At 72.3% G+C, this 57,671-nt stretch carries 43 protein-coding genes and 2 pseudogenes (2 of these 45 cut by a window edge); 13 read left to right on the forward strand and 32 right to left on the reverse strand.

What is annotated here, in order from left to right; all coding sequences use genetic code 11:
* Positions 1–783, reverse strand: the 5' portion of a protein-coding gene (nusA, locus tag AB0E77_RS19670) for a transcription termination factor NusA (protein ID WP_361572259.1). Its footprint begins 216 nt before the window's first position; only the first 783 of its 999 coding nucleotides appear in the window; its start codon is at positions 781–783; its stop codon lies off the left edge, out of view.
* Between the two features lie 2 nt (positions 784–785).
* Complete coding sequence (rimP, locus tag AB0E77_RS19675; RefSeq protein WP_361572262.1) at positions 786–1,331, reverse strand: ribosome maturation factor RimP; 546 nt, start codon at positions 1,329–1,331, stop codon at positions 786–788.
* Positions 1,332–1,600: 269 nt separating this feature from the next.
* Between rimP and AB0E77_RS19680 the strand changes: the two genes are divergently transcribed.
* The 3 genes from AB0E77_RS19680 to AB0E77_RS19690 are packed head-to-tail and all read left to right on the forward strand — an operon-like array spanning position 1,601 to position 3,685.
* Entirely contained in the window at positions 1,601–2,239 is a 639-nt protein-coding gene (locus AB0E77_RS19680) for a hypothetical protein (RefSeq protein ID WP_361572264.1), read from the forward strand.
* 3 nt (positions 2,240–2,242) lie between these two features.
* Complete coding sequence (locus AB0E77_RS19685) at positions 2,243–2,707, forward strand: ferritin-like domain-containing protein (protein WP_361572267.1); 465 nt, start codon at positions 2,243–2,245, stop codon at positions 2,705–2,707.
* 39 nt (positions 2,708–2,746) lie between these two features.
* Positions 2,747–3,685, forward strand: coding sequence for an aminoglycoside phosphotransferase family protein (locus AB0E77_RS19690; RefSeq protein ID WP_361572270.1), 939 nt, complete (start codon positions 2,747–2,749; stop codon positions 3,683–3,685).
* Between the two features lie 428 nt (positions 3,686–4,113).
* Here AB0E77_RS19690 and AB0E77_RS19695 read toward each other — a convergent pair whose 3' ends face one another.
* The 7 genes from AB0E77_RS19695 to AB0E77_RS19725 form a co-directional block, all read right to left on the reverse strand.
* Positions 4,114–5,817 (reverse strand): proline--tRNA ligase, encoded by a 1,704-nt coding sequence (locus AB0E77_RS19695; protein ID WP_361572273.1) that lies wholly within the window; start codon positions 5,815–5,817, stop codon positions 4,114–4,116.
* A 73-nt stretch (positions 5,818–5,890) separates the two neighbouring features.
* On the reverse strand, positions 5,891–6,424 hold the full coding sequence (locus tag AB0E77_RS19700; protein WP_361572276.1) for a GNAT family N-acetyltransferase: 534 nt from the start codon (positions 6,422–6,424) through the stop codon (positions 5,891–5,893).
* Between the two features lie 54 nt (positions 6,425–6,478).
* Positions 6,479–7,327 (reverse strand): GNAT family N-acetyltransferase, encoded by an 849-nt coding sequence (locus AB0E77_RS19705; RefSeq protein ID WP_361572278.1) that lies wholly within the window; start codon positions 7,325–7,327, stop codon positions 6,479–6,481.
* An 86-nt stretch (positions 7,328–7,413) separates the two neighbouring features.
* Entirely contained in the window at positions 7,414–8,571 is a 1,158-nt protein-coding gene (gene ispG, locus AB0E77_RS19710; protein ID WP_189233123.1) for a flavodoxin-dependent (E)-4-hydroxy-3-methylbut-2-enyl-diphosphate synthase, read from the reverse strand.
* Between the two features lie 207 nt (positions 8,572–8,778).
* On the reverse strand, positions 8,779–10,071 hold the full coding sequence (locus AB0E77_RS19715; RefSeq protein WP_361572454.1) for a site-2 protease family protein: 1,293 nt from the start codon (positions 10,069–10,071) through the stop codon (positions 8,779–8,781).
* A gap of 8 nt (positions 10,072–10,079) precedes the next feature.
* Complete coding sequence (dxr, locus tag AB0E77_RS19720) at positions 10,080–11,336, reverse strand: 1-deoxy-D-xylulose-5-phosphate reductoisomerase (protein ID WP_361572281.1); 1,257 nt, start codon at positions 11,334–11,336, stop codon at positions 10,080–10,082.
* A 146-nt stretch (positions 11,337–11,482) separates the two neighbouring features.
* Complete coding sequence (locus tag AB0E77_RS19725) at positions 11,483–13,429, reverse strand: acyl-CoA dehydrogenase family protein (RefSeq protein ID WP_361572284.1); 1,947 nt, start codon at positions 13,427–13,429, stop codon at positions 11,483–11,485.
* Positions 13,430–13,773: 344 nt separating this feature from the next.
* On the opposite strand from AB0E77_RS19725, the gene AB0E77_RS19730 reads away from it, so the two are divergent.
* Positions 13,774–14,787 carry a LacI family DNA-binding transcriptional regulator gene (locus tag AB0E77_RS19730; RefSeq protein WP_361572287.1) on the forward strand — a complete coding sequence of 338 codons (1,014 nt, stop codon included), beginning with the start codon at positions 13,774–13,776 and terminating at the stop codon, positions 14,785–14,787.
* Positions 14,788–14,841: 54 nt separating this feature from the next.
* On the opposite strand, the gene AB0E77_RS19735 is transcribed toward AB0E77_RS19730, so the two are convergent.
* The 7 genes from AB0E77_RS19735 to AB0E77_RS19765 all read right to left on the reverse strand — a co-directional run bounded on the left by AB0E77_RS19735 (position 14,842) and on the right by AB0E77_RS19765 (position 25,839).
* On the reverse strand, positions 14,842–15,555 hold the full coding sequence (locus tag AB0E77_RS19735; RefSeq protein WP_361572289.1) for a hypothetical protein: 714 nt from the start codon (positions 15,553–15,555) through the stop codon (positions 14,842–14,844).
* A gap of 90 nt (positions 15,556–15,645) precedes the next feature.
* Positions 15,646–17,880 (reverse strand): glycoside hydrolase N-terminal domain-containing protein, encoded by a 2,235-nt coding sequence (locus tag AB0E77_RS19740; RefSeq protein WP_361572292.1) that lies wholly within the window; start codon positions 17,878–17,880, stop codon positions 15,646–15,648.
* A complete protein-coding gene (locus AB0E77_RS19745) occupies positions 17,877–19,856 on the reverse strand; it encodes a beta-galactosidase (RefSeq protein ID WP_361572295.1) in 1,980 nt (659 codons plus the stop codon). The genes AB0E77_RS19740 and AB0E77_RS19745 overlap by 4 nt, the downstream gene beginning before the upstream one ends.
* A complete protein-coding gene (locus tag AB0E77_RS19750; protein WP_361572298.1) occupies positions 19,853–22,084 on the reverse strand; it encodes a 1,4-beta-glucanase in 2,232 nt (743 codons plus the stop codon). The genes AB0E77_RS19745 and AB0E77_RS19750 overlap by 4 nt, the downstream gene beginning before the upstream one ends.
* Before the next feature lie 49 nt (positions 22,085–22,133).
* Entirely contained in the window at positions 22,134–23,060 is a 927-nt protein-coding gene (locus AB0E77_RS19755) for a carbohydrate ABC transporter permease (protein WP_361572457.1), read from the reverse strand.
* A 23-nt stretch (positions 23,061–23,083) separates the two neighbouring features.
* Positions 23,084–24,127: an ABC transporter permease subunit gene (locus AB0E77_RS19760; RefSeq protein ID WP_361572301.1), complete on the reverse strand. Its 1,044-nt coding sequence runs from the start codon at positions 24,125–24,127 to the stop codon at positions 23,084–23,086.
* Positions 24,128–24,153: 26 nt separating this feature from the next.
* Entirely contained in the window at positions 24,154–25,839 is a 1,686-nt protein-coding gene (locus AB0E77_RS19765) for an extracellular solute-binding protein (RefSeq protein WP_361572304.1), read from the reverse strand.
* Between the two features lie 390 nt (positions 25,840–26,229).
* On the opposite strand from AB0E77_RS19765, the gene AB0E77_RS19770 reads away from it, so the two are divergent.
* On the forward strand, positions 26,230–29,070 hold the full coding sequence (locus AB0E77_RS19770; protein WP_361572307.1) for a glycoside hydrolase family 3 C-terminal domain-containing protein: 2,841 nt from the start codon (positions 26,230–26,232) through the stop codon (positions 29,068–29,070).
* A 176-nt stretch (positions 29,071–29,246) separates the two neighbouring features.
* On the opposite strand, the gene AB0E77_RS19775 is transcribed toward AB0E77_RS19770, so the two are convergent.
* The 3 genes from AB0E77_RS19775 to AB0E77_RS19785 all read right to left on the reverse strand — a co-directional run bounded on the left by AB0E77_RS19775 (position 29,247) and on the right by AB0E77_RS19785 (position 35,387).
* The gene (locus AB0E77_RS19775) at positions 29,247–30,692 is read right to left on the reverse strand and encodes an aldehyde dehydrogenase family protein (RefSeq protein WP_361572310.1); all 1,446 of its coding nucleotides are present in this window, start codon (positions 30,690–30,692) and stop codon (positions 29,247–29,249) included.
* Positions 30,693–30,928: 236 nt separating this feature from the next.
* Positions 30,929–32,605: a PucR family transcriptional regulator gene (locus tag AB0E77_RS19780; RefSeq protein ID WP_361572313.1), complete on the reverse strand. Its 1,677-nt coding sequence runs from the start codon at positions 32,603–32,605 to the stop codon at positions 30,929–30,931.
* A gap of 388 nt (positions 32,606–32,993) precedes the next feature.
* Positions 32,994–35,387, reverse strand: a complete 2,394-nt coding sequence (locus AB0E77_RS19785) for an ATP/GTP-binding protein (protein ID WP_361572316.1) — start codon at positions 35,385–35,387, stop codon at positions 32,994–32,996.
* A gap of 249 nt (positions 35,388–35,636) precedes the next feature.
* On the opposite strand from AB0E77_RS19785, the gene gabT reads away from it, so the two are divergent.
* Complete coding sequence (gabT, locus tag AB0E77_RS19790) at positions 35,637–36,971, forward strand: 4-aminobutyrate--2-oxoglutarate transaminase (RefSeq protein WP_361572319.1); 1,335 nt, start codon at positions 35,637–35,639, stop codon at positions 36,969–36,971.
* Between the two features lie 181 nt (positions 36,972–37,152).
* A pseudogene (locus AB0E77_RS19795) lies at positions 37,153–37,321 on the forward strand (phosphoesterase); the annotation flags it as partial.
* Between the two features lie 102 nt (positions 37,322–37,423).
* On the opposite strand, the gene AB0E77_RS19800 reads toward AB0E77_RS19795, so the two are convergent.
* Positions 37,424–38,230 carry a tetratricopeptide repeat protein gene (locus AB0E77_RS19800; RefSeq protein ID WP_361572322.1) on the reverse strand — a complete coding sequence of 269 codons (807 nt, stop codon included), beginning with the start codon at positions 38,228–38,230 and terminating at the stop codon, positions 37,424–37,426.
* A 44-nt stretch (positions 38,231–38,274) separates the two neighbouring features.
* Here AB0E77_RS19800 and AB0E77_RS19805 point away from each other — a divergent pair, with 44 nt between their 5' ends.
* Positions 38,275–38,970: a phosphatase PAP2 family protein gene (locus tag AB0E77_RS19805; RefSeq protein WP_361572325.1), complete on the forward strand. Its 696-nt coding sequence runs from the start codon at positions 38,275–38,277 to the stop codon at positions 38,968–38,970.
* On the opposite strand, the gene AB0E77_RS19810 is transcribed toward AB0E77_RS19805, so the two are convergent.
* The 8 genes from AB0E77_RS19810 to AB0E77_RS19845 all read right to left on the reverse strand — a co-directional run bounded on the left by AB0E77_RS19810 (position 38,909) and on the right by AB0E77_RS19845 (position 48,625).
* Entirely contained in the window at positions 38,909–40,726 is a 1,818-nt protein-coding gene (locus tag AB0E77_RS19810) for a glycoside hydrolase family 18 protein (RefSeq protein WP_361572328.1), read from the reverse strand. The two genes, AB0E77_RS19805 and AB0E77_RS19810, sit on opposite strands and share 62 nt — an antisense overlap.
* A 97-nt stretch (positions 40,727–40,823) precedes the next feature.
* A complete protein-coding gene (locus AB0E77_RS19815; RefSeq protein WP_361572331.1) occupies positions 40,824–41,282 on the reverse strand; it encodes a hypothetical protein in 459 nt (152 codons plus the stop codon).
* A gap of 130 nt (positions 41,283–41,412) precedes the next feature.
* Positions 41,413–42,840: an FAD-dependent oxidoreductase gene (locus tag AB0E77_RS19820; RefSeq protein ID WP_361572334.1), complete on the reverse strand. Its 1,428-nt coding sequence runs from the start codon at positions 42,838–42,840 to the stop codon at positions 41,413–41,415.
* A 41-nt stretch (positions 42,841–42,881) separates the two neighbouring features.
* Complete coding sequence (locus tag AB0E77_RS19825) at positions 42,882–43,682, reverse strand: ABC transporter permease (RefSeq protein WP_361572337.1); 801 nt, start codon at positions 43,680–43,682, stop codon at positions 42,882–42,884.
* Positions 43,683–44,612 (reverse strand): ABC transporter permease, encoded by a 930-nt coding sequence (locus AB0E77_RS19830; RefSeq protein WP_361572341.1) that lies wholly within the window; start codon positions 44,610–44,612, stop codon positions 43,683–43,685.
* Positions 44,612–45,781, reverse strand: a complete 1,170-nt coding sequence (locus AB0E77_RS19835; RefSeq protein ID WP_361572460.1) for an ABC transporter ATP-binding protein — start codon at positions 45,779–45,781, stop codon at positions 44,612–44,614. The genes AB0E77_RS19830 and AB0E77_RS19835 overlap by 1 nt, the downstream gene beginning before the upstream one ends.
* A gap of 5 nt (positions 45,782–45,786) precedes the next feature.
* Positions 45,787–47,034 (reverse strand): spermidine/putrescine ABC transporter substrate-binding protein, encoded by a 1,248-nt coding sequence (locus AB0E77_RS19840; protein WP_361572344.1) that lies wholly within the window; start codon positions 47,032–47,034, stop codon positions 45,787–45,789.
* A gap of 55 nt (positions 47,035–47,089) precedes the next feature.
* Positions 47,090–48,625: a gamma-aminobutyraldehyde dehydrogenase gene (locus AB0E77_RS19845; protein ID WP_361572347.1), complete on the reverse strand. Its 1,536-nt coding sequence runs from the start codon at positions 48,623–48,625 to the stop codon at positions 47,090–47,092.
* A gap of 202 nt (positions 48,626–48,827) precedes the next feature.
* Here AB0E77_RS19845 and AB0E77_RS19850 point away from each other — a divergent pair, with 202 nt between their 5' ends.
* Positions 48,828–49,406, forward strand: a complete 579-nt coding sequence (locus AB0E77_RS19850; RefSeq protein ID WP_361572350.1) for an NADAR family protein — start codon at positions 48,828–48,830, stop codon at positions 49,404–49,406.
* 253 nt (positions 49,407–49,659) lie between these two features.
* Here AB0E77_RS19850 and AB0E77_RS19855 read toward each other — a convergent pair whose 3' ends face one another.
* A complete protein-coding gene (locus AB0E77_RS19855) occupies positions 49,660–50,508 on the reverse strand; it encodes a DUF4190 domain-containing protein (RefSeq protein ID WP_361572471.1) in 849 nt (282 codons plus the stop codon).
* A 63-nt stretch (positions 50,509–50,571) separates the two neighbouring features.
* Between AB0E77_RS19855 and AB0E77_RS19860 the strand changes: the two are divergent.
* The 3 genes and pseudogenes from AB0E77_RS19860 to AB0E77_RS19870 all read left to right on the forward strand — a co-directional run.
* Positions 50,572–51,735 (forward strand): annotated as a pseudogene (locus tag AB0E77_RS19860) (adenosine deaminase); the annotation flags it as partial.
* A gap of 14 nt (positions 51,736–51,749) precedes the next feature.
* Positions 51,750–52,451 (forward strand): glycerophosphodiester phosphodiesterase, encoded by a 702-nt coding sequence (locus tag AB0E77_RS19865; protein ID WP_361572353.1) that lies wholly within the window; start codon positions 51,750–51,752, stop codon positions 52,449–52,451.
* A 161-nt stretch (positions 52,452–52,612) separates the two neighbouring features.
* Positions 52,613–53,785, forward strand: a complete 1,173-nt coding sequence (locus AB0E77_RS19870) for a serine hydrolase domain-containing protein (RefSeq protein WP_361572463.1) — start codon at positions 52,613–52,615, stop codon at positions 53,783–53,785.
* 5 nt (positions 53,786–53,790) lie between these two features.
* Here the strand turns inward: AB0E77_RS19870 and AB0E77_RS19875 are convergent, their stop codons facing one another.
* The 3 genes from AB0E77_RS19875 to AB0E77_RS19885 form a co-directional block, all read right to left on the reverse strand.
* Positions 53,791–54,339, reverse strand: coding sequence for an HXXEE domain-containing protein (locus AB0E77_RS19875; RefSeq protein ID WP_361572355.1), 549 nt, complete (start codon positions 54,337–54,339; stop codon positions 53,791–53,793).
* A gap of 12 nt (positions 54,340–54,351) precedes the next feature.
* Positions 54,352–55,542: an extracellular solute-binding protein gene (locus AB0E77_RS19880; RefSeq protein ID WP_361572358.1), complete on the reverse strand. Its 1,191-nt coding sequence runs from the start codon at positions 55,540–55,542 to the stop codon at positions 54,352–54,354.
* 162 nt (positions 55,543–55,704) lie between these two features.
* Positions 55,705–57,144 carry a gamma-aminobutyraldehyde dehydrogenase gene (locus tag AB0E77_RS19885; RefSeq protein WP_361572360.1) on the reverse strand — a complete coding sequence of 480 codons (1,440 nt, stop codon included), beginning with the start codon at positions 57,142–57,144 and terminating at the stop codon, positions 55,705–55,707.
* Between the two features lie 165 nt (positions 57,145–57,309).
* On the opposite strand from AB0E77_RS19885, the gene AB0E77_RS19890 reads away from it, so the two are divergent.
* Positions 57,310–57,671 carry the 5' portion of an Lrp/AsnC family transcriptional regulator gene (locus AB0E77_RS19890; protein WP_161168497.1) on the forward strand. Its footprint extends 154 nt past the window's final position, so only the first 362 of its 516 coding nucleotides appear in the window; its start codon is at positions 57,310–57,312; its stop codon lies off the right edge, out of view.

Consider the following 57,671-nt stretch of genomic DNA (forward strand, 5'->3'; position numbering starts at 1 on the left):
GGCCGGGTCGTCCGACCAGTCGACGATGTCGATCTTCTCGCCGTTCAGCTCGCCCATCACATTGCGGACACGGCCGCCCATCGGGCCGATGCAGGCGCCCTTGGCGTTCAGGCCCGAGCGGGTGGAGCGGACGGCGATCTTCGTGCGATGGCCGGCCTCACGGGCGATCGCGGCGATCTCGACGGAACCGTCGGCGATCTCCGGCACCTCCAGGGCGAAGAGCTTCTTCACCAGGTTGGGGTGGGTGCGCGACAGGGTCACGGACGGGCCGCGCACGCCCTTCGCCACCCGTACCACGTAGCTGCGCAGGCGGGTGCCGTGCGGGTACGTCTCGCCGGGGACCTGCTCCTGCACGGGCAGGATGGCCTCGAGCTTGCCGATGTCGACCAGCACGTTCTTCGGGTCGCGGCCCTGCTGGACCACACCGGTGACGATGTCGCCCTCGCGGCCCGCGTACTCGCCGAGCGTCGCGTCGTCCTCGGCGTCGCGCAGCCGCTGCAGGATGACCTGCTTGGCGGTGGTGGCGGCGATGCGGCCGAAGTCGGACGGGGTGTCGTCGAACTCCCGGGCCTGCTGACCCTCTTCGAGGTCGTCCGGGTCCTCCTTCGCCCACACGGTCACGTGTCCGGTCTCCCGGTTGAGCTCCACGCGCGCGTGCCGGCGGCTTCCCTCGGTGCGGTGGTAGGCGATGAGGAGGGCCGACTCGATCGCTCCGACCAGCAGGTCGAAGGAGATCTCCTTCTCCCGTACCAAGCCCCGCAGGGCGCTCATGTCGATGTCCACGGCTACGCCTCCTCCTCTTCCGTCATGTTCTCGTCGTCCTGCTTGTCGTGCTGGCCGTGCTTGTCCTGCTTGTCCTTGCGGTTGAACTCGACCTGGACGCGGGCCTTGTCGATGTCACCGAAGGCGAGTCTGCGGGTGGTGGCCTTGCGGCCCTTCACGCCGGGCACCTCGAGGTCGAGTCCGTCGTCGTCCACACCGAGGATCCGGGCGACCAGTTCGCCGCCCTCGTGGAGCTGGAACCGCACCAGGCGGTCCACGGCACGCGTGTAGTGGCGGTGCTCGGTCAGGGAGCGCTCCGCGCCCGGGGTCCCGACCTCGAGGGTGTACTCCGCGTCGCCCATCGCGTCCGTCTCGTCGAGCTTCGCCGAGAGCGCGCGGCTCACATCGGCGATCCTGTCGAGGTCCGCACCGGTGTCGGAGTCGACGACCACCCGCAGCACACGCTTGCGTCCGACCGAGTCCACGGCGATCTCTTCGAGGTCCAGACCCTGGGAGGTGACGAGCGGCTCGAGCAGCTCTCGCAGCCTCTCGCTCTGGGTGGTGCTCATCCGGGTGACTCCTCGGCCGCGTGTGCTGTTGTGGGATGGGGCGCGTGTCTGGTCAAAGGGTATCCGGTCGCGGGGGGTGTTGCCGTCCACCCGTCCACCCGTCCGCCCGGGGCGGCCGGCGGCGCCGGTGCCGCCGGTGCCGCTGAGTGGTGGCCGGGCGAGGCCCGGGTACCGTGATCACGGGCGTGCCGCGCCGCTGATCCCGCTCTTCCTGCCGCGCGCCCTCGCTCACCCGCCGGTTCCGTACGAGTCTGCCGAGGACGTCTGCCGTGTCGTTCCCCTCATCGCCGCGCGTGCCCGTGCCCTCGGGGCCGCGTCGTAGTCGTAGGAGTCTGCTCGTCTCGGCCGCCTCGGCCGCCGGCGTCGGGGGTGTCCTGCTCGTCGGGTGTACCGGCGGTTCCGGTTCCGACGGTGCGCGTACTCCGTCCGCCGACGAACGGGCCCGCGCGCGGGCGGCGCGGGACAGCGAGACGCTGGCCGCGCGGTACGACGCGGTGATCGCCGCGTATCCGGGGCTGGCGGGGCGGTTGCGGCCGCTGCGGGACGAGGTCGTGCGGCATGCGGAGGCGTTCGGGGGTGGGGGGCGGGGGGCCTCGTCGCCGACGGCTTCAGCGTCGGTTTCGGTTCCGCCTTCGGCTTCGGTTTCGGCTTCGGCTTCGGCGTCGGTTTCGGCTTCGGGCTCCGTGTCTGTGTCGCCTTCGGGATCGGCACGGGCCGCCGGGCCCGGGGACGGTGTGCCGGGGACCGAGGAAGATGCGTTGGCCGGGCTGGCCGCGGCCGAGCGTGAGCTGGCCGACCGGCGGGCCGGAGCGCTGCTGGAGATGCCGGGCGAGTCGGCGCGGCTGCTGGCCTCGGTGGCGGCGGCCGGGGCGGCGCACGTGTTTCTGCTTTCTGCTGACGGAGGGTGACGGGTGAGCGAGGCGAAGGACCGGGTGCTGGACGCCCTCCAGGCGGCACTGGCGGCCGAGCATGCCGCGGTGTACGGCTACGGGGTCGTCGGCGGGCGGATCGGCGAGGAGCGGCGTGCAGAGGCGCGGACCGCGTACGACGCGCACCGGGCGCGGCGTGACGCGCTGGTGCGTGAGGTGGGCGACCGGGGTGGCCGGCCGGTCGCCGCGGCGGCCGGGTACGCGCTGCCCTTCGCCGTGCCGGACGCGGTGGCCGCGGTGCGGCTGGCCGCCGAGCTGGAGAGCCGGACGGCCGGGGTCTACTCCGACCTGGTGCGGGCGGCCGAGGGCGGGCTGCGGGCCACGGCGGCCGGGGCGCTGCGGGAGGCGGCGGTCCGCGCCGTGCGCTGGCGCGGCGGGAGCGTAGCCTTCCCTGGGCTCGCCGAGCGGGCCGGCACACCGTCGGCTGCGGCGACACCGACCGCGTAACACGTACGGGGGTCCGTACGGGAAGGGAACGGCTCGCGCATGGCTTTCGAACCGCCGCGGCGTCTGGTCAGGGCGCTCGGTGAGACGGCACCGGTCGGTGACGACTGGCTGGAGAAGCTGCCGGAGACGGCGCGGGAGGCCGTGGCGCTGTGCGGGGTGACCGTGGAGCGGGTGCAGGTGCCCGGCGGACGCAGCAGCCTGGTGCTTCTGGTGCGGCGGGCCGACGGGACGCCCGCGGTGCTGAAGCTGGCGCCCCGCCGGGCGCGGCCGGAGAGCGAGCGGGCGGCGCTCGCGCACTGGGGTGGGCTGGGGGCCGTGCAGGCGGTCGGCGGGGACGTGTCCCTGCCGGAGGGCGTGCTGCTGCTGGAGCGGCTGCATCCGGATGTCTCGGTGCGGTCGCTGCCGGAGTCGAAGGCGCTGCTGGAGGCGGCGGGGACGCTGCGGCGGCTGTGGGTGGAGCCGCCTGCCGGACACTCCTTCGAGACGGTGGCCGAGCGGACGGGGCGGCAGGCCGAGGCGATGCGGGCCGGGGCGATGCGGGCCGGGGCGGCGGGCGAGGCCGGTGGGGCGGGCGGGGCGGGGGTGGCCGCGCTGGTGGATGCGGCGCTCGCGGCCCGTTCGGAGCTGCTGGACTCGCCGCCGGAGGAGCGGCTGCTGCACGGGACGTTCCGGCAGAGCAAGGTGCTCGCCGGGGACCGGATGCCGTGGCTGGCGGTGGGGCCGGATCCGGTGGTGGGCGAGAGCGCGTTCGATCTGGCGCGGCTGGTGCGGGACCGGGTGGAGGACCTGATCGCGCAGCCGGCGGGGGCGTCGACGACACGGCGGCGGATCAAGCGGCTGGCGGAGTCGCTGGAGGTCGATCAGGACCGGCTGCGGGGGTGGACGCTGTTCCGCGCGGTCGAGTCGGGGGTACGGGCGCACCGGGTCGGGCGTGAACGGGACGCGGAACTGCTGCTGGAGTTCGCGGGCTGGCTGTGACGGGGTGCGCGCGATGCCTGCGGCGGCCTGCGCGGGTTCGGTGGGGGTGCGCGTAGCGCGTTCGGTCCGGTGGTGGGTCGGGGCTGCGCCGGGGAGTGTCCGTCCTCGGAACGGCGCGAAATCGGTCTCCTACCAACAGGCGGGGCGTTGACGCGCCAACCGCTGCGGGCGGACACCCCCGACACGGCCCCTTCTCGCCGTACGCGGCTGACGGCAGTCCCCCGCCGTCCCAGCCGTCCTAGCTGCGGGCAGTCGTGCCTCCCCCAGTGGGGAGGCACCCCGTAGCGCCGGGCCGCGCAAACCACCCCGCCCGGCAACCACGTCGGGCAACCCGTCTGCGGCGGGCCACATGACCCACACCCGCGCCGGGCGCCCTGGGAACGCCGGAGCGCCCGGCGGGCTCACCGCCGGGCGCCTGGACGGAAGCCTCAGCTGGTCAGGCGGGCCAGCGCCTCCTCGACCGTCACTTCCTCGCGCTCACCCGTGCGGCGGTCCTTCAGTTCGACCACGCCCTCCGCGCTCCGGCGTCCCGCGACCAGGATCTGCGGGACGCCGATGAGCTCGGCGTCGGTGAACTTCACGCCCGGCGAGACGCCCGCGCGGTCGTCGACCAGGACGCGGACGCCCGCCGCGGCCAGCTTGTCGGAGACCTCGAGGGCCAGCTCCGTCTGGAGCGCCTTGCCCGCGGCGACGACGTGGACGTCGGCGGGAGCGACCTCCTTGGACCAGATGAGGCCCTTGTCGTCGGCGTGCTGCTCGGCGAGGGCGGCCACCGCGCGGGAGACGCCGATGCCGTAGGAGCCCATCGTCACGCGGACCGGCTTGCCGTTCTGGCCGAGGACGTCCAGCTTGAGCGCGTCGGCGTACTTGCGGCCGAGCTGGAAGATGTGGCCGATCTCGATGGCGCGGTCCAGGACCAGCCCGGTGCCGCACTTGGGGCACGGGTCGCCCTCGCGGACCACGACGACGTCCACGTACGCGTCGACCTCGAAGTCACGGCCCGCCACGACGTTCTTGGCGTGCGTGTGCTCCTTGTTGGCGCCCGTGATCCACGCGGTGCCGGGGGCCACGCGCGGGTCGGCGATGTACTTCACCTTCTCGCCCAGGCCCTGCGGGCCGACGTAGCCGCGGACCAGGTCGGGGCGGCCGACGAAGTCCTCGGCGGTGACCAGCTCGACCGTGGCGGGGGCGAAGTGCGCCTCGACCTTGTCCATGTCGACCTCGCGGTCCCCGGGGACGCCCACGGCGACGATCTCGCCGTCCACCTTGACGAGGAGGTTCTTCAGGGTGGCGGAGGCCTCGACGCCGAGGGAGGCTGCCAGGGTCTCGATGGTGGGTGTGTCGGGGGTCGGGATGTCCTCGGCGGCGGGGACGTCCGTCGCGTCGACCGGCGTGAGGGCGTAGGTGATCGCCTCCGTGTTGGCGGCGAAGTCGCAGTTCGGGCAGTCCGCGAAGGTGTCCTCGCCGGCCTCGGCGGGCGCCAGGAACTCCTCCGACTTCGAGCCGCCCATCGCGCCGGCCGTGGCCGCGCAGATGCGGTAGTCGAGGCCGAGGCGCTCGAAGATGCGCTGGTAGGCGGCGCGGTGCAGGGCGTAGGACTCGGCGAGGCCCTCGTCGGCCACGTCGAAGGAGTAGGAGTCCTTCATCAGGAACTCGCGGCCGCGCAGGATGCCGGCCCGGGGGCGGGCCTCGTCGCGGTACTTGTTCTGGATCTGGTACAGGATGACCGGCAGGTCCTTGTACGAGGACGCCTGGTCCTTGACGAGGAGGGTGAAGATCTCCTCGTGGGTCGGGCCGAGGAGGTAGTCGCCGCCCTTGCGGTCCTGGAGGCGGAACAGCTCGGGGCCGTACTCCTGCCAGCGGCCGGTGGCCTCGTAGGGTTCGCGCGGCAGCAGGGCGGGGAGCTGGACCTCCTGGGCGCCGATGGCGTCCATCTCCTCGCGGACGATGCGCTCGATGTTGCCGAGGACCTTCTTGCCGAGCGGCAGCCAGCTCCACAGGCCGGCGGCGGTGCGGCGCACGTAGCCGGCGCGGACCAGCAGCTTGTGGCTGAGGACCTCGGCGTCCGCCGGGTCGTCGCGCAGCGTCTTCGCCATCAACTTCGACATGCGCTGGACCGGTGCGTTGGCCATGGTTCTCGTGTCTCCTGCTGCGTAAGGGTGGTCCTAGGAGGTTAGCCGGGTGGTCCGGTGCGGTGGAAATCGGTTATGGCCTGCGCAGCGGGAGGTGGGCGCCCATCACGGCGTACGGCCGGGGCGCGCTGGGGAAGAGGACCTGGCGGGCGAGGTCGGTGTATCCGAGGGAGCGGTAGAGGCCGCGGGCCGGGCTCTCGATGTCGATCGCCGACAGGATCGAGCGGGGTTGGGCGGCGGAGTCGGTGATCGTGGTGATCAGTGCGCGGCCCGCGCCCCGGTTCTGGTGGGCCGGGTGGACGTGCAGTTCGGTGATGACGAAGGAGTCGTCGAGCCAGGCGTCGTTGTGCTGGGCGCGGAGGTAGGGCTCGACGACGGTGGACCACCAGTGGGCGCGGTCGTTGGGCATGCCGTAGACGAACCCGGCGAGGTCACCCTCGGGGGTGGTGGCGCCGAGGGCGCGGGCGCCGGGATAGGTCATGTGGCGCAGGACGATCTGGCGGCGGACGGCCACCTCGTCGGGGCCGAGACCGAAGGCGACGGCTTGGACGGCGAGGGCCTCGTCGACGTGGGCCGACAGGTCCAGGGGGCCGATGACGAGGTCCATGGCGGGGAGCCTACAGGGGTGGCGCGGCTGTGTGCCGGGTGTGATCGGCCGGGGTCAGAACAGGACGCTCATGAAGGAACCGACCTCCTGGAAGCCCACGCGCCGGTACGTGCGGCGGGCGGCCGTGTTGAAGTCGTTCACGTACAGGCTCACCACCGGGGCCACGTCGGCCAGGGCGTGGCGCAGGACGGCCGCCATGCCGGGGGCGGCGAGTCCCTGTCCCCGGTACTCGGGTGCCACCCACACGCCCTGGATCTGGCAGGCGCGGTCGGTGGCGGCGCCGATCTCGGCCTTGAAGACGACCCGTCCGTCGCCGTCGAAGCGGGCGAAGGAGCGGCCGGAGCCGACGAGTTCGGCGACCCGGGCCTGGTAGAGCAGGCCGCCGTCGCCGGCCAGCGGGGAGATGCCGACCTCCTCGGTGAACATCGCCACGCAGGCCGGCATGATCCGCTCCATCTCGTCCTTGCGGACGCGGCGGACGTAGGGGTCGGGGGTGACGTCGGTGGTCATGCGGTCGGTGACCATGAGGGGCTGTCGGCCGCGGACCTCGCGGGCCGGGCCCCAGCCGGGTTCGAGGAGCCGCCAGAGCTGGGCGGTGGACTCGGCGGGGCCGACGATGGAGGAGCAGCGCCGGCCGGCCCGCCGGGCCCGGTCGGCGAACGCGCGGACGGCGCGCGGGGTGGCGCAGATGGGGACGAGGTTGGCGCCCGCGTAGCACAGGGAGGTCAGCATGCCGTCCTCGTACCAGCCCCACATCTCGCCGCCGAGACGCCACGGGTCGAGGCCCGCGATCTGCACCCGGGCGGTCACGAACGCGTTGGCGACCGGCTCGCGGTCGAGGACGGCGAGTGCGGCGTCCAGGTCGCTCGGTTCGAGCACGCGGGAGGTGGTCTGCGTCAACACGTGCGGGGCCTCACCCTAAGATCTGCTGATCTCCGCACTGTACCCGCGCAGGCTGAGCGGCGTCGCCCCGCCTGCCGGTCCCCGGCTCAGCCCGCGACCGAGACCGAGGGCTCGCCGGAGGTCACGCCGTCCTTCTCCATCTGCTCGGCCAGCTTCATGGCCTCCTCGATGAGGGTCTCCACGATCTTGGACTCGGGCACGGTCTTGATGACCTCGCCCTTGACGAAGATCTGGCCCTTGCCGTTGCCGGAGGCGACGCCGAGGTCGGCCTCGCGGGCCTCGCCGGGGCCGTTGACGACGCAGCCCATGACGGCGACGCGCAGCGGGACGTCCATGCCGGTCAGGCCGGCCGTGACCTCCTCGGCGAGCTTGTAGACGTCGACCTGGGCGCGCCCGCAGGAGGGGCAGGAGACGATCTCGAGGCCCCGCTGGCGCAGGTTCAGGGACTCCAGGATCTGGATGCCGACCTTGATCTCCTCGACGGGCGGGGCCGAGAGGGAGACGCGGATGGTGTCGCCGATGCCCTGGGAGAGCAGGGCGCCGAAGGCGACGGCCGACTTGATGGTGCCCTGGAAGGCGGGGCCGGCCTCGGTGACGCCGAGGTGGAGGGGGTAGTCGCACTGGGCGGCGAGCTGGCGGTAGGCCTCGACCATGACGACCGGGTCGTTGTGCTTGACGGAGATCTTGATGTCGCGGAAGCCGTGCTCCTCGAAGAGCGACGCCTCCCAGAGGGCGGACTCCGCGAGCGCCTCTGGGGTCGCCTTGCCGTACTTCTGGAGCAGGCGGCGGTCCAGCGAGCCCGCGTTCACGCCGATGCGGATCGGGGTGCCGTGGTCCTTCGCCGCCTGGGCGATCTCCTTGACCTTGTCGTCGAACTGCTTGATGTTGCCCGGGTTGACCCGGACCGCGGCGCAGCCCGCCTCGATGGCGGCGAAGACGTACTTCGGCTGGAAGTGGATGTCGGCGATCACCGGGATCTGCGACTTCTTCGCGATCACCGGGAGGGCGTCGGCGTCGTCCTGGGTGGGGCAGGCCACGCGGACGATCTGGCAGCCGGAGGCGGTCAGCTCGGCGATCTGCTGGAGGGTGGCGCCGATGTCGGAGGTGCGGGTCGTGGTCATGGACTGCACGGACACGGGGGCGTCGCCGCCGACCGCCACGGGACCGACCTGGATCTGCCGGCTCTTGCGGCGCACGGCGAGCGTGGTCGGAACGGACGGCATGCCGAGAGAAATCGCAGTCATCTGCTGTGCAACCCCAAGTCGTGGATCAAGATCCGGCCCCGGTCAGCAACGGGCTCCGACCCTTGAGATTACGGCACGGACCTGAGGCCGGGCACACGGCGCCCGGCGAATCCGCCCGATGGCGTCCGTCTGCCCCACGATGCGCGTGAAGCCCGGTCCGGGGGGACATGCTTCCCGGATCGGGCTTCAGGCGGGCCGCCCCGGCCGTCAGCTGATCCGTACCGGATTGACGACGTCCGCGACCAGGACGAGCAGGGTGAAGCAGACGAACACGCCCGCCACGACGTACGCCACCGGCATCAGCTTCGCCACGTCGAAGGGGCCCGGGTCGGGCCGGCGCAGCACCTTGGCGGTGCTGCGGCGCAGCGACTCCCAGAGGGCGCCCGCGATGTGCCCGCCGTCGAGCGGGAGCAGCGGGAGCATGTTGAACAGGAACAGGGAGAGGTTGAAGCCGGCGACCAGCATCACGAACATGGCCAGCTGCTGGGTGGGCGGTATGTCCAGCGTGGCGATCTCGCCGCCCACCCGGGCGGCGCCGACGACGCCCATCGGGGAGTCGGCCTCGCGGGGCCCGTCGCCGAAGGCGGCGTCCCACAGCGCGGGGATCTTGCCGGGCAGGGCGGCCAGGGAGTCGACGGCGTCGCCGATGCGGTCGCCCATCCACGTCACGGACTGGCCGAAGTCCTGTTTCACCACGCCCGTGGCGGCGCTGAAGCCGAGGAAGCCGGCGGTGACGTACTCGCCCTGGACGATCTGTCCGTGGGAGTCCTTCTTGGCGACCTGGTTGGTGGCGATCTGGGCGTGGAGCGTGACCTCCCGGCCGTCGCGCTCGACGACGATCGGCACCTCCTGGCCGGGGGTGGCGCGGATCAGGTCGGACAGCTTGTCCCACTCGTCGGTGCGGACGCCGTCGAAGGAGACGATCTTGTCGCCCGCCCGCAGGCCGGCCGCCGCGGCCGGGGAGGCCGGGTCGGACTTGGCGCAGTCGTCGCGGTTCTCGCTCTGCGAGATGACGCACTGGGAGACGGAGCTGACGGTGGTGGTCTGCTGCGAGATGCCGAAGCCCATCAGGACGGTGAGGAAGAGCACCACCGCGAGGATGAGGTTCATGAAGGGGCCCGCGAACATCACGATGACCCGCTTCCACGGCTTGCGCGTGTAGAACAGGCGCTTCTCGTCACCGGGCTGGAGTTCCTCGAAGGCCGCCGAACGGGCGTCCTCGATCATCCCGCGCCAGGGCGAGGTGGAGCGGGCCTCCATCCGGCCGTCGGGGCCGGGCGGGAACATGCCGATCATGCGGATGTAGCCGCCGAACGGGATGGCCTTGACCCCGTACTCGGTGTCGCCCTTCTTCCTGGAGAAGATCGTCGGCCCGAAGCCCACCATGTACTGCGGCACGCGGATGCCGAACATCTTGGCGGTGGACAGGTGGCCCAGCTCGTGCCAGGCGATGGAGAAGAGCAGGCCGACGGCGAAGAGGACTATGCCGAGGATGAACATCAGGGTCGTCATGCACGGGCCTCCGCCGTCTGTGCCGCCAGTTCCCGGGCCCGGGCGCGGGCCCAGGTCTCCGCCTCGAGGACGTCCGCGACGGTGAGCGAGGTTCCCGTACCGGGGGTGCCGTGCTCCTCGACCACCCGGGTGACGGTCTCCATGATCCCGAGAAACGGCAGCGTGCCGCGGCGGAACGCCTCGACGCACTCCTCGTTGGCCGCATTGAACACCGCCGGGGCCGTGCCCGCGAGCTGTCCGACGTGCCGGGCCAGGTTGACCGAGGGGAAGGCCTCGTTGTCGAGCGGGAAGAACTCCCAGGTCGAGGCCTTGCTCCAGTCGAAGGCGGGGGCGGCGTCGGGGACGCGGTCGGGCCAGCCGAGGCCCACGGCGATGGGCCCGCCCATGTCGGGGGGCGTGCAGTGCGCGATCGTCGAACCGTCCGTGTACTCAACCATCGAGTGGACATACGACTGCGGGTGCACGACCACCTCAATGCGGTCGAAGGGAATGTCGTAGAGGAGGTGGGCCTCGATCACCTCCAGGCCCTTGTTGACGAGGGTGGCGGAGTTGATCGTGATCACCGGGCCCATGGCCCAGGTGGGGTGGGCGAGGGCCTCCTCGACGGTGACGTTCGCCAGGTCCTCCCTGGTGCGTCCCCGGAACGGACCGCCCGAGGCGGTGACGACCAGTTTGCGGACGTCGGCGCGACTGCCCGCGGCGCATGCCTGGAAGAGGGCGGCGTGCTCGGAGTCGACCGGGATGATCTGTCCCGGCTTGGCCACGGCCTTGACCAGCGGGCCGCCGACGATGAGCGACTCCTTGTTGGCGAGCGCGAGGGTGCGGCCCGCCTCCAGGGCGGCGAGGGTCGGGGCGAGGCCGATGGAGCCGGTGATGCCGTTGAGGACGGTGTGGCAGTCGGAGGCGGCGAGCTGGGTGGAGGCGTCCGGTCCGGCGAGGATCTCGGGCAGCGGCTCCCCGGCGCCGTACTGGGCGGCGAGGGCCTCGCGCAGCGCCGGGACGACGTCCTCGCGGGCCACGGCGACGGTCCGCGCCTTCAGCCGGTACGCCTGCTCGGCTAGGAGGGCGACCCGGCCGCCGTTGGCGGACAGGGCGGTGACCCGGAAGCGGTCCGGGTTGCGCAGCACGAGGTCGATGGCCTGGGTCCCGACGGACCCGGTGGACCCGAGGATCACCACGTCCTTCGGGCCGTCGCCGGCCACCGGGTCGTAGACGAGGTGCGGGTCGGCGAGTGGGGCTGGACTGTCGCTCATTCCACCATTGTGGCCGTAACCCGGCCCAGGGAGGACAGTGCGTCCCTCGAGCGGTGTCGCGCCGGGCGGAGCGGGGGCCGGCCGGCCGGGCCCGTCGTCGCCGTGCGGGCGGGGAGGCGACGAGCGGGCCCGGGGCGGCTGACGTGTCAGGGAATGGGACGGTGGACGTTCTGCCTGGTGCTCGGCCCGGGTGTCGTGTCCGCGATCCAGGGGCCCTGGCCCGAGGGATCGACGACGCCCTGCTCCAGCCACTCGTAAGCGCCGCCCAAGACGCCCTTGACCACCTTGCGGTCGAGGTCGTCGGTGTTGGTCCACAGCCGGCCGAAGAGTTCCTCGACGCGGATGCGGGACTGCCGGCAGAAGGCGTCGGCGAGCTGGTAGGCCTCGCGGCCGTGGTCGCCCTCGGCGCGCAGGTGCTCGGCACGGACGCAGGCGGCGCTCATGGCGAACAGCTCGGCGCCGATGTCGACGACGCGGCCCAGGAAGCCCTGCTTGGTCTCCATCCGGCCCTGCCAGCGGGACATGGCGTAGAAGGTGGAGCGGGCGAGCTTGCGGGCGGCGCGTTCGACGTAGCGCAGGTGGCCGGAGAGGTCGACGTGGCCCGTGGGGTGGAACTCGGCGTAGGAGCGCGGGAGGTGGCCGGGTCCCGCGACCAGTTTCGGCAGCCACTTGGCGTAGAAGACGCCGGCCTGCGCACCCGCCTTCGCCTTGTCGGACAGGGACTTGTCCGGGTCGATCAGATCGCCGGCGACCGAGAGGTGGGCGTCGACGGCCTCGCGGGCGATCAGCAGGTGCATGATCTCCGTGGAGCCCTCGAAGATGCGGTTGATCCGCAGATCGCGCAGGAGCTGCTCGGCGGGCACCGCGCGCTCGCCGCGGGCTTCGAGGGAGGCCGCGGTCTCGAAGCCCCGTCCGCCGCGGATCTGGACCAGCTCGTCGGCCATCAGGCAGGCCATCTCGGAGCCGTAGAGCTTGGCGAGGGCGGCCTCGATGCGGATGTCGTTGCGGTCCTCGTCGGCCATCTGGGAGGAGAGGTCCACGACGGCCTCGAGGGCGAAGGTGGTCGCCGCGATGAAGGAGATCTTGGAGCCGACCGCCTCGTGCAGGGCGACCGGCTTGCCCCACTGCTCACGTGCGGCGGACCACTCGCGGGCGATCTTCAGGCACCACTTGCCGGCGCCGACGCACATGGCGGGCAGTGAGAGACGGCCGGTGTTCAGGGTGGTCAGGGCGATCTTGAGGCCGGCGCCCTCGGGGCCGATGCGGTTGGCGGCGGGGACCCGGACCCGGTGGAAGCGGGTGACGCCGTTCTCCAGGCCGCGCAGCCCCATGAAGGCGTTGCGGTTCTCCACGGTGATGCCCTCGGAGGCGGCCTCCACGACGAAGGCGGTGATGCCGCCTTTGTGGCCCTCGGACTTCGGCACGCGGGCCATCACGACGAGCAGGTCGGCGACGACGCCGTTGGTGGTCCACAGTTTCACGCCGTCGAGGACGTAGTCGTCGCCGTCGGGGACGGCGGTGGTCGCGAGGCGGGCCGGGTCCGAGCCGACGTCCGGTTCGGTGAGCAGGAACGCCGAGATGTCGGTGCGGGCGCAGCGCGGCAGGAACGTGTCCTTCTGCTCCTGGGTGCCGAACATCTTCAGCGGCTGCGGCACGCCGATCGACTGGTGCGCGGAGAGCAGCGCGCCGATCGCCGGATTCGCGGATCCGACCAGGGAGAGGGCCTTGTTGTAGTAGACCTGGGTGAGACCGAGACCGCCGTACTTGGTGTCGATCTTCATACCGAGGGCGCCCAGCTCCTTCAGCCCCGTGATCACCTCGTCGGGGATCCGCGCGTCGCGTTCGATGACGGAGCCGTCGATCTTCGTCTCGCAGAAGTCGCGGAGCTTGGCGAGGAACTCCTCGCCGCGCTGGACGTCGTCGTCGGCCGGGACGGGGTGCGGGTGGAGGAGGTCGAGGCGGAAGCGGCCGAGGAACAGCTCCTTGGCGAAGCTGGGCTTGCGCCAGTCCTGTTCCCGGGCAGCCTCCGCCACCTGACGGGCCTCACGTTCGGTGACGGTGGGTCGGGAGGAAGGGGTGGGTGGAGCGGACATGAGGCTCACCTCGCCGCGAATCGGCATCGAAGGGAGGTACGGCCGCGAAGTCCTCGTTGCGCGAACTCGCGGGCGTACGTTACTAGTCGGTGCTACCCGATCGTGTGTACCCGTTCCGGGGCGGACCCACCACCCCTGGTGCGGCCGTTCGGCCGATGGGTGCGGGGGCGGGACGGTGCGAGAAGATGGGCCGGGAGGCCCGGGGAGGCGCGGGGAAGAAAGGTGTCGAAGCGCTTCGATAGGCTATGGACACCCACCCGTGCTGGGGCTACTGTCGAACCACCCTCGCCCGCCTCTGCCCACCCCGCGCGCTGTCGAAGCGCTTCACAAGCTTGGAGAGCTGGATGGTCACCCTCGCCGAGGTCGCCCAGCACGCCGGAGTCTCGGCGAGCACGGTGAGCTATGTCCTCAGCGGCAAGCGGTCCATCTCCACCACCACCCGGCAGCGGGTCGAGGAGAGCATCCGGAAGCTCGGCTACCACCCGAATGCCGGCGCCCGCGCCCTGGCCAGCAGCAGGTCGAACATCATCGCGCTGATGATCCCGCTGCGCACGGACATGTACGTGCCCGTGATGATGGAGATCGCCGTCGCGGTCGCGACCACCGCGCGCGCCCACGGTTACGACATCCTGCTGCTCACGGGCGAGGAGGGACCCGACGCGGTGCGCCGCGTCACCGGCAGCGGTCTCGCCGACGCCATGATCCTCATGGACGTGGAACTCGACGACGAGCGGCTGCCGCTGCTGCGCGGCACCGACCAGCCCTCGGTACTGATCGGACTGCCCGCCGACACCACCGGTCTGACCTGCGTCGATCTCGACTTCCGGGCGACCGGCGCGCTGTGCGTGGAGCATCTGGCGTCGCTGGGGCATCGCGACATCGCTGTCATCGGCGAGGCGCCCGCCGTGTACGAGCGGCACACGGGTTTCGCCGAGCGCACCCTCGACGGGCTGCGTGCCCGCGCGCGCGAGCTGGGGCTGCGGCTGCTGCACCGCCCGTGCGAGGGGGGCTACGACGCGATGTCCGCGACCCTCGCCCGCGTCTTCGACGAGCGTCCAGGCACCACCGGGTTCGTCGTGCAGAACGAGTCGGCGGTCGAGCCGCTGCTCGCGCTGCTGCGGCAGCAGGGCCGGGCGGTGCCCGAGGACGTGTCGGTGGTCGCGGTCTGCCCCGAGCAGGTCGCCGCCCAGGCCTCGGTACGGCTGACCTCGGTCGCGGTGCCGGCGCAGGAGATGGGCCGGCACGCGGTGGAGCAGCTGGTCGCCAAGCTCGACGGGCGCGGCAGCGAGGAGGTCGTGCTGCTCGCTCCGGAACTGACGGTGCGGGCGAGCTCGGGGCCGGCGCCGGTCCGGTCGTAGGCGGAAGGGGCCGGCCCCGGGCGGGGCCGGCCCCTTCGTCGTGGTGGCGGTGGCTCAGCCGCCGCTGACCGTCAGGCTGTCGGTGCGGAAGTCCAGACCGCCGGCGGACGAGGTGATCTCGTAGCCGAACTGCACGTCGCCGATGGTCTCGTCGCCCATCCACCCCTTGGTGTCCCTGATCCACTTCAGGATCGGGAGGATGTCCACCGTGCCCTCGGTCGAGTCCGAGGTGCGCAGGAACGAGAAGACCTCGTTGGCGCCGTTGTCCCCCTTGTAGACGTTCCAGCTGTGGCCGCCGAGCGAGACGGTCCCCTGCGAGGTGCCGAGGGGCCCGACGGCCCCGTTGTAGTTGACCCAGAGCATGATCTCGTAGTCGTGGTCCGTGTCCCAGATGTCGTACGACGTGTTGTACGCGCCGGCGGACGGGACCGTGACGTCGTAGCTGCTGCGGAGCGAGCCGAGGGAGCCGATCGACTTGTTGATCACCTTCTTGGCGTTCGGGTAGGACTTGATGCCGCCGGTGTTCGGGTGGTCGGCCCATACGCCCCAATTGGTACCGGAGTTGGCCCAGACGCACTGGCTGCCGGCGCCGGAGCCCCAGATGTTGTTGTAGAGGGTGTAACCGTCCAGGGTCGTGTTGCCCCACTGGTCGCAGGAGTTCCAGACGGCGGCCTGGGCGGGTGCGGAGGCGAGGCCGACGGCGGCGCCGAGCGCGAGGGCCGGGGCCAGGAGAGCGGTCAGGGTGCGGGTACGGGTGCGTCGTGCCATGGGGTTCCCTTCCAGGGGGTGGGGGGAGGTGCACTGGTGCTGCCGCGTCGCCGTGTCGTCACGTCCTCACGTCCTCACGTCCTCACGTCTTCACGTCTTCACGTCGACGACGCGGTCCTCCCCGGCGACGAGGTCGAGCGGTTCGGCGCCGGAGGGGGTCCGGAGTTCGATGCGGTGCGTGCGGTCCGGGCGCAGGACGGCCGTCGCGCTGCCGTCGGGCGTCCAGGACAGGTCGAGCGACGCCCCGAACCGGGTGCGTACGCCCGTGAGCCGGCCCCCGGGGCAGCCGTCCGGCAGGGCGGGGAGCAGCACGAGGCGGCCGGGCGTGGACTGCACGAGCATCTCGATGAGCACGGCGGGCAGGGCGTGCGCGGCGTCGGCGTTGTAGACGTCGCGGCGGGGGTAGTGCGCGCTCATCAGGGACGCGTGGAAGTAGTCGCCGTCGAGTACCCGGTCCAGTGCGTGGGCCACCCGGGCGCCGTCCCCGAGCCGGGCGGCGACCAGGGCGTGATGGAGGTGGCCGTGGGCCGAGTCGTTCTCGGCGCCCCGCAGTTCGAGGGCACGGTGGGCGGCCTCGGCGAGTGCGGGCGTGTCGTGGGGGGTGATCTCCTCGAGCGGCCAGACGCCGTAGAGGTGGCTGAGGTGGCGGTGGTCGTAGGTGTCCGCCAGGCCGGTCCTGGCCCATTCGGCGAGGGCGCCGTCGGCGTTGATCCGGTGCGGCGGGAGCCGGTCGGCGAGGGCGCGCCAGCGGTCGGCGTGCTCGGGGTGGTGGTCGGCGGCGGTGCGCAGGGCGTGCCGGGCGGCGGAGAGGTCCATGGCCGCGTCGAGGGTGCCCCAGCTCGCGTTGGCGGGCCGGTTCTCGGGCGAGTAGGAGGGGACGACGACGAGCCGGCCCTCGGCGTCGGTGCGGGTGAGGAAGTCCTCGTAGAACAAGGCGACTTCGGCGAGCGCGGCGATGGTGCGCGGGTCGCTTGTGCCGTAGGTCTCGGCGTGGTCGACGAGGGGCTTGAGCAGCCAGTCGGCGCCGGCCGTCCACAGGTGCAGGGGGTACTCGCGGCTGAAGTGGTACGTGTGGCCGCACTCGCCGTCGGTGTGCGAGGGCGCGACGACGCCGCGGGTGCCGAAGATGGCGCGGGCGTTGTCCCGCCAGTCGGGCAGCTGGCGGTGGACGAGGGCCGCGTGGGCCTCGGTGACCTCGGGCAGGGCGGCCGCGGCGGCGGAGGCGGTCTGGAGGTTGAGGTTCGCGTTGGTGGTGAACGCCCCGGACCAGGCGGTGTTCCAGTCGCCGGTCCACAGGCCGGTCAGCCGGGGCGGGAGCAGGCCGGAGGCCGACAGGAGGTGGTAGCGGCCGGCGGCGAAGAGGCGCTCCAGGAGGGCCGCGCCGCGGGGCCGCTCCAGCAGGGCCGAGCCCGGCAGCGCGCGTTCGGCGGGGTCGGCGGCGAGGTCGAGGGTGACGCGGTCGTAGGCGGTGCGGTGCAGGTCGAGGTGGCGGCGCAGGAGGGCGTCGTACGCGGTGCCGTCCTGGGCTCCGTCCGGTCCGGCGGGGAAGGCCCCGTCGGCGAGGTCGCGCAGGGTGCGGCCCTCGGCGGTCACGTCGAGTTCGCCGGTGTGCCGGCGCACCCGGGTGAGGAGCAGCACCTCCGTGGCACCCTCGACGAGCACGCCCGGCGGGACCAGTTTCACGGCGCCGCCGGTGACGGTGATCTGGGTGACGCCGGTGTACGCGAGGTCGCTGCCGGGGTAGCGGGCGCGCAGGCTGAGCAGGGCGCCCCCGGGGGTGAGCACGGCGCTGTGGCCGATGCCCAGACCGGCGGGCGCACCGGGCAGACGGGGGTCGAGGGAGATGTCGAGGGTCAGGTGCGCGGCGGTGACGCGCTGGACGATCACGTCGTCGGCGCGGGAGACGAAGACCCGGCTGGTCCAGGTGGCGCGGGCCGCGCTCGTCTCGCCGGTGGTGAAGTCGACGCGGCGGCGGTAGGGGTCGCCGGTGTCGCCGTCGGGCCTGTTCAGGCGGATCTGGAACGCCGGGTGGAAGGGCCGCACCCACTGCAGGGGGCGGCCGTCCGTGAACTCCTCGGCGGCCCCCCTGTCACCGGCCAGCAGGCGGTCCTGGAGCGCGGGGAGTGCGGCGGCGAGCCGGGGTGGCCGGCGGTGTTCGTCGTCGCCGTCCGGGCGTACGAGGGTGTGGTGGGTGACGACGACCCGGTCGGCCCGCGGATCGCCGAACACCAGGGCGCCGTGGTGGCCGTTGCCGGTGAGGAAGGCGTCCTCCCAGCGGGCGGCCGGCTCGGGTTCCCAGGTGCCGTGCACGGGTGCGCCGGTCATGAGGCGGGCTCCGCGAGGACGGCGACGCCGTGGCGGCCGAGGGTGACGCGGTCGGTGACGGCCGCCTCGGTCAGCAGGTCGCGATGGGTGCCGGGGACGTCGACGGTGACCGGTTCGCGGCCGTGGTTGAGGAGGAACAGCAGGTCACCGCGGCGTACCGCCTCCACGTCGGGCGGGAGGCCGTCGAGGACCGGCCGGACGCCCGCGTCGGCGGCGGCGCGGGCGAGCAGGGCGCGCAGCGCGTCCGGTTCCGGCAGGGTCGACACGTACCAGGCGCGGCCCTTGCGCAGGACGGCCGGGAGCCCGTCCAGCTCGCCGCCCCGGTACGGGAGGGTCTCGGTAGCGGTGCCGTCCGGTTCGATCTCCTCCGACCACAGTGTGCCGCGGAAGCCGTCGCAGGCGGCCGTCTCGTCCGTCTCCAGGGGCCACCACTCGTGCAGGGTGCGGATGCCGAACAGGTCGCGCAGCCGGGCGTCCATGCCGCCCTCCCTGATCCGGTCGTCCTGGTCGGCGACGCCGGTGAAGAAGCCGCACACGAGGGTGCCGCCGCCGCGGACGTGGGCGACGAGGTTGTCGACGGCGGTGTCCGTGAGCGCGTAGAGCTGCGGCACGACGACCGCCCGGTACGGGGTGAGGTCCTGCTCGGGGTGGGCGAAGTCGGTGGTGTGTCCGGCCTCCCACAGGGCCCGGTGCCAGGCGTGCAGGACGTCCGGGTAGGCGAAGCGCGTGGAGGGGCGGCCGTCCTGGTCGCCGGCCCACCAGGAGTGCCAGTCGTGCAGGACGGCGACGTCGGCAGCGACCGGGGTGCCCGCCACGTGCGGGCCGAGCCTCGCGAGGTCGGCGCCGAGTTGCCTGACCTCCTGGTGGGCACGGCCTCGCTCCCCCGCGTGGCCGACCATGCCGGAGTGGAACTTCTCCGCGCCCTGCCGCGACTGGCGCCACTGGAAGTAGCAGACGGCGTCCGCGCCGCGCGCCACGGCCTGGAGGGACCACAGCCGGTTCAGACCGCGCGGCTTGGGGTGGTTGGCGCCGCGCCAGTTGACCGGTCCGGCGGCCTGCTCCATGAGCATCCACGGGCCGCGGGCCTGGGAACGGGTCATGTCCTGGACCAGGGCGCCGTGCTGCGCGCCCAGGGGGTCGCGCGGGTCCGGGTAGAGGTCGACGGAGACGACGTCCTCCTCCTCGGCCCAGCGCCAGGCGTCCTGGCCGTGCCACAGCGGCATGAAGTTGGTGGTGACCGGGATGTGCGGGGTGTGGCGGCGGACGATGTCGCGTTCGGCGGTGAAGCACTCCAGGAGCATGTCGGACGTGAAGCGGCGGAAGTCCAGCACCTGGGCGGGGTTCTTCAGGTAGTGGGTGCGGCGGGCCGGGAGGATCTCCTCCCAGTCGCCGTAGCCCTGGCTCCAGAAGGCGGTCCCCCAGGCGGAGTTGAGGGCGTCGAGGGTGCCGTACCTGCGCTGGAGCCAGCGGCGGAAGCGGACGGCGGCCTCGTCGCCGTGGTCGAAGGTGCAGTACTCGTTGTTGATGTGCCACAGGGTGAGGGCCGGGTGGTGCGCGTAGCGGGCGGCCAGGGCCTCGGTGATGGCCGCGGCGTGGCGGCGGTAGGTGGCGCTGGAGTGCGAGAAGTGCTGCCGGCCGCCCCACCGTTCGGTGCGGCCGTCCTCGTCGCGGGGCAGGGTGTCCGGGTGGAGGCGCCCCAGCCAGGGCGGCGGCGAGGAGGTGGGGGTGGCGAGGACGACGCCGATGCCGTGGGCGTGCATCAGGTCCATGAGGCGGTCCAGCCAGGCGAAGTCGTGGACGCCGGGCCGGGGTTCGAGCCGCGACCAGGAGAAGACGCCGAGGGTGACGGTGTTGACGCCGGCGGCCTTCATCAGGCGGGCGTCCTCGGGCCAGGTCTCCTCCGGCCACTGCTCGGGGTTGTAGTCGCCGCCGAAGAGGACGCGGTCGCGGGTGACGTCCGCGAGGCTCGGGCTCATCCGGGCTCCCCGTACTGGATGCCGCGCCCGTTGGTGGCGAGGTAGACGCGGCCGTGGACGCGCGGGTCGCCGGTGATGGTCTCGGCGGTCCAGCCCCACTGGTGCCGGTCGTCGTTGATCCGCGTCCAGCTCCTCGCCTCGTCGTCGGAGCGGTAGACGGCGGTGAGGGTGCCGGCGCCGAGGGAGCCGACCTGGTAGACCGCCGGGTAGCTCGCGCCGTCGGCGGCCTTGCCGAAGCCGAGGGTGTGGGAGGCCCGGCAGCTCGCCACCCGGGTGAAGGAGGTGCCGCCGTCGGTCGAGCGGTACAGGCCGTTCTCCTTGGTGCTCAGCCACAGGTCGCCCCGGTGCCCGGGCGCCGCGGCCAGCTTGAACTGGCTGTCCCCGGCGGGCAGTCCGCCCGCGCGGGCGGTGAAGCCGAGACCGCCGTCGGTGCTGGCGAACAGCGTGCCGGTGTCGGTGTCGTACGCGTAGAAGAGCGCCGGGTCGACCGGGTCGGCGACCGGTGTGGCGCCCTTCGGGAAGGAGGGGACCTCGGTCCAGCTCGCGCCGTCGTCCGCCGAGCGGTGGGCCGGGTACCCGGTGCCGTCCCAGTGGACGAAGGACCACAGCAGCACGCTGCCGTCGGCGTTCACGGCGATCGGCCCGGGCGCGTCCTCGGCCGTCGCGGGCTGGGACTCGAAGGGCGCCCAGGTGCGGCCGCCGTCCCGCGAGGACGCGCCGTTGCCGTGGTCGCCCCAGCCCGCCCGGACGACGCAGGCCGGTCTGCGTGCCGCCTGTGCGAGGCCCGTCGCCGATCCGGAGACGGGGTTGGCCGCCATGCCGCGGGCCGGGGACGCGGTGAGCCGCTCGTGGTACATCACGCCGATGTCCCTCGACCCGCTGAGCAGGTGCGCCGCGCCGGTGGGGGGCGAGATCAGCTGGGTCACGGAGCTCTCTTCCAGGCCGCGGATCCGCGGCGCCCAGTGCTCGAGGTCGCGGGTGCCGTAGAGGGTGGCGCCGGTGCCGTACAGGATGTGCCGCGCGTCGTACGGGTCGACGGCGACGGCCTGGATCCACCAGCCGAACTTGGGCTGTTCCTCGCCCCAGGCCAGGTAGGGCGTCTCCGAGACGTCGAGGACGGCCGAGTCCTTGAGGGACGTCCAGGTGCGGCCGCCGTCGGTGGTGCGGAACAGGGTGTCGACGGCCGCCCAGCGGTTGTTGGTGGAGACGACGACGGTGCCGGGCCGGCGGGCGTCGACGGCGACGCCGCCGTACCCGAAGGTGTCGGTGCCGCCCGGCGCGAGGGGCGTGACGTCCGTCCAGCGGCCGTCGGTGGTGCGCAGCTTGTGCACGGCGCCGGCGGACTGGCCGTTGGGTCCGGGTGCGTCGGCGTACGTCACGTACAGCTCGCGGGCGTGTGGGTCGTACGCGGCGCGGACCGGGACCCTGGCCGCGGTGCCGGAGGGCTGTCCGGGGACGGCCTCCCAGGTGCGGCCGTCGGCCGTGCGGAACAGGTTCGGCGCGGTGCCGTCGGCGTCGCCCCAGCCGGCGTAGAGGGTGCGGCCCGCGGCGACGAGGAGGGTGACGCCCTGGCCGCCGGCGGTCGGGGCGGCCGGGAAGCCGGGGGCGGGGGCCCAGGTGGTGCCGCGGTCCGTGGACCTCAGCAGTCCGTCGTGCCGGGTGCCCAGCCAGAGGGTGCCGCTGTCGCGCGGGTCGATCAGGAGGCGCTCGCCGGTGCCGCGGCCGTCCTCGTTGGCGCCGAGCTTCACGGTGAGGGCGGTGCGCCGCCAGGTGGTGCCGCGGTCGTCGGAGCGCAGGATCGCGCCGTTGCCGGCCCAGGACTGGGCGTAGGTGCCGCAGGCCAGGTAGAGCCGGTCCGGGTGGGCGGGGTCGACGGCCATCGCCTCGACGCCGAGCAGGTTCCAGTCGTCCCACCCGAGGTGGTCGAGGAGCGGGGTCCAGCGGGCGGCGCGGTCGTCCCAGCGGTAGGCGCCGCCGATGTCGGTACGGGCGTACGCCAGGCCACGGACGCGGGGGTGGAACATGACGCCGGTGATGAATCCGGTGCCGCCGATGACGACGTTGCGCCAGCGGTAGGGGGTGGCCCCACCGCCCTGGGCCCGACCGCCCTCGGCCCCGGCGCCCTCGGCGGCGTGGGCCGGCGTGGGGGCGGCCGGCAGGGCGGCCAGTGCGGCACCGGCCGCCGCCCCGGCCAGTACGGCACGTCTGTGCGGGCGGAACGCGGACATGGAGAACCTCGCTCTGCATGGTGACGGAGGGAAGGAGAGAATCGGGGCGTCAGCCCTTGACGGCGCCGGTCAGCATCCCCTTCTTGAAGTGGCGCTGGACGAACGGCGACAGCACGGCGACGGGCAGCAGGGCCATGACCATGACGGCCATCTGCACGGCCAGACCGGAGAGTTCACCGGTCTTGATCGCCTGGCCCAGGCCGACCGGCGCCTCCTGCTTCTGCACGAGCTGGATCATGACGTTCTGCAGGGGCAGCATGTCCTGGTCGTTGAGGTACAGGGAGGCGTTGAACCACGCGCTCCAGTAGCCGACGGCGTAGAACAGCGTGATCACCGCGACGACCGCGCGGGACAGCGGCAGCACGATCTGCCACAGGATGCGCAGGTCGCCGGCGCCGTCGATGCGGGCGCTGTCGACCAGTTCCTGGGAGATGCCCATGAAGAAGCCGCGCAGCACCAGGATGTTGAAGACGCTGATCGCGCTGGGCAGGATCAGCGCGAGATAGCTGTCCGTCAGGCCGATGGACTGCACCAGGAGGTAGGTGGGGATGAGGCCGGCGCTGAAGAACATCGTGGCCAGCAGCACCATGAGGATCCAGCGGTGGCCCAGCGAGCCGGTGCGGGACAGTCCGTAGGCGCACAGCACCGACACGGCCATCGAGAACAGGGTGCCGACGAGGGTGATGCCGATGCTGACCAGCGCGGCGCGGGTGACCTGGCCGCCGCTGAGCAGTTCCTGGTAGGCGACGAAGGTGATGTCCTTCGGGATCATCACCAGCCCGCCGGCCTCGTCGATGGCCTTGCGTGAGGAGAGGCTGGTGACGACGACGATCCACAGCGGGAAGAGGATCCCCAGGCAGGCCAGGAGCAGCACCAGCCCCTTGCCGGCGAGCCCGGCGCGGCTGGGCTTCTCCTCCCACACCGGCCGGGGCGGGGCGGCCCACCGGGAGGGCCGGCGCGCGGGATCGCCGGTCACGGCGGTCGTTTCCTGCACGGCGGTCACTTCTTGTACACCCCCTGCTCGCCCATCAGGTGGGCCACCTTGTTCGCGATCAGGACCAGGCCGAGGCTGATGACGCCCTTGACGAGCCCGGCGGCGGCCGCGTATCCGAAGTCCTGGTTGCGCACGCCGTTCCACCACACGAAGGTGTCGAGGACCTCCGCGGCCCCCGGTCCGACGGCGTCGCGTTGCAGCAGGATCTGTTCGAAGCCGACCGTCAGGGCGTCGCCGACGCGCAGCACGAGCAGCAGGGCGATCACCGGGCGCAGCGCGGGCAGTGTGACGTGCCACATGCGGCGCCAGCGGTTCGCGCCGTCCATCGCGGCGGCCTCGTACAGGTCGGGGCTGACGGAGGCGAGCGCGGCGAGGAAGACGATGATCCCCCAGCCGGCGTCCTTCCACACGCTCTGCGCGGTGACCAGGAACTTGAAGGTGTCCGGGTCGGTCATGAGGCTGAGCCCGTCGTAGCCGTGGTCGCGCAGCAGCTGGGACAGGAGGCCCGCCCCGCCGAACAGCTGCTGGAAGACGGCGATGACCAGCACCCACGAGAAGAAGTGCGGCAGGTAGAGGATGGCCTGCGAGACGGCCCGCACCCGGGGCCGGACCACGCTGTTGATGAGCAGCGCGAGCAGGATGGGGACCGGGAAGTACAGCACGAGCTGGAGGAGGAACAGCACCAGCGTGTTCCGCACGGAGTTCCAGAAGGCGGAGTCCTCGAAGATCCGCTGGAAGTTCTCCAGGCCCACCCAGGGACTGTGCAGGATGGAGACGATCCCGTTGTCGCTGATGTAGGGGTCGTACTCCTGGAAGGCGACGACGTTGCCGAGGATCGGCACGTAGTTGAAGAGCAGCACCAGCAGGACGGCCGGCAGGGTCATCAGCAGCAGGACGCGGTCCCGCCTGAACCGCAGCCGCAGGCTGAGTCCACCCGTTCCGTTCTTCCGGCCCTTCTTCCGGGGACCGGTGGCGTGGCCGGACGCCTCCGGGGTCTTCTTCGTCGCATCGGCCTCGGCCCTGGTCCGAGGCACCGTGCTGTGGGACACGGCCGTTCTCCTTGCCTCGGTACCGGTCAGCCCGCCGCCGCGCCGTTGTCGTCGAGCAGCTTCTTGTACCAGTCGCGCAGTTCGTCGCCGCCCTTGCTGCGCCAGTCGGAGACGGCCTGCTGCATGTCGCTGATCTTCTTGCGGCCGCGGACGATGTCGTCCTCCAGCTGCTCGAAGTCGTTGGAGAGGTTGGTGTAGCGGGCGGGCTCGGTGATCTGCATGCCGTAGAAGGTGGGCTTCCTGGTGAAGGCGCCCATCCGCTGCTGCCACTCGACCTGTCCCCTGGCGACCTCGGGGAAGTCGGGGTGCGCGATGGTCGCGGCGGGGCTCGCCACCATCACGTAGGCGTTCATCACGTCGATGTTGCCCTGGTCGGTCTTGGTGGGCACGCCGTTCTCGACGGTGTAGTGGGTGCCCTCCACGCCGTAGTTGGTGGCCATGTACTCCTTGGTGCCGTACGGCGCGGCGGTGACGTTGGCGACGGCCAGCACGTCGCGGATCACGGACTTGGACGCCTTCTTGTTGACGAAGGCGAAGATGCCCGCCGGGTTCTGCGCCCACAGGGTGGGGTCGCCGCCGTCGTGCCCGAAGATGTCCATGCCCCAGATCGTGAACTCGGGGTTCTGGGTGGCCTGTTCGGCGGTGCGGCTCCACCACTGGGAGGAGTCCTGGTTGTAGATGAGGAACTCGCCGGCGGCGAACTTGGGCCCGGGGTCGGTGGCGTTGGACTTGCCGAGCCTGGCGTCGGGGTGCACGACCCCGGCGGCGAACAGCTTGCGCGTCCACTCCAGGGCCTCGAGGTACTCCTCGGTCTCGATGCGGTAGACCAGCTTGCCGTCGGTCTCGTTCCAGCCGAGGGACTTCTCGTTGCCGGAGAGCACACCGAAGGCGTTGAAGGCGGTCCACTTCATGTCCAGGCAGGCCCAGCGCTTGGCCTTGGCGTTGGTGGCCTCCTTGGCCAGCGCCATGAACTCGTCGCAGGACCGGGGGACTTCGTAGCCCTCCTTCTCGAAGACGTCCTGCCGGTACAGCGGCACGATGCCGGTCACGTACGAGGACGGCATCGGCAGGCCGCGCAGCTTGCCGCCGAAGATGGAGCGCCGCCAGGCGTCGGTGGGGATCGCCGCGAGGTTGGGGTACTCCTTGACGGCGTCGCCGGACAGGTAGGGGCCGAGGTCGGCGAACTTGCCGATGATGGCGCTGGGGATCTTGCCGGTCATGTTCCAGCCGGGGACGACCACGACGTCGGGCACCTCGCTGGAGGCGAGGACGGCGCCGAGCTTCTGGTCGTAGGTGTTGCCGTCCTGGTTCTGCCAGACCACGTCGACGCCGATGAGGTCGTTCATCGCCTTGTAGTAGGCGTTGTCGTCCTTCGGCGGGGAGCCCCAGAAGGGGGACATGACGGTGACCCGGCCGCCCTTGCCGAGCTTCTTCGGCACCGAGGTCTTCAGCTGTGCGAGGTCGAGCTTGCTGGTGAAGCCGACCGCGGAGCCGTTCTTGCTGGGGATGTCGGGGGTGACCACGTTGCCGGCCACATAGGCGGGCAGCAGCTTCGCGGCGTCCTTGCCCGACGTGGTGCCGTCGCGCGAGCCGCCGTCGGATCCGCCGCAGGCGGTCAGCAGCGGCATCCCTCCGGCCACCGCTGCGGTGGCGACCGCCGTGGAGGCGAGGAACTTTCTCCGGCTGGGGCCGGAGGCGGCGTTCGGCGTCATTGCGTCAACCCTTCATGGCGCACCAGGACACCCGGCGGTGGCCGTCGGCTGCGGTGTCTTCAGTGGAACTGGCTGAGCTGAAGCGGTCGTCGAGGGAATGCGCGGTTCCGGATGCATCGACGACGCGTCCCCGGTTCACCGCTTCCGTAGTCGAAGCGCTTCGAAGTTGCTGCGAGGTTAAGTGAACGCCTGGGGGCACACAAGGGTCGCTTCCAAGATTCCTCCGAGGTGTGCGGGTCGGCGCACGCTCGGCCACACTCAAGGGCCCCTTGGAAAGTGACGAGAAGTCGAAGTTGCCGCCCGAATACGCCTTGACACCCACCCCCGAGCCCAATCAGCATCGAAGCGCTTCGAATGCGTCTCGCTGCTCCATCGCAAGGGGAACTCCACGTGACCGCACACACGCCGCCCACGCCGCCTTTCCGTGATCCGCGGCTGCCGCTCGGAGAGCGCGTCGACGACCTGCTGTCGCGGCTGACGCTCGACGAGAAGACCGCGTTCCTGCACCAGTTCGCCCCGGCCGTCGAGCGGCTCGGCGTCGCCGCGTTCCGCACCGGCCAGGAGGCGCTGCACGGGGTGGCCTGGATGGGCCCGGCGACGGTGTTCCCACAGGCCGTGGGGATCGGCGCCACCTGGAACGAGGACCTGGTGCGCCGCATCGGCGAGGCGGTGTCCCAGGAGGTCAGGGCGATGCGGGCGCGGGACGAGCGCGTCGGCCTCAACGTGTGGTCCCCGACCGTCAACCTGCTGCGCCACCCCCTGTGGGGCCGCAACGAGGAGGGTTACTCGGAGGATCCGAAGCTCACGTCGGCCATCGCCACCGCGTACACCCGCGGACTGCGCGGCGGGCACCCGGAGTACTGGCGCACGGCACCCGTGCTCAAGCACTGGCTGGCCCACAACAACGAGACCTGCCGGGACACGTCCTCGTCGTCCGTCCGCCCGCGCGTCCTGCACGAGTACGACCTGCGCGCCTTCCGCGAGACGGTCGAGGCCGGCGCGGTGGCCGGGGTGATGCCGGCGTACAACCTGGTCAACGGCCGCCCCAACCACGTCTCCCCGTATCTGCGCGAGCAGCTGCGCACCTGGACGGACGAGGAGCTGCTTGTCTGCTCGGACGCGGGCGCCCCCTCCAACCTGGTCGACTCGGAGCACTACTTCGACAGCCACGAGGAGGCGACCGCCGCCGCGCTGCGCGCCGGGGTGGACAGCTTCACCGACCACGGCACGGACTCCTCGCGGATCGTCGCGCGCGTCCGGGGCGCGCTCGAGCAGGGGCTGCTCTCCGAGGCCGACGTCGACGCGGCCGTACGCCGCCAGCTCTCGGTCCGCTTCCGCCTCGGCGAGTTCGACGGGCACGACGAGCCGGGGGCCTTCGACACCCCGGAGCACCGGGCGCTGGCCCTGGAGGCCGCCGAGCAGGCGGTCGTGCTCCTCAGGAACGACGGCGTGCTGCCGCTGGCCCCGGACACCCGCGTCGCCGTCGTCGGGCTGCTCGCCGACGAGTGCAAGCTCGACTGGTACAGCGGCTCGCTCCTGCACCGCTCCACGCCGCTGGAGGGCCTGTACGAGCGCTTCGGCGCCCAGAGCGTGAGCTTCGCGGAGGGCGTGGACCGGGTCCGGCTCAGGACCGCCGCCGGCACGTTCCTGCACGTGCTCCCCGCGCCGGACTCCCCCGACGGGACGCCCGGTGCCGAGGGTGCCCTCGATCCCGCCCTGATCGCCGGCCGCACCGACCTGCCGCCGCTCACCACCGACACTGCCGGCAGCGAACTCGCGCTGGTCGACTGGGGCGAGGGTGTCCTCACCCTGCGCGCTCTCGACGGCCGGTACCTGTCCGTCGCCGAGGACGGCTTCGTGCGCGCCTCCGCCGACCAGCCCGGTGGCTGGGTCGTGCGGGAGACGTTCCGCCTGGAACCCCACGGCAGCGGGCACCTCCTCCGGCATCTGGGAACGGGCCGTCCCGTCCGTGTCGCCGCCGACGGCGTGAAGGTTGCCGCCGAGGACGCCGACGACGCGGACGGCGAGGTCTTCGAACTGGTCGTCGCCGAGCGCGGCGAGGAAGCGGTGACGCGGGCCGCGGCCGGGGCCGACGTGGTCGTGGTGGTGGCGGGCAACGACCCGCACATCAACGGCCGGGAGACGGAGGACCGTACGACCCTGCGGCTGCCGGAGCACCAGGAACGGCTGCTGCGCGCGGCCCGCGCCGCCAACCCGCGCACGGTGCTGGCGCTGGTCTCCGCCTACCCGTACGCGGTCGACGCGGACGGCCTCCCGGCGGTGCTGTGGACCGCGCACGGCGGCCAGGCGGCCGGCACCGCGCTGGCCCGGGTCCTGGCCGGTGACGTCTCCCCCGCCGGACGCCTCCCGCAGACCTGGTACGCCGACGACGCCGACCTGCCGGGTCTGCTCGACTACGACGTGATCGGTTCCCGCCAGACCTACCTGTACTTCGAGGGGACCCCGCTGTTCCCCTTCGGGCACGGCCTGTCGTACGCGTCCTTCGACTACGCCGACCTGGCGGTCCGCGCCGGGGACGGTCCGGTCTCCGTGTCCTTCACCGTCACCAACACGGGGGACGTCACCGCGGACGAGGTGGTGCAGCTCTACGCCCGCGCCGAGGAGCCCTCGGTCCCGCGCCCGCGCCGGGAGCTGCTGGCCCACCGGCGCCTGACGCTGGCCCCGGGCGAGCGGGCCGGGGTCTGCTTCGAGGTGCCGCTGTCGGCCTTCGCGTTCTGGGACGTGGCGCACGGCCGGTGGCGGCGCGAACCGGGCCCGTACGCGCTGCTGGTGGGTGCCTCCAGCGAGGACGTGCGGCTGTCGGCGACCGTGGTCCTGGACGGCGAGCCCGCCGCCCCCCGTCCGGTGCGCGAACGCGGCCTGGACGCGGCCGGCTTCGACGAGCAGAGCGGTACGGAGATCGTGGACCGCGCGAGGACGGCCGGCGACGCGGTGACGCCGGTCGCGGGCGGGCCCGGCGAACTGCTGTACCGGGCCTGCGACTTCGGCGCCGGTGTCACCGGGGTGGCCGTGGCGGTGGCGGGCGAGGGGACGGTGGAGATCGCCCTCGACGGGGGCCCGGCATCGGCGGTGCTGTCACCGCAGGCGCCGACCCCGGGCCCGTACGACTACGTGGAGCTCGGCGCCGCCCTGACCGCCGAGGGCGTGCACGACCTGACCGTCAGGCTGCGCGGCTCACTGCGGCTCGCGCACGTCGGCTTCACCGGTTGAGGGTCCGGAGGAAGCCGGCCGGGGGACGGGGCCCACGCGGGCCCCGTCCCCTCGGACCCGCGGGTTCACCGACGTGGCCGTCCCGTCCCACCCGCCCTGCCCCCGCGCCGTGGGAACGCCGACGGCCCGAGCCCCCGCACAGTTCGGGCTCGGGCCGTCGGCCTTCTCGGGGTGGGTCAGAGGGCGAGGCCCGTCAGGACCAGCACCCGCTCGTAGGTGTAGTCGTCCATCGCGAAGCGCACGCCCTCGCGGCCCACGCCGGACTGCTTGGCGCCGCCGTACGGCATCTGGTCGGCGCGGTAGGAGGGCACGTCGCCGACGACGACGCCACCGACCTCCAGGGCGCGGTGGGCGCGGAAGGCGGCCTGCACGTCGTGCGTGAACACGCCTGCCTGGAGGCCGTACTTGGAGTCGTTGACGGCGGCGAACGCCTCGTCCTCGCCGTTGACCTTCTGCACACTCAGCACAGGACCGAAGACCTCCTCGCAGGCGAGGGTGACATCGGCCGGCAGGTCGGTCAGCACGGTCGGCGCGTACGAGGCGCCGTCGCGCTTGCCGCCCGTGAGGAGCTTCGCGCCCGCGGCGACGGCCTCGTCGACCCAGGACTCCACGCGCTCGGCGGCGGCCTCGCTGACCAGCGGGCCGACGTCCGTGGCGTCGTCGTTCGGGTCGCCGGTGACCTGGGCCTCCACGGCGGCGACGATGCGCGGCAGCAGGCGGTCGTACACGGCGGCGTCGGCGATCACGCGCTGCACCGAGATGCAGGACTGGCCGCCCTGGTAGTTGGAGAAGGTCGCGATGCGGGTCGCGGCCCAGTCGAGGTCCTGGTCGCTCGCCCAGTCGCCGAGGACGACGGCCGCGCCGTTGCCGCCCAGCTCCAGGGTGCAGTGCTTGCGCGGCACCGAGTCCATGATCGCGTAGCCGACCGTCTCGGAGCCGGTGAAGGAGATGACCGGCAGCCGCTCGTCCTGGACGAGGGCGGGCATGCGGTCGTTGGAGACCGGAAGGATGCTCCAGGAGCCGGCGGGCAGCTCGGTCTCGGCGAGCAGGTCGCCGAGGATCAGGCCGGACAGGGGGGTGGCGGGGGCCGGCTTGAGGATGATCGGCGCACCGGCCGCGATCGCCGGGGCGATCTTGTGGGCGCACAGGTTCAGCGGGAAGTTGAACGGCGCGATGCCGAGGACGACGCCCTTGGGGAAGCGGCGGGTGAGGGCCAGCCGGCCCTGGCCGCCGGCGTCGGTGTCCAGGCGCTGCGCCTCGCCGCCGTTGAAGCGGCGGGCCTCCTCGGCGGCGAAGCGGAACACGGAGACGGCGCGGCCGACCTCGCCGCGGGCCCACTTGACCGGCTTGCCGTTCTCGGCGGAGATGAGCTGCGCGAGCTCCTCGGTACGCTCGGCGAGGCGCCGGCTGACGTGGTCCAGGGCGGCGGCGCGGACGTGGGCGGGGGTGGCGGCGAACTCGTCCCGTACGGCGTACGCGGCGGCCACGGCCTCCTCGACCTGGGCGTCGGTCGGCACGCTCACGGTGGCGACGGTGCGGCCGTCCCAGGGGGACGTGACGTCGAAGGTGTCCTCACCGGTGGCCTGGCGGCCGGCGAGCCAGAAGGCGTGGGTGGAAGTCATAGTGGAGTCCCGGCCCTTCCGCGTTGGGGGTGTGTACGGGGTGTGCGGAGTCCACGGTAGGGCGGGGGGCGGCGGGGGTCGTTTGTCCGGGGCGGAGTGGTGGGGGGTGGGGGTTCGACGGATTGGCGGGGTGGGGGTTCCTTCGGGCAGGGTGAGGCGTTCTTCGCCCCCCGCCGCCCCTTCCCGTTCCCGTACCCGTCCCTGGAGGCTGCGCCCTCAGACCCTTCGGCCTGGGGTCACTCCGGTGACGTCGCCTTCAAGGCCAGCCACAGTTCCATCCGTACGTCCGGGTCGTCCAGGGAGCGGCCGAGGATCTCCTCCACGCGGCGCATGCGGTAGCGCAGCGTGTGGCGGTGGACGCCGAGGTCGGCGGCGGCCGCGTCCCACTGGCCGTGGCGGGAGAGCCAGGCGCGCAGGGAGGCGACCAGGTCGCCCCGGCCGGTGGCGTCGTGGTCGCGCAGCGCCCGCAGCAGGCCGTCGGCGAAGGCCCGTACCGCGTCGTCGGCGAGCAGCGGCAGCACCGACCCCGCCGCCAGGTGCTCGTGCTCCACGCAGACGCGGCCACGCCTGCGGGCCACCGACAGCGCCTGCTCGGCCTGCTTGTAGGCGGCGGCCGCGGCGATGGGTCCGGACGGCGCCGACAGGCCGACGACCAGGCCTTCCTCCTCGCCCTTGACCGGTTCCGGCGTCGGCCGGGCCGTCTCCAGGGCCGCCGCGTAGGCGGCGCAGGCGGCGACGGCCGCGCCCTGGTCCGTGGCCAGGACGACGAGGCGCTCCCCCTCGGGCACCACCAGCACCGCCTCGCCCGCCCGGGCCGCCGCCGACTCGACGACCTCGGCGAGGGCACCGAGCGGATCGCCGCCGGTGTCGGCCGCGGCCAGCGCGGCGGCGGAGGGCTTGGCGGCGGGCACCCGCGGTTGCGGACCGGCGTGCGCGCGGGCGGCGGAGGCCGACGCGGGCTCGGCGACGATCATCCGGAAGGGCGCGTCGAGCAGGCCGCCGTACAGGTCGCCGGCGACCGCGCGGGCGTGGTCCGGTTCGCCGGCCAGCAGCATGCGCAGCACGGCCGATCCGATGCGCTGCTCGGCCGCGTGCAGGGAGCGGGAGCGTTCCGTGGTGAGCGTCAGCAGGGCGATGGCGGAGTGGACGGCGTAGCGCTCGGCGGTGCCGAGGGGCGCGGCCGTGCCGACCGCGAGCGCGGCGCGGGCCTTGCGGGAGGTGCCGAGGGAGTGCAGCTCGACCCGGTCCGCGTTCTCGGGCTGCTCGGAGTCACCGCCTCCGCCGACGACCGAGGAGGCCGGTGCGGGCCGCTCGCGCAGCCGCTGGACGTCCGCCGTGAGCCGCGCCGCCCTGCGGCCCGCCCAGTCGGGAGCCGCGGCGACGACGGCGCCCGCGGTGTCGTACAGCGCCGCCCAGCCGTCGACCTGCGCGGCCAGCGCGCCCAGCAGCCCTTCGGGGCCGTCGGTCAGCGCCTGCTTGGTCAGCTCCCGCTGGGCCGCGAAGCCCGCCGTGACCGCCCGGTACTGGTCGGCGGCGATGGCGGCGGACACGGCCTTGCTGATAGCGAGGAAGGGGGTGCGGCGCGGCACCTCCAGCAGCGGCAGGCCCTCCTCGCGGGCCGCCTCGACGAGCGCGTCGGGGATGTCCTCGTAGTGGACCCCGACGGCGAAGCCGAGCCCGACCACGCCGGCCTCGGACAGCCGGCGCACGTACCGGCGCATCGCCTGCGGGTCCTCCGCGTCCAGCTTGAGCGCGGTGATCAGCAGGAGTTCGCCGCCCTCCATGTAGGGCACGGGGTCGGCGAGCTCGCTGGAGTGGGCCCAGCGGACCGGCACGTCGAGGCGGTCCTCGCCCGCGCGCACGGTCAGCTTGAGCGCGGAGTGGTGGACGAGCGAGGCGAGCGTCGGGGGCATGGGGCCTTCAGATCGGCGTCGGGTGTGCGGGGGCGATGCGGAATCTCTGTGATCTTTTGGCCGCGGCGTATGAACGGCCTGTGTCGATTCTGCCTCACCGTACGGTCCCCTGCGGGCGCGTCGCCGCGGGAGGGCACCCCGTGGGCGTCCTGTCCCGCCAGGGTCTCGGGCGCGAGGCCCCGGCGTCCCGGGCGGACTCCAGCCGCGGGTCCCCTCCCGGCCGAGGCCTCAGCGCCGAACGCCTCCCGGCCAGAGCCCCACGGGCACGTCCCCGGCCAGAGCCCCCACAGGCACGCCCCCGGCAGGAACCCCACGGGCCGTCCCCGGCCAGAGCCCCACAGGCGCGCCCCGGCCAGAACCCCGCGGCCGCGTCCCCCGGCCGGAGGTCTCAGCCGCGCAGATCCACCAGCAGCGGCGGCGCGTGCTCGCCGCCGACGGTGGTCAGCGACAGCACCGCGTGCCCCGCGGGCACGGCGTGCGCCAGCTCGGACGCCGACCACCGCTCCCGCTCGACCTGCCGCACGGTGACGGCGTCCGTCGTCACGGCCTTGCCGGTCACCAGCTTGCGCAGGGCATGGAGGGCCCGCGTCATCGGCTGGTCGGCGAAGACCGTGTGCTTGGCGACCTCCGTCGTCTCGACCCACTCGGTGCCCCACGCCTCCGCGAGCGCACGCCCGTCCCAGGTGGTGACACCGGAGCAGGCCGCCCGGCAGCCCACGGCGCTCAGCAACGGCCCGTGCAACGACTCCGGTACGTCGCCCAGGGTGCGCAGCCCGAGCACGACGCCGGCGTTGTGCGAACGCAGCCGCTGAACGGCCCGGACGGTGCCCCGGGTCAGGGCGCCGGAGGCGTCGTCGAGGACCAGGCAGACGAAGTGCGTCCGGGCCCTGTCGGCGCGAGCCACCGCGAGGAACTGGGCCAGCACGAGCCGGGCCAGGAGCCGCGCCGCCTCTTCGTGTCCCTGCTCGGGCAGATCGATGCGGACCCGCAGCGGATGGTGGCCGACGGCGCTCAAGGAGAACGGGCGTGCCGCGTGGGTCTGCTCCGTCCCGTCCGCTCCGGTCTGGGGACCCACGCCGAAGAACCCCTCGAACACCGGGCGGTCCAGCAGCGCGAGCCGGTCGGCGAGGAACGGACCGCACTCGGCCGCGGTACCGATCTGCCGCAGCCACGGCTCCAGCTCCCGGCGCATGGTGGCGGCCTCCGGAGCAAGCGCCTCCAGCAGTTCGGCAAGGGTCTGCGGGCGTCCTTCGAGGAGTTCACGCAGGACCGGAACGGAGGGGAAGTGGCCGTACGCGGCCCGGTAGGGGCCGATCAGCTGAGCCAATGCCGTGGCCGCCCGTCCGGCACCGAACGCTTCGAGGTCACCGGCCAGGCCCTCGGCCAGGACCGCGGCGGCTTCGTCCGGGTCGGTCGCCTCGGCGTACAGGTGCAGGTCGTGCACGGAAGCGGGGTCACCGGGCCGGATCACCACGTCGAACGCCTCGTCGGGGCCCAGCGGGGATCCCGCCGTGCCCACAGCGACCACGGCGCAGGCGCCGGTGAGCGCGCCGAGGGCGAGAGACTCGACCACGGGAGCGGACAGCCGTTCGGTCCTGCCCGAGCCCGGCGGCCCGACGGCCAGCAGGGAGGTGCCGAGCGTCGACGGGTCGAGCGCCACTCCGGCGTCACGGTAGGCGGGGGGCGTCCGCTCGTCGCTGCCGCAGCGGCCGACACGGACCTGGCCGGCAAGCAGGTCGTGCGTCGCCGTACGCCGCGGAAGGTCGCGGGCGCCCGAAGGGTGTGTCCATGCGGCGGCACCATGACGCAGCACGGTCTCGGTGAACGAGGCGAGGCGTCCCTGTGCGTGGAGGAGGTCCCAGGCACGCTCGACCCGGGCACAGTCCACGTCGTTCATCCGCCCGGTCAGCACTTCGGCCGACAGCAGATCGGCAGCCTGCGTCTGCCCGGCCAACCGCAGGAGCGGCCACTTCGACCGGGGCGCGACGGCGACGGGGTCACCGTCGGGCCGGGGTCCCGCCCGCCGCGCGGTGCGCCAGTGCCGGAGCAGCGGCCACCAGTCGCCCCAGCGGGCGGACGCCCACAGGACCGCGACCGTGATGGAGGTGTCGACCAGGAACACGGTCACGGGCGCGCCCGCGGCGCCCCAACTGCCCGTGAACAGGGCGATGAGGAAGACGACCGTGGTGTAGACGGGCACCGGGTCGCTGTCGAGGACGGGGAAGACCAGCACCAGGGCGACCGCTGCCCCCACGACCGTGATGGCCGCCCGCAGCGGCTGCGGCCGGTTGCCGAGCCAGAAACGGATCAGGGTGGGCCAGCTCCCCAGGTAGCCCACGGCACACAGGAGGAGGACGAAGAAGATGTTGTCGTAGACCGCCAGAGCAACCGGACCCTGCCACACGTCGTCCTTCGGCCAGACGGTCCCGGAGTACCACCAGTCGTTCGGGGTGAAGAGGCGCAGCAGGCTGCTCTTGTACGGGAAGGTGTCGTTGAGCCACAGGGACCACAGCAGGATCCCGATACCCAGGGGCACCAGGGCACCGAGGAGGGAGGCCGGGGCCAGTTTCCGCTTCCCGGCCGCCTTGGGCGGGACGTGTCCGAACCGCCAGATGCCGGCCCCGGCGTCCGCCCGCGGCACGTCGAGCCACGTTGCCACCTGGGGGGACCTCGGCACCTGCGGCCGGCCGGGCGGCGCGGGCGGCATCGGAGGCGGACCGCTTGCCGGACGCGGTACCGGCCGCCGCGTACCCCGCGTGTCCCGCAGGCCGTCGCTGTCCATCGCCTTGCCCCCTGACCAGCCGCTCCGTCCACCGTCAGCGAGCCAATCTAACGCCCTGACAGGGCGACTTCACCGCTTACACGGCCGGGCCCGCGTCGACGTGTCCACATGTCGCCGTACGCGTCACATGTCCACCGCGGACAACGGCCGGCGCGGACAACGCCCACATGGAGCATGCCCACCCCCCGCCGACGGTCCTAGCCTGCGAGAAAAGAAGGCAAGCGTCCGAAAAGATCCACAGGAGCCCCCATGACCGCACTTCCGCAGGAGCGCCGCGTCGTCACCGCCATTCCCGGCCCGAAGTCGCAGGAGCTGCAGGCCCGCCGGACCGCCGCGGTCGCGCAGGGCGTGGGCTCCACGCTGCCCGTCTTCGTCACGCGCGCCGGCGGCGGCGTCATCGAGGACGTGGACGGCAACAGCCTGATCGACTTCGGCTCCGGCATCGCCGTGACCTCCGTCGGCGCCTCCGCCGAGGCCGTCGTCCGCAGGGCGTCCGCGCAGCTCGCCGACTTCACCCACACCTGTTTCATGGTCACGCCGTACGAGGGCTACGTCGCCGTCGCCGAGGCGCTGGCCGAGCTGACCCCGGGCGACCACGCCAAGAAGTCGGCGCTGTTCAACAGCGGTGCGGAGGCCGTCGAGAACGCCGTCAAGATCGCCCGCGCGTACACCAAGCGCCAGGCCGTCGTCGTCTTCGACCACGGCTACCACGGCCGCACCAACCTGACCATGGCGCTGACGGCGAAGAACATGCCGTACAAGCACGGCTTCGGTCCGTTCGCGCCCGAGGTGTACCGCGTGCCGGTCGCCTACGGCTACCGCTGGCCGACCGGCCCGGAGAACGCCGGCCCGGAGGCCGCCGCCCAGGCCATCGACCAGATCGCCAAGCAGGTCGGCGCCGAGAACGTGGCCGCGATCATCATCGAGCCGGTGCTCGGCGAGGGCGGCTTCATCGAACCGGCCAAGGGCTTCCTGCCGGCGATCCGCCGGTTCGCCGCCGACAACGGCATCGTCTTCGTCGCCGACGAGATCCAGTCCGGCTTCTGCCGCACCGGCCAGTGGTTCGCCTGCGAGGACGAGGGCATCGTCCCCGACCTGATCACCACCGCCAAGGGCATCGCCGGCGGTCTGCCGCTGGCCGCGGTCACCGGCCGCGCCGAGATCATGGACTCCGCCCACGCCGGCGGCCTCGGCGGCACCTACGGCGGCAACCCGGTCGCCTGCGCGGGTGCGCTCGGCGCGATCGAGACGATGAAGGAGCTCGACCTCAACGCGAAGGCGAAGCGGATCGAGGAGGTCATGAAGGCCCGCCTGACCGCCATGGCCGAGAAGTTCGACATCATCGGCGACGTCCGGGGCCGTGGCGCGATGATCGCCGTGGAGCTGGTCAAGGACCGCGCCACCAAGGAGCCGAACCCCGAGGCGACCGCCGCGCTCGCCAAGGCCTGCCACGCCGAGGGCCTGCTGGTCCTGACCTGTGGCACCTACGGCAACGTGCTGCGCTTCCTGCCGCCGCTGGTGATCGGCGAGGACCTGCTGAACGAGGGCCTCGACATCATCGAGCAGGGCTTCGCCCGCATCTGAGCGGAGCACCCGCGCACACCCGGGCTCGGGCAGGTGCGCGACCGCCCGAACGCGCATCTGAGCTGCGGTTCGCACGCCTGGCGCGGCGAACCGCAGAGCGTGTGAAGAACGTGTGCGGGGTGGATGTCAGGACGCCGATGCCCCTGTCCTGAGCCCACCCCCTGTCGTAGGTTCTACGCAGATGAGAGATACACCCCGTCCACGGGGGACCGTGGGCGGAGCTCAGGCCGGGGCCTCCCCAGCTTCGACCTGGTCGTGCCTCGCGCACACAACCGGAACCCGAGGGTTCCGGGTCTCCTCACCGATCGGACGGTCGCCCGCCCCAAACCCCCCGGGGCGCGCGACGTTCCGGTCAGGACGCCGCCTCGGCACCCGGGACGGCGGTTCACCGAAGGGCCGGCACACTCCCCCCCTTGTGCCGGCCCTTCGGTGTGTCCGGGCGCGCGTGCGCCTCACTCGTCCCCGGTGATACGGCCGAGCAGGGCGCGGGCCTCCCGGATGCGCGGATGGGCCGGATGCAGGTCCCGCCGGCAGTCGGCCAGCGCCCGCCGGACGGTGGCCTCCGCCTCGTCGCGCCGGCCGAGTCCGTGCAGCGCCTCGGCCGTGACCAGGTCCAGCCGTCCGCTGTCCCCGCGTGAGAGGGGCGGGGTGAACCGCCGCGCCTCGGCGAGCGCCTCCTCGTACCGGCCTCGGCCGGTGAGGCTGCGCACCAGGACGGCATGCAGGGCGGCGAGGACGGACTTCCGGGCGCGGGGCAGGTTCCCGCGGGCGACGGCCTCCGCCTCCTCGTGACGTCCCTGGCCGCACAGGGCGGTGGCCAGGTGGGACAGTGCGATCAGGTCGACGGCGCCGAGCGAGGTGAGCCGGGCGATCCGCGTCGTCCCGCGCAGCACGTCGAGGGCCTCGGCCTCCGCCTCCCGATGGCGCCCCTCGCCGATCAGGACCAGGGTGCGGTGGTTGCGGACGATCAGCCGCAGCAGCTCGGTCTCGACGTCGACCGGCTCCAGCTCCGCGATCAGCGCCTCCAGTTCGGGCAGCACCTCCGTGCCCCGGCCGTGCGCGACGGCCGCACCGGTGGCCAGGGTGAGCGCCTGCCACCGCGGCAGGGACCGTCCTCTGCGCCACTGGCTCGGCGGGACCGCGGCGAGCGCGCGGGCCGCGGCCTCGACCTCCTCGTAGGCGCCGGCCCGGAACTCGTCGAAAAGGCGGGCGAAGGTCTTCTCGCGCGCACGCTCGCGTGGCGTTCGTATGCTCTTCACGGGCGGCGAGCGTACGCGAGCGGGGGGCCTGTCAGGCTGGGGGCATGCCGGTCTCCTCACCCCGCCCGTACCGCGGCCTGCTCGGGCTGCTCGCCGTGCCCGCGCTGCTCTTCGCTCTGATCACCTGGCAGGTCGTCGCCGACGGACCGCTGGTGGGGGTGGACGAGCGGGTCAGCCGGGCGCTCGTGCACCCGGACCGGTTCTCGGAGGTGCTGGCCGACCTCGGCAACGTGCAGGTGGCGGTGCCCGTCCTCGCCCTCGCGCTGGCCGGCGTCGCGTGGCGCGGGCGTGCCAGAGGTGTGGACCGCTGGTGGCTGCCGCCCCTCGCGGGGGCCGCGGCGATGGTGCTGGTGCCGGCGCTGGTGGCCCCGCTGAAGGAGTGGACCGACCGCCCCGGCACCCCGGCGGTGCCGCCGGCGGTCGGCTACTACCCCTCCGGGCACACCGCCACCGCGCTGGTCGCGTACGGCGCGGCGACGCTGCTGCTCCTTCCGCTGCTGCGCGCGCCGGCCGTACGCCGCCTGCTGGTCGCGGTCTGCGCCGTCCTCGTCCTCGGCGTGTCCTTCGGGCTGGTCCGCCGGGGCTATCACTGGCCGCTGGACGTGGTGGCCAGCTGGTGCCTGGGGGCGGTCCTGCTGACGGGTGTGCGGCTGGTGCTCGGCGGCAGTACGCGCCCGCTCAGCCGAAGTACGCGTCGAAGTTCTTCTGGAACTCCCAGTTCGCGTACCGGTCCCAGTTGATCGACCAGGTCATCAGACCGCGCAGGGCGGGCCAGGTGCCGTGGGTGGTGTAGGCGCCGCAGTCGGTCTTCTTCGTCAGGCAGTTCAGGGCCTTGGTGACCTCGGCCGGGGAGACGTGTCCGTTGCCCGCCTGGGTGGAGGCGGGCATGCCGATCGCGACCTGGTCGGGGCGCAGCGGCGGGAAGACGTTGTTCGCGTCGCCGGCGACCGGGAAGCCGGTGAGCAGCATGTCGGTCATGGCGATGTGGAAGTCGGCGCCGCCCATGGAGTGGTACTGGTTGTCGAGGCCCATGATCGGGCCCGAGTTGTAGTCCTGGACGTGCAGCAGGGTGAGGTCGTCGCGCAGGGCGTGGATGACCGGGAGGTAGGCGCCGCAGCGCGGGTCCTGACCGCCCCACTTGCCCGTGCCGTAGAACTGGTAGCCGTTCTGCACGAAGAAGGTCTCCGGGGCCATGGTCAGCACGAAGCCGTCGCCGTACTTGGCCTTGAGGGTCTTCAGGGCCGAGATCAGGTTGACGATCACCGGGGTCTTCGGGTTCTTGAAGTCCGTGTCGTCGGCGTTCAGGGAGAGCGAGTGGCCCTCGAAGTCGATGTCGAGGCCGTCGAGGCCGTACTCGTCGATGATCTTCGAGACGGAGGAGACGAACGTGTCGCGGGCCGCGGTCGTCGACAGCTGCACCTGCCCGTTCTGGCCGCCGATGGAGATCAGCACCTTCTTGCCGGCCGCCTGCTTGGCCTTGATGGCCGCCTTGAACTCGGCGTCGCTCTCCACGTTCGGGCACTCGGTGACCGGGCAGCGGGTGAAGCGGATGTCGCCGGAGGTGACCGAGGTGGGCTCACCGAAGGCCAGGTCGATGACGTCCCAGCTGTCGGGCACGTCGGCCATGCGGGTGTAGCCGGAGCCGTTGGCGAAGCTGGCGTGGAGGTAGCCGACCAGGGCGTGGGCCGGGAGGCCGGAGGAGCCGCCGCCGTCGTCCGGGCGCTGGGCGGTCGTCGCCGTTACGGTGGCCGAACGCGCCGACTCGCCCGCGTCGTTGACCGCGGTGACCTGGAAGGAGTACGCGGTCGAGGGGGTCAGGCCGGTCACGGTGGTGGAGGTGCCGGTGACCGTGGCGGCCTTCGTGCCGTCGCGGTAGACGGCGTATCCCGTCGCGCCCGCCACCGGTGACCAGGACAGGGCGACGCTGGAGGAGGTCACGGAGCCGGTCCTCAGACCGCCGGGTGCCTCCGGGGGCCGGCCGGTCTCGCCGCCCGGGCCGGTCAGGGAGATGTCGTCGGCGTGGTAGGCGCCGGTGCCGTACCAGCCGTGGGTGTAGATCGTGACCTTGGTGGTCGACGGGCCGGTGCGGAAGGTGGTCGTCAACTGCTGCCAGTCGGGGGCGGACTGGGCCCATGTGGAGACGTCGGTGGTGCCGGTCCCGCTCGCGCCGAGGTAGACGTAGGTGCCGCGGACGTAGCCGGAGAGCGTGTACTGGGAGTCCGGCTTGACGGACACCGTCTGGGAGCAGCGGGCGTTGTCGGCACCGGCCGGGGTGGCTTGCAGGGCCGCCGTGCCGCTGTGGACGGGTGAGGTCACGGTCGTGCCCGCGGTGCAGGTCCAGCCGTCGAGCGCGGATTCGAAACCGCCGTTGCGGGCGAGGTCCGCGTCGGCCGCACGGGCGGCCGACGTGAGCGCGGTCAGGCCGGACGCGGCGAGGGCCGCGGCCGTGAGGAGCGTGACGAGGGGGCGACGGACGAGCGGTCTGGAGCGTTCCACAAGTGCCTCCGGACATGGGGGAGATGGGGAGGGTGGAGCGCGCCCAATTTGGTCCAGACCAATTATGTTGTCAACCCCTTGCGCACGTCACACTCCGCTACCCCTCGTTCCCGTCCACCGCGAGAGCCGCCGCCGCCTCGTGCATCGCCAGTTCCAGCAACGAGGGGTCGGTGAGCGTGCCGCTGCCGTCCGGCGGGATCAGCCAGCGGGTGCCTCCGGATCCCGGCCCCGCGGGGTGCGGCACCACGATCCAGGTGCCGAGCCCGGCCGTCCGGATGCCCGTGCCCACCCAGCGGGCCGCCGTGCCGGGCGGCACGAAGAAGCCCGTGCGCGCGTCGCCGAAGTCGGCGAGCACCGGGCCGGGCTGGTCCAGGACGCGGGAGAGCACGTCCAGGGTCGGATAGCCGAGCCTGCTCGGCACGATGAGCACGTCCCAGGCCCTGCCCGCGGGCAGCAGCGCGACGCCCGACGGGTCGCGCTCCCAGTCGCGGCGGCAGGAGTCGGGATCCGGTGCGACGGATGCCAGCCATGCGACCGCCGTCTTGGCACCAGGCATGTGAGACCTCCCTTTCACTCGTCGACGCGGGGTGCGTCACGAGGGAGAGGGAGGTCTCCCGGGAGCATTACGCGGGTTGCGGTCCCCCGATGGAGTGAACCGGGTCACACGCCCGCGTGCGGCGGGCGGCTCAGCTGTCGAAGCCGAGGCCGAGGCGGTCCATCGTGCGCAGCCACAGGTTGCGCCGGCCGTCGTGCGCGTCGGCGCGGGCCAGGGACCACTTGGTGAGCGCGATGCCGGTCCAGGCGAAGGGCTCGGGCGGGAACGGCAGCGGCTTCCTGCGCACCATCTCCAGCTCCGTGCGCTCGGTGCGCTCCCCCGACAGCAGGTCGAGCATCACCTCGGCACCGAACCGGGTCGCCCCCACGCCGAGGCCGGTGTAGCCGGCCGCGTAGGCGACCCTGCCGCGGTGCGCGGTCCCGAAGAACGCCGAGAAGCGCGAGCAGGTGTCGATGGCGCCGCCCCAGGCGTGCGTGAAGCGGACGCCCTCGAGCTGCGGGAAGCAGGTGAAGAAGTGCCCGGCGAGCTTGGCGTAGGTCTCCGGGCGGTCGTCGTACTCGGCGCGCACCCGGCCGCCGTACGGATAGACCGCGTCGTAGCCGCCCCACAGGATCCGGTTGTCGCGGGACAGCCGGAAGTAGTGGAACTGGTTGGCGCTGTCCCCAAGGCCCTGCCGGTTCTGCCAGCCGATGGAGGCGAGCTGCGCCTCGCTGAGCGGCTCGGTCATCAGGGCGTAGTCGTAGACCGGGACGGTGTAGGAGCGCACCCGCCGCACCAGGTTCGGGAAGATGTTGGTGCCGAGCGCCACCGTGCGGGCGCGGACCCCGCCGTAGGGGGTGCGTACGGCCATGCCTGCGCCGTACGGCCGCAGGGTGAGCGCCGGGGTGTGCTCGTAGACGCGGACGCCGAGGGCGAGGCAGGCCCGCTTGAGACCCCAGGCCAGCTTGGCCGGGTTCACCATCGCCACGCCCCGCCGGTCCCAGAGGCCCGCCCGGAAGGTCGGCGAGTCGACCTGCTCGCGCACGGCGTCGGCGTCCAGGTACTCGATGCCCTCCGCCAGACCCTTGGCGCTGATCTCCTCGTACCAGTCCGTCAGCTCCCGGGCCTGGTACTCCTCGGTCGCGACGTCGATCTCGCCGGTGCGCTCGAAGTCGCAGTCGAGGCCGTGGCGGGCGACCGCCTCCTCGATGGCGTCGAGGTTGCGGGCGCCCAGCTCCTCCAGCCGGTGGATCTCGTCCGGCCAGCGGGTGAGGCCGTTGGACAGGCCGTGGGTGAGGGAGGCCGCGCAGAAGCCGCCGTTGCGGCCGGAGGCGGCCCAGCCCACCTCGCGGCCCTCCAGCAGCACCACGTCCCGCTGCGGGTCGCGCTCCTTGGCGATCAGCGCGGTCCACAGCCCGCTGTAGCCGCCGCCGACGACCAGCAGATCGCAGGTCTCGGCACCGGTGAGGGCGGCCTCGGGGCGGGGGCGGCCGGGGTCGTCCAGCCAGTACGGAACCGGCTGGGCGTCGGAAAGGGACTTCGTCCAGTCGTTGCTGCGGCTCATGGCGCTGGTGGCCATGATTTCAACTCCCTACGGATTGCGGATCACGCTGAGGTGCTTCACGCCTTGCGGCGATTGCGGCGGTTGCCGATGGCCATGGAGGCCAGGACGAACAGTACGGCGACGACGAACATGGCCGTACCGATGACATTGATCTGGACGGGCGTTCCGCGCTGCGCCGAGCCCCAGACGAACATGGGGAAGGTGACGGTGGAACCCGCGTTGAAATTGGTGATGATGAAATCGTCGAAGGACAGCGCGAAGGCGAGCAGCGCGCCGGCCGCGATACCGGGGGCGGCGATCGGCAGCGTGACCCGGACGAAGGTCTGGAAGGGACCGGCGTACAGGTCCTGCGCGGCCTGCTCCAGTCGCGGGTCCATCGACATCACGCGCGCCTTGACGGCGGTCACCACGAAGCTGAGGCAGAACATGATGTGGGCGATGAGGATCGTCCAGAAGCCCAGCCGGGCGCCCATGTTGAGGAACAGGGTGAGCAGCGAGGCGGCCATCACGACCTCGGGCATCGCCATCGGCAGGAAGATCAGCGAATTGATCGCGCCGCGCGCCCGGAAGCGGTAGCGGACCAGCGCGAAGGCGATCGCCGTGCCGAGTGCGGTGGCGCCCAGCGTCGCCCACAGGGCGATCTGGAGGCTGAGGGACAGCGAGCCGCACAGCCCGGCGACCCCGCACGGGTCCTTCCAGGCGTCCGTGGAGAACTGCTGCCATTCGTAGTTGAATCGCCCGTTCGGTCTGTTGAAAGAGAACACCGTGACGATGACGTTGGGCAGCAGGAGATAAGCGAGCGTCAGCAGTCCGGCGATCACGACCAGATTGCGCTTGAACCAGGTGACGAAGGCCATTTAAACCAGATCCTCCGTGCCGGACTTGCGAATGTAGACGGTGACCATGGCGAGAATGGCGGCCATGAGGATGAAGGACAGCGCCGCGGCCGTCGGATAGTCCAGCACCCGCAGGAACTGGGACTGGATCACGTTGCCGATCATTCCCGTGTCGGCCGAGCCGAGCAGGGAGGCGTTGACGTAGTCGCCGGTCGCCGGGATGAAGGTGAGGAGCGTGCCGGAGACCACGCCCGGCATCGACAGCGGGAAGGTGACCTTGCGGAACACCGTGGAGGGCTTCGCGTACAGGTCGCCCGCGGCCTCGTGCAGCCGGCCGTCGATCCGCTCCAGCGAGGTGTACAGCGGCAGGATCATGAACGGCAGGAAGTTGTACGTCAGGCCGCACACCACCGCCAGCGGGGTGGCCAGCACGCGGTCGCCCGAGGTCCAGCCGAGCCAGCTGGTGACGTCCAGGACGTGCAGGGTGTTCAGGGCGCCGACGACGGGTCCGCCGTCCGCGAGGATCGTCTTCCAGGCCAGGGTGCGGATCAGGAAGCTGGTGAAGAACGGCGCGATCACCAGGATCATGATCAGGTTCCGCCAGCGGCCCGCCCGGAAGGCGATCAGATAGGCGAGCGGGTAGCCGAGCAGCAGGCACAGCACGGTCGCCGAGGCGGCGTAGGCGACCGAGCGCAGGAACTGCGGCCAGTACTCGGACAGCGCGTCCCAGTAGGTGGCGAAGTGCCAGGTGACCTTGTAGCCCTCCTCCAGCGAGCCCGTCTGCACGGACGTGGAGGCCTGGTAGACCATCGGCGCGGCGAAGAAGACGATCAGCCAGAGGATGCCGGGGAGCAGCAGCCAGTACGGCGTCGTGCGGCCCCGCCTGCGCGGGGGCTTCTTCGCCGGTGCGGCCGGGGACAGCGGCGGTGGCGCCTCGGTGAGGGTGGACATCAGTCGTCCTCCCCCTCGGCCACGCCGGCGTCGATGTCCTGGGAGGCGTCCAGGCCGAAGGTGTGTGCCGGGTTCCAGTGCAGGACGACGTCGGCGCCGGGGGCGAGGCGGGCGTCGCGGTCGATGTTCTGGGCGTACACCTCGAACTCGGGGCAGGCGGCGCAGTCGACGACGTACTGCGTGGAGACGCCGATGAAGCTGGTGTTGCCGATCTTGCCGGTGATGCGGTTGCGGCCCGCGGGGATCGAGCCGGCGTCGTCCGCGTGGGTGAGGCTGATCTTCTCCGGGCGCACCCCGACCAGGACCTTGCCGCCCGCGCGGGCCGGCGCGGAACATCGGGCGCCGGGCAGGGTCAGCTTGTCCCCGGCCGCCTTCACCACGAGATCGTCGCCCCCGGTGGAGACGACCTCGGCCTCGATGAGGTTGGAGGTGCCGAGGAAGTTGGCGACGAAGGTGGTCCGCGGGTTCTCGTACAGGTCGGCGGGGGCGCCCAGTTGCTCGACGCGGCCCGCGTTCATCACGGCGACCTGGTCGGCCATGGTCATGGCCTCCTCCTGGTCGTGGGTGACGTGCACGAAGGTGATGCCGACCTCGGTCTGGATGCGCTTGAGCTCGAGCTGCATCTGGCGGCGCAGCTTGAGGTCGAGGGCGCCGAGCGGCTCGTCCAGGAGCAGCACCTTGGGGTGGTTGATCAGGGCGCGGGCGACCGCGACGCGCTGCTGCTGGCCGCCGGAGAGCTGGTGGGGCTTCTTGCGGGCCTGCTCGCCGAGCTGGACGAGGTCGAGCATCTCCTCGACCTGCTTCTTCACGCTCTTGATGCCGCGCCGGCGCAGGCCGAAGGCGACGTTCTCGAAGATGTCGAGGTGCGGGAAGAGGGCGTAGGACTGGAAGACCGTGTTGACCGGCCGTTTGTACGGCGGGAGCGCGGTCACGTCCTGGTCGCCGAGGTGGACGGTGCCGCTGCTGGGCTCCTCCAGTCCGGCGATCATGCGCAGGGTGGTGGTCTTGCCGCAGCCGGAGGCGCCGAGGAGGGCGAAGAAGGAGCCCTGCGGCACGGTCAGGTCGAGCGGGTGCACGGCGGTGAAGGAGCCGTAGGTCTTGCTGATGCCGGTCAGGCGGACGTCGCCGCCGCGGTCCGTCGCGTCCGGCTGAGCCTTCGTCGTATTCATCGTCGTCACGCCCCAGTGAGCTTCGCGAACTTTTCTTCGCAGGCCATCTCTTCCTTCGCGCTCAGCGAGCGGAAGGAGTGGGAGCGGGCCTGCATGGCCTTGTCGGGGATGATCAGCGGGTTGTTCGCCGCGTCCTCGTCGATCTTCGCAAGCTCGTCCTTCACACCGTCGACGGGACAGACGAAGTTGATGTAGGCGGCGAGTTCCGCGGCCGGGCGGGGCTCGTAGTAGTAGTCGATGAGCCGTTCGGCGTTGGTCTTGTGGCGGGCCTTGTTGGGGACCAGCATGTTGTCGCTCGACGTGATGTAGCCGCTGTCCGGGATGACGAAGTCGACGTCCGGGTTGTCGGCCTTGAGCTGGACCACGTCACCGGCCCAGGCGAGGCAGGCCGCGAAGTCGCCCTTGGTGAGGTCGGACGTGTAGTCGTTGCCGGTGAAGCGGCGTATCTGGCCGCTGTCGACGCCCTTCTGGAGGCGGGCGATCGCCGCGTCGTAGTCGTCGTCGGTGAAGCGGGCCGGGTCCTTGCCCATGTCGAGCAGCGTCATGCCCATGGTGTCGCGCATCTCGGTGAGGAAGCCGACGCGGCCCTTGAGCTTCGGGTTGTCGAGCAGGTCGGAGACGGAGCGGACCTCGATGCCGTCCAGCGCCTTCTTGTTGTAGGCGATGACGGTCGAGATGCCCTGCCAGGGGTACGAGTAGGCGCGGCCCGGGTCCCAGTCGGGGCTGCGGAACTGGGGCGACAGGTTGGCGAAGGCGTGCGGCAGGTTGGCCGGGTCGAGCTTCTGCACCCAGCCGAGGCGGATCAGCCGTGCGGCCAGCCAGTCGGTGAGCACGATGATGTCGCGGCCCGTCTCCTGGCCGGCGGCGAGCTGCGGCTGGATCTTGCCGAAGAACTCGCTGTTGTCGTTGATGTCCTCCGTGTACGTGACCTGGATGCCGGTGCGTTTCGTGAACGCCTCCAGCGTCGGGTGCCGCCGCCCGCTCTCGTCGACGTCCATGTACTCGGTCCAGTTGGAGAAGGCGACTTTCCTCTCCTGGGCCGAGCGGTCCTGTGCGGAGACGCCGCCCTCGGTCTTGCCGGCCGCGGGGATGCCGCAGGCACTGAGCGCCCCGAGGCCCCCGGCCGCGAGCACGCCGCCGGTGGAGGCGCGCAGCAGTGAGCGGCGGGTGAGGGCGGCCCTGCCGCTGGTGAAACTGCGCCGCATGGCGGCCGTTTGGGCCGGGGTCAGGCGGTCGGGCTCGTACTGCTCCATGCGCGTGGTTGCCCTTTCGGGTGGGCCGGCCGTGGTCGGCGGCCTGGCGTGATGGCTATCGGTCCCCGAAGACGGTGCGGTGCCAGTCCTTGCGGACCACCGCGATGTTGTCGAACATGACGTGCTTGACCTGCGTGTACTCCTCGAAGGAGTAGGCGGACATGTCCTTGCCGAAGCCGGACGCCTTGTATCCGCCGTGCGGCATCTCGCTGATGATCGGGATGTGGTCGTTGATCCACACACAGCCCGCCTTGATCTCGCGGGTGGCGCGGTTCGCCCGGTACACGTCCCGGCTCCACGCGGACGCGGCGAGCCCGTACGGCGTGTCGTTGGCGAGCCGGATGCCCTCGTCGTCGCTGTCGAAGGGCAGGACGACCAGGACCGGGCCGAAGATCTCGGACTGGACGGCCTCACTGTCCTGCGCGGCGTCGGCGATGAGGGTCGGCCGGTAGTAGGCACCCTCCTTCAGGTCGCCCTGGGGTGCCTCGCCGCCGCACACCACGCGCGCGTAGGAGCGGGCCCGGTCGACGAAGCCGGCGACGCGGTCGCGCTGGACGTGGCTGACCAGCGGGCCGAGGTCGGTGCCGGGGGCGAAGGGATCACCGACGCGGACCGTGTCCATGAGGGCCGCGGTCTTCTCCACGAACGCCTCGTACAGGGGCCGCTGCACGTACGCGCGCGTGGCGGCCGTGCAGTCCTGGCCGGTGTTGATGAGCGCGCCCGCGACCGCGCCGTGGACGGCGGCGTCCAGGTCGGCGTCGTCGAAGACGAGGAAGGGCGCCTTGCCGCCGAGCTCCAGGTGGAGGCGCTTGACGGTGGCGGTGGCGACCTCGGCGACGCGCTTGCCGACGGCGGTGGACCCGGTGAAGGAGGTCATGGCGACGTCGGGGTGGCCGACGAGGTGCTCACCGGCCTCCCGCCCGGTGCCGGTGACGATGTTGATCACGCCGTCCGGGATCCCGGCCTCGGTCGCCGCCTGGGCGAACATCAACGAGGTCAGCGGGGTGATCTCGGCGGGCTTCAGCACGACGGTGTTGCCCGCGGCGACCGCCGGGAGGATCTTCCAGGCGGCCATCTGGAGCGGGTAGTTCCAGGGCGCGATGGACCCGACGACGCCGATCGGCTCGCGGCGGACGTACGAGGTGTGGTCGCCGGAGTACTCGCCGGCCGACTGCCCCTGGAGATGCCGGGCGGCGCCCGCGAAGAAGGCCGCGTTGTCGACCGTGCCCGGCACGTCGAACTCGCGGGTCAGCTTCAGCGGCTTGCCGCACTGCAGCGACTCGGCGCGCGCGAAGTCCTCGGCGCGCTCGGCGAGGACGGCGGCGAACCGGTGCAGGGCGTCGGAGCGCTCGCCCGGGGTGGCGCCGGACCAGCCGGGGAACGCCGCGCGGGCGGCGGCGACGGCCGCGTCGACGTCCTCGGTGCCGGCGAGCTCGTAGGTGAGGACGTCCTCGCCGGTCGCCGGGTCGACCACCGTGTGCGTGCGGCCGGAGGTGCCCTTCGTCAGACGGCCCGCGATGTACTGGGCCCCGTCCGCGAAGCGGTCCTGGGCCGGGAATCGGTCCGGGGTGGCGTTGCCCGGGTTGTGCATGTCGGCTCTCCTCGGTCTCCCCGTGGTGGGGGCCGGTGTGGCTCAGGCTCGATGTGAGTGCCGATCCTGACAGAGCACCGCACCCCCAACAAGTGATTCCGTTGTTGCCATTTGGTTACGCGACGGAATCTGTCGACCAGGTGTCGAGTCGCCACGGAAAAGGACGGACGGAGTGTCAGTGGCGCGTGCCAGACTCGCGTGCATGGAGAGGATCACGGGGGACACCGGCATGATCGACAACAGGGAGGCGCTGCTCGGGGAGGTCCGGGCGGGCGCGAGGATCAAGTACCTCTGCTTCTGGGGACACCGCCCGCTCCCGGAGGGCCGGATCGGCCCGAGCTGCCTGAGCCAGTGGTGGCCGTCGCCGTTCACGGTGGACGGGGTGGAGTACGCGACCGCCGAGCACTGGATGATGGCGGGCAAGGCGCGTCTCTTCGAGGACGCGGAGGCGGAGCGGCGGGTACTGGCCGCGGAGCATCCGGCGGAGGCGAAGAAGGCGGGGCGCCTGGTGCGCGGCTTCGACGACGCGGTGTGGGAGCGGGAGCGGTTCCGCATCGTCGTCGAGGGCAGCGTGCACAAGTTCGCCTCGGACCCGGCGCTGCGCGCGTTCCTGCTGAACACCGGCGACCGGGTCCTGGTGGAGGCGAGCCCGGTGGACCGGGTCTGGGGCATCGGCCTCGCGGCGGACGACGAGGCGGCGACGGCCCCGGAGCACTGGCGGGGCGAGAACCTGCTGGGCTTCGCGTTGATGGCGGCACGGGAGCGACTGCGGGGGATGTGAGGGCCGACGCCGGTCCCGTAGCTGCGGGGGTGTGGGCCGACGCCGGCCCCGTAGCTGCGGAGGGTGTGGGGCCGAAGCCGGCCCCATAACCGCGCGGGGCGGGGTGAGAGCCGCGTGCCTCCCCCAGTGCCTGAACGGCCTGGGAGGTGCCCCCAGGGCGCCACGGGTGGGCGCTGGAGTCCCCCCGCTGGGAGAGGCACCCCGCTACGCCGGGCGACGCGCCCACCCCCGGCCGCCCACGCCAGGGCCCCCGCTAAGTGACGATCACCAGCACGCCGAATCCCATACCCAGCACAATCCCCGCGGCCCCGCAGATGATCCCGGCCAACGCCTGCCCCGGATTGGTCGCCTCCCCGGTCCGCGCCTTCCCTCGCCCGACCGCCCCGAAGATGACCCCGAGAATGCCCAGCACGATCGCGAGCGGCCACAGACAGAAGACGATCGCCCCCACGATGCCCAGCACGAGCCCCGCCGTGCCCATCCCGTTGCTCGGCATCGGCCCCATGCCGGGCCAGCCGTAGTAGCCGTACGGCTGGGGAACGCCATAACCACCCTGCCCGGGGTGGACGGGCCCCCCGGGATAGCCGTAGGGAACCTGACCGGGCCCGTCGGGGGCGATCGGCGGCGGCGGAACGGCGGCCTGCTCCTGCCCGGCGTACGACGGCGCCGGCGCCGCGAACGGGTTGCCGGCCCCCGGAGGGACCGCCGCACCCGGCACCGCGAAGGGATTGCCGGCCCCCGGAGGAACCGTGGCCGCACCCGGCGCGTACGGACTGTTCGTGCCGCCCGCCGACGCCCCCGCCCCGCCCCCGGGACTCGCCCACGGCGGCGGCTGCCCGCCCACGTCCGGCAGGGACGTGACCGTCTGCTGGTCGTGGACGGACGGAGCCGGCCACGGCGCCGGTCCGTTCGACGCGAGGGTGCCTCCTGGACCGCCGCCCCCGGCGTCGTCCGCGGGCGGCGCCCAGGGATCGGCCGGGCGGTCCGGCTTGACCAGGCCGACTCCGGGGACCGCGTCCGCGACGCCGTCGTCGTCCGGCGTCCGCGCGTCGGCCCGCGGCGGCTGCGTGTCGTCGGACATGCGCTGCGTGTCGTCGGACATGCGCGGGGCCCCCTCTGTTCGAACGTCCCGTCATGCTACGGCCCGTCCCCGCCGCGCAGGGCCCCGGCCTACGATGATCCGGAGTCACCGATCAGCCGATCACCCGCGTCCCTCGGGACCCGCCCGCCCGGGCGGTACCGGGACGCCGTTCCGGGGAGGAACCCCTTGACCCAGCACCTCGTCGACCCCGACGTCCCGCGCGACCTGCACGCCTTCGTCGCCGGACTGCCCAAGGCCGAACTGCACGTCCACCACGTCGGCTCCGCCTCCCCGCGCATCGTCTCGGAACTCGCCGCCCGGCACCCCGACTCCAAGGTCCCCACCGACCCCGAGGCCCTGGCCGACTACTTCACGTTCACGGACTTCGCGCACTTCATCGACGTGTACCTGTCCGTCGTCGACCTGATCCGCACCCCGGAGGACGTGCGGCTGCTGACGTACGAGGTGGCCCGGGACATGGCCCGGCAGCAGGTGCGCTACGCCGAACTGACCATCACCCCCTTCTCCTCCACCCGGCGCGGTATCGACGAGGGCGCGTTCATGGACGCCATCGAGGACGCCCGCAAGGCGGCCGAGGCGGAGTTCGGGACCGTGCTGCGCTGGTGCTTCGACATCCCGGGCGAGGCCGGTCTGGAGTCGGCCGAGGAGACGACGCGGCTCGCCACCGACGACCGGCTGCGCCCGGAGGGGCTGATCTCCTTCGGGCTCGGCGGGCCCGAGGTCGGGGTGGCCCGCCCGCAGTTCAAGCCGTACTTCGACCGCGCGATCGCCGCGGGCCTGCACTCGGTGCCGCACGCCGGTGAGACCACGGGCCCGCAGACGGTGTGGGACGCGCTCACCGACCTGCGCGCCGAACGCATCGGGCACGGCACCAGCTCCGCCCAGGACCCGAAGCTCCTGGAGCATCTCGCCGAGCACCGGATCCCGCTCGAGGTGTGCCCGACCTCGAACATCGCCACGCGCGCGGTGCGCACCCTGGACGAGCACCCGATCAAGGAGTTCACGCGCGCCGGCGTCCTGGTGACGATCAACTCCGACGACCCGCCGATGTTCGGCACCGACCTCAACAACGAGTACGCCGTCGCCGCCCGGCTCCTCGGCCTCGACGAGCGGGGTCTCGCCGACCTGGCGAGGAACGCCGTGGAGGCGTCCTTCCTCGACGCGCCGGGCAAGGCGAGGATCAGGGACGAGATCGACACGTACACCGCCACCTGGCTCGCCTCCTGAGAGTTGCCCCCGTCATGAGCACCCCGCGCGACACGACCGCCGTAGCCCACCGCGGCGACCCCTATCGCTTCCGTGAGAACACGATCGACTCGCTGCGTTCCGCCCTGGCCCGCGGCGCGGACGCGGTCGAGGCCGACGTCCGCCTCACCCGGGACGGCGTGCCGGTACTCCTGCACGACGAGACCCTGAAGCGGCTGTGGGAGCACGACCGGCCGCTGCGCTCGCTGTCGGCCGAGGAGGTGCGGCAGCTGACGGCGGGCGGGGTGCCGACGCTGGCGGACGCGCTGGCCGCGACGGAGGGCAGCCGGGTGATGCTCGACCTGCCGGGGGCGCCGGGCGAGCGGGCGGTGGGCCGCATCGTGGACGTGGTCCGCGGGTGCGGGGCGGCGGACCGCGTGTACTACACGGCCGGCGCCGCCGCCATGCTCGCCGTACGCGCCGTCGACCCCGCCGCCGAGATCGCCCTGACCTGGACGACGGCCGCGCCGCCCCGCCCCGGGCTGCTGGCGGCGGTCCGGCCGCGGTGGCTCAACTACCGCTTCGGACTGGTGGACCGGGCCCTCGCCGACCGTGTCCACGGTGACGGTCTCCTCCTGTCGGTCTGGACCCCCGACACCCGCCGCTCCATGCGCCGCCTGCTGGCCCTGGGCGTCGACTCGATCACGACCAACCGCGTCGACGTCCTGCACGGGCTGCGCGCGGCCCGGCGCCCGTAGGGGCGACCCCTGACAAGTCCCCTCCCCCATGGGGGTCTTCCCCCACCCGGGCTCCAGGGCGGGCGCCCTCCTCACCGACGATCCCCCCGGGGGGCTCGGCACACAAGGATGATCATCGTCCTTGCCGCCCGAGCCTCTTGGAGCCGTCGATGCGTCGTCACATGACCGCGCGCACCACCGCCCTCGCCGCGTCCCTTGCCCTCGCCCTGACCGCGGCCCCCCTCGCGGCCCCGGCCTTCGCCGCACCCCACCGCTCGCACCCCCACCACTCCCCCGCCCCCGTCGCGCACACCAAGGTCTCCCCCAACGCCGACGCCCTGCGCGCCGCCGTCGACGTGGTGCCCGACCAGTACGCCACCTCGGCCCTCGTCCGGGTCGGCGGCAGCGACGGCACATGGCGCGGCAGCGCGGGCGTCCGCGACCTGGCGAGCGGCAGGCCCGCCGACCCGGACGCGCTGTTCCGCGCCGGATCGATCACCAAGGTCGTCACCGCCGCCACGGTCCTGCGCCTCGCGGCCCAGGGCCGGGTGGACCTGGACGCCCCGGTCCAGGGGTATCTCCCCGGTGTCTTCACCCCCGCCTTCGACCGGCCGATCAGCGTGCGCCAGCTCCTCGACCACACCAGCGGCATCCCGGCGGGCGACGGGCTCGGGGACGACTTCGCGGAGCTGTACGCGCACCGCTTCGACACCCTCACCCCGCGGCAGGTCGTCGCGTCGGCGATCGCGAAGGGACCGGAGTTCGATCCGGGCGATCAGCAGCACTACCTGAACATCAACTACACGGTCCTCGGTCTGCTGATCGAGAAGGTCACGGGCCGTTCGTACGCCGCCGAGGCGACCCGCCTGGTCCTGCGCCCGGCCGGCATGCGGCACACGTACTTCCCGGGCACGGACCCCCGTATCCGGGGCCCGCACAACCGCGGCTACCAGGCGGTGGAGCGTCCGGACGGGACGACGAGACTGGTCGACGTCACCGAGTGGAACCAGGCGGACCGCTGGGCGGCCGGTGACATGATCACGACCACCGCCGACCTGGAGCGGCTGATCACGTCCCTGTTCGCGGGGCGGATCGTGCCCGAGCCGCAGTTGGAGGAGATGTTCACCACCCCGCCGGGCCTCCCGGAGGCGACCCTCAGCGCGGGGCTGGAGTACAAGAAGGTCGGCGACCGGATCTTCTGGGGCAAGTCCGGGTCCCGCTACGGCTACGGCACCCTCGTCGGCGGCACCCGGGACCTCAGGCTCACCCTCGTCACGTCGATCACGTCCACGGACGCCAAGAGCGCGGAGGCCAACCCGGTCCTCGACGGGATCGCCGCGGCCGCCCTCGGCTGAACCCGTCAGCCCTTCCCGGCCCCCGTCACCCGCCGCGCCACCGCGTGCGACACGACGGTCGCCGCGCCCGCCAGGCCGAGCCCCAGGGCGAGGTCGCGCGGGCGCGAGCGGCGCAGGACGCCGGCCCGGTGCAGCCGGTGGCGGGCCCAGAGGGTGAACGGGACGACGAGCAGGGGCGAGGTCGCGGAACCGGGCGTGTAGCCGCGGACGAGTCCCGCCTGCGCGAGGTGGACCAGACCGTGCAGACCGAAGGCGTTGAGCGCGGTCTGGTACACGGCCGACCGGCCGCCGGTCAGCCGGCCCGCCGCGGAGGCCGAGGCCACGATCACGGCCATCGCCCCCACCGCGACCGCGAATTCCCGCGGCTCCACCGGCACGGCCCGCCGCCACACGGCCTCCGGCACCGCCGGGTACCGCTCGCGCAGCGCGGGCAGGTTGCGCCGCCACCAGCCGGGCACGGCCAGCAGTTCCTCGGCGTCGTGCAGCGCCCAGGCGGCCAGCAGCCCCAGCGTGACGGCGCCGCCGGCCTTTTCCTCACGCGATGAATTGATCACATGATCAGTCTGCTACACGCCCACGATCCCGTTCCACCGTTTCGCGAACTCCGCGCGCTGCCCCGACGGGATGTCCTTGGCGATCGCCAGCCGTTCGCGCATCGCCGCGTCGGGGAAGATCAGCGGGTCCTCGGCCAGGGCGGCGGTCTCCTCGTCGTCGCTGGAGGCGAGCACGTCCTGGGCGGCGGGGACCGGGCAGACGTAGTTGACCCAGGCGGCCAGTTCGGCGGCGACCTCGGGCTGGTAGTAGAAGTCGATCAGCCGCTCGGCGTTGGCCTTGTGGGCGGCCAGGTTGGGGACCATGAGGGACTCGGCCCACAGTTCGGCGCCCTCCTCGGGGACGACGAACTCGATGTCCGGGTCGTCCGCCTGGAGCTGGATCACGTCACCGGAGTAGGCCTGGCAGGCCAGGACGTCGCCACTGGAGAGGTCCTTGATGTAGTCGTTGCCGGTGAAACGGCGGATCTGGCCCTTGGCCACCTGCTTCTCCACCTGGTCGCAGACCGTGTGGAAGTCGTCGTTCTTCCAGTCGGTGATGTCCACGCCGTTGCCCTGCATCAGCAGTGCGAAGGCCTCGTCCATTCCGGAGAGCAGGGTCACCCGGCCCTTGAGGTCCTTCGCCCACAGGTCGGACACGTGCCGGATCTCCCGGCCGAGGCGGCGGCGGTTGTAGGCGATGCCGGTGATGCCGGACTGCCACGGCACGGTGTACTTGCGGCCCGGGTCGAAGGCGGGCGAACGCAGCTGCGGGTCCAGATACTCGGTGACGTTCGGCTGCCGGGAGCGGTCCATCTCCTGGACCCAGCCGAGCCGGACGAAGCGGCCGCACATCCAGTCGCTGATGACGATCAGATCGCGGTCGGTGGGCTGGTGGTTCATCAGGGACGGGCTGATCTTGCCGAAGAACTCGTCGTTGTCGTTGATCTCCTCGACGTAGTCGACGAAGATGCCGGTCCGCTTCTCGAACGCCTCGAGCGTGGGCCGCCGGCTCGGGTGCTCGTCGTCGGTGTCGATGTAGAGCGGCCAGTTCGCCCAGGTGAGCCGGTGCTGGGTGGCGGACCGGTCGGTCGCGGCGCGGTCGCCGGGGGCGACGTACGCGGCCGGCACACCGCAGCCGGCCAGCGCGCCGAGCGCGGCGGTGCCGCCCAGGCCGCGCAGCAGGGACCGGCGGGAGAGCGAGGGCTTCCTCGGGAGCAGGGGCATGGCCGCAGCATCCCGCGTCCGTCCGCGCGGCGGCAATCGACGCTGCGTCGAGCCGGTCCGCCCAGGCCGGACACCCTGTCGACCCCGGCGCGGACCCGTGCCCGCACGCACCGCGGCCCCGGACGGGGCTTCCCGTCCGGGGCCGCCTGCGGGCCGGGGCCGTCAGGCGTCCAGCGACGTCATCACGTGCTTGATGCGCGTGTAGTCCTCGAAGCCGTAGCCCGACAGGTCCTTGCCGTAGCCGGACTTCTTGAAGCCGCCGTGGGGCATCTCGGCGACCAGCGGGATGTGGGTGTTGATCCACACGCAGCCGAAGTCGAGCTTCTTGGACATCCGCATGGCGCGGCCGTGGTCCTTGGTCCACACGGAGGAGGCCAGCGCGTAGTCGACGCCGTTGGCCCACTCCACGGCCTGGTCCTCGTCGCGGAAGGCCTGGACGGTGATGACCGGGCCGAAGACCTCGTTCTGGATGATCTCGTCGTCCTGCTTGAGGCCCGAGACGACGGTCGGGGCGTAGAAGTAGCCCTTGTCGCCGACCTGGTGGCCGCCGGCCTCGACCTTGGCGTGGGCGGGCAGCCGCTCGATGAACCCGGCGACCTGCTTGAGCTGGTTGGGGTTGTTGAGCGGGCCGTACAGCACGTCCTCGTCGTCCGGCTGCCCGGTCTTGATCTCGGACGCGGCCTTGGCGAGGGCGCTCACGAACTCGTCGTGGACCGACTCGTGGACCAGCACGCGGGTGGCCGCCGTACAGTCCTGGCCGGCGTTGAAGTAGCCCGCCTCCGAGATGCCCTCGACGGCCTTGGGGATGTCGGTGTCCTCGAAGACCACGACCGGCGCCTTGCCGCCCAGCTCCAGGTGGACCCGCTTGAGGTCCTTGGAGGCGGACTCGGCGACCGACATGCCGGCCCGCACCGAGCCGGTGATGGAGGCCATCGCCGGGGTCTCGTGCTCGACCATCAGGCGGCCGGTGTCGCGGTCGCCGCAGACGACGTTGAAGACGCCCTTGGGCACGATCGAGCCGATGATGTCCGCCATCAGGACGGTGGACGCCGGGGTGGTGTCCGAGGGCTTGAGGACGACCGTGTTGCCCGCGGCGAGCGCCGGGGCGAACTTCCACACGGCCATCATCATCGGGTAGTTCCACGGGGCGACCTGCGCGCAGACGCCGATCGGCTCGCGGCGGATCATGGAGGTCAGGCCCTCCATGTACTCGCCCGCGCTGCGGCCCTCCAGCATCCGGGCCGCGCCCGCGAAGAAGCGGATCTGGTCGACCATCGGCGGGATCTCCTCGGAGCGGGTCAGCCCGATGGGCTTGCCCGTGTTCTCCACCTCCGCCGCGATCAGTTCCTCGGCCCGCTCCTCGAACGCGTCCGCGATCTTGAGGAGGGCCTTCTGCCGCTCGGCCGGGGTGGTGTCGCGCCAGGCCGGGAAGGCCGCGGCGGCGGCCGCCATGGCGGCGTCCACGTCCGCCTGCCCGGACAGGGGGGCGGTCGCGTAGGCCTCGCCCGTTGCGGGGTTGACCACTTCCGTGGTCCGTCCGTCGGCGGCGTCCCGGAACTCACCGTCGATGTAATTGCGCAGACGACGCAGCTCGGTGCTCACTGCCGGCCCTCCAAGTTCGGGTGTCCAGTAACTGAGACACCCACCCTAGACGGAGTACCGACGTTTTCAACACCCCCACTCCCCTCCGGATTGCGATATCCGCAGCTGAAGACGATCCAGACAACGAATTTCATCGATCCGGCCTTGCAAAACTGCCGATACGTCGTGCACAGTGAGGTTGTGGCCAGTCGAAGCGCAGACCCGAAGGACTCCCGCGAGTCCAGGAACGGCGGACCCCAGTTGGACGCCGTCTCCCTCGCCATCATCGAACAGCTCCAGGAGGACGGCCGCCGGCCGTACGCCGCGATCGGCAAGGCCGTCGGCCTCTCCGAGGCGGCCGTGCGCCAGCGCGTCCAGAAGCTGCTCGACCAGGGCGTGATGCAGATCGTCGCCGTCACGGACCCGCTCACCGTGGGCTTCCGCCGGCAGGCGATGGTCGGTGTCAACGTCGAGGGCGACGTGGAGTCCGTCGCCGACGCGCTGGCGGCCATGCCCGAATGCGAGTACGTGGTGATGACCGCGGGCTC

The sequence above is a fragment of the Streptomyces sp. NPDC032940 genome (assembly GCF_040636935.1).
Taxonomy (GTDB): Bacteria; Actinomycetota; Actinomycetes; order Streptomycetales; family Streptomycetaceae; genus Streptomyces.

Bases quoted from the DNA above. Each gene is read 5' to 3' on its own strand.
- ispG (WP_189233123.1), bottom strand. From the start codon at position 8,571: ATGACTGCGATTTCTCTCGGCATGCCGTCCGTTCCGACCACGCTCGCC.
- AB0E77_RS19775 (WP_361572310.1), bottom strand. From the start codon at position 30,692: ATGACTTCCACCCACGCCTTCTGGCTCGCCGGCCGCCAGGCCACCGGT.
- AB0E77_RS19740 (WP_361572292.1), bottom strand. From the start codon at position 17,880: ATGACCGGCGCACCCGTGCACGGCACCTGGGAACCCGAGCCGGCCGCC.
- AB0E77_RS19700 (WP_361572276.1), bottom strand. From the start codon at position 6,424: ATGGACCTCGTCATCGGCCCCCTGGACCTGTCGGCCCACGTCGACGAG.
- AB0E77_RS19835 (WP_361572460.1), bottom strand. From the start codon at position 45,781: ATGAATACGACGAAGGCTCAGCCGGACGCGACGGACCGCGGCGGCGAC.
- AB0E77_RS19815 (WP_361572331.1), bottom strand. From the start codon at position 41,282: ATGCCTGGTGCCAAGACGGCGGTCGCATGGCTGGCATCCGTCGCACCG.
- AB0E77_RS19725 (WP_361572284.1), bottom strand. From the start codon at position 13,429: ATGTCCGCTCCACCCACCCCTTCCTCCCGACCCACCGTCACCGAACGT.
- AB0E77_RS19880 (WP_361572358.1), bottom strand. From the start codon at position 55,542: ATGCCCCTGCTCCCGAGGAAGCCCTCGCTCTCCCGCCGGTCCCTGCTG.
- AB0E77_RS19750 (WP_361572298.1), bottom strand. From the start codon at position 22,084: ATGTCCGCGTTCCGCCCGCACAGACGTGCCGTACTGGCCGGGGCGGCG.
- AB0E77_RS19855 (WP_361572471.1), bottom strand. From the start codon at position 50,508: ATGTCCGACGACACGCAGCGCATGTCCGACGACACGCAGCCGCCGCGG.
- AB0E77_RS19765 (WP_361572304.1), bottom strand. From the start codon at position 25,839: ATGACGCCGAACGCCGCCTCCGGCCCCAGCCGGAGAAAGTTCCTCGCC.
- AB0E77_RS19865 (WP_361572353.1), top strand. From the start codon at position 51,750: ATGAGCACCCCGCGCGACACGACCGCCGTAGCCCACCGCGGCGACCCC.
- AB0E77_RS19715 (WP_361572454.1), bottom strand. From the start codon at position 10,071: ATGTTCATCCTCGGCATAGTCCTCTTCGCCGTCGGCCTGCTCTTCTCC.
- AB0E77_RS19840 (WP_361572344.1), bottom strand. From the start codon at position 47,034: ATGGAGCAGTACGAGCCCGACCGCCTGACCCCGGCCCAAACGGCCGCC.
- AB0E77_RS19820 (WP_361572334.1), bottom strand. From the start codon at position 42,840: ATGGCCACCAGCGCCATGAGCCGCAGCAACGACTGGACGAAGTCCCTT.
- AB0E77_RS19745 (WP_361572295.1), bottom strand. From the start codon at position 19,856: ATGAGCCCGAGCCTCGCGGACGTCACCCGCGACCGCGTCCTCTTCGGC.
- AB0E77_RS19825 (WP_361572337.1), bottom strand. From the start codon at position 43,682: ATGGCCTTCGTCACCTGGTTCAAGCGCAATCTGGTCGTGATCGCCGGA.
- AB0E77_RS19690 (WP_361572270.1), top strand. From the start codon at position 2,747: ATGGCTTTCGAACCGCCGCGGCGTCTGGTCAGGGCGCTCGGTGAGACG.
- AB0E77_RS19870 (WP_361572463.1), top strand. From the start codon at position 52,613: ATGACCGCGCGCACCACCGCCCTCGCCGCGTCCCTTGCCCTCGCCCTG.
- AB0E77_RS19785 (WP_361572316.1), bottom strand. From the start codon at position 35,387: ATGGACAGCGACGGCCTGCGGGACACGCGGGGTACGCGGCGGCCGGTA.
- AB0E77_RS19845 (WP_361572347.1), bottom strand. From the start codon at position 48,625: ATGCACAACCCGGGCAACGCCACCCCGGACCGATTCCCGGCCCAGGAC.
- rimP (WP_361572262.1), bottom strand. From the start codon at position 1,331: ATGAGCACCACCCAGAGCGAGAGGCTGCGAGAGCTGCTCGAGCCGCTC.
- AB0E77_RS19780 (WP_361572313.1), bottom strand. From the start codon at position 32,605: ATGCCCCCGACGCTCGCCTCGCTCGTCCACCACTCCGCGCTCAAGCTG.
- AB0E77_RS19830 (WP_361572341.1), bottom strand. From the start codon at position 44,612: ATGTCCACCCTCACCGAGGCGCCACCGCCGCTGTCCCCGGCCGCACCG.
- AB0E77_RS19850 (WP_361572350.1), top strand. From the start codon at position 48,828: ATGGAGAGGATCACGGGGGACACCGGCATGATCGACAACAGGGAGGCG.
- AB0E77_RS19805 (WP_361572325.1), top strand. From the start codon at position 38,275: ATGCCGGTCTCCTCACCCCGCCCGTACCGCGGCCTGCTCGGGCTGCTC.
- dxr (WP_361572281.1), bottom strand. From the start codon at position 11,336: ATGAGCGACAGTCCAGCCCCACTCGCCGACCCGCACCTCGTCTACGAC.
- AB0E77_RS19695 (WP_361572273.1), bottom strand. From the start codon at position 5,817: ATGGCCAACGCACCGGTCCAGCGCATGTCGAAGTTGATGGCGAAGACG.
- AB0E77_RS19735 (WP_361572289.1), bottom strand. From the start codon at position 15,555: ATGGCACGACGCACCCGTACCCGCACCCTGACCGCTCTCCTGGCCCCG.
- AB0E77_RS19730 (WP_361572287.1), top strand. From the start codon at position 13,774: ATGGTCACCCTCGCCGAGGTCGCCCAGCACGCCGGAGTCTCGGCGAGC.
- gabT (WP_361572319.1), top strand. From the start codon at position 35,637: ATGACCGCACTTCCGCAGGAGCGCCGCGTCGTCACCGCCATTCCCGGC.